Genomic DNA, 56881 nt, shown 5'->3' on the forward strand with positions numbered 1-56881 from the left:
AACGGATTTCCCGCCTTCGAAGTTATGACGGGTCACAATGCCGGCGTCATCAAACTGGTTCAGTACACGATATACTGTCGCCAGCCCGATCTCTTCGCCCATGTCGATCAGTCGTTTATATAAATCTTCCGCACTGACATGATGGTTATCCGGTTCCTGAAGCACTTCCAGGATTTTTAACCGAGGAAGCGTGACTTTCAGGCCAGCCTTCTTTAATGCGGTATTGTTGTCAGTCATGCGGAATCTGTCCTGTTGCTATACGATTCACTTCCTCAATGGAAGTTAGAAGGAATGCACCTGGGATAATGCGTCTCATTATAGAACTGCCATGGCTAAATGAAAACTGCAAGTCCTCAAGTAAAGTAAGCTTTTAAAACGTGGTGTCACCAGCAACTCCTGTGCTTCATAACACCACTTTAGCAGGGCTTATTGTACAGCGATGGAGAAAAAAGTTAAAAATTTGTAGCAATTATTTCCATTGCTTTTACCTATTAATACCACGTAACCCACAGATTACGCCGTAAAATCAGGCGTTGATGATGTCATCAAGATGTAACTCTTCGCGAACTTGCTTAACCCATTTTTGTACACGTTCTGCGGTCATTTCTGGCTGACGATCTTCGTCAATCGCCAGACCAACGAAATGGCCATCATCCACCAGCCCTTTAGAGGCTTCGAAATGGTAGCCTGCAGTCGGCCAATGGCCCACGATAGTCGCGCCGCGCGGCTCAATAATATCGCGGATCGTACCCAGCGCATCACAGAAATATTCTGCATAGTCTTCCTGATCGCCGCAGCCAAACAGCGCAACTAACTTACCATTAAAATCAATGTCTTCCAGCGTCGGGAAGAAATCATCCCAGTCGCACTGCGCTTCGCCATAATACCAGGTCGGAATGCCGAGCAGCAGAATGTCATATCCTTCGATATCTTCTTTGCTGCTCTTGGCAATGTCATGTACGTCGGCAACGTCCTTACCAAGCTGACTCTGAATCATTTTCGCAATATTTTCGGTGTTGCCGGTGTCGCTGCCGAAGAAAATACCTGTAATTGCCATGAGTAAAATAACCTCTTGAAACCTAATGAATATGATGGTGGCGCTTTGCCCACAGATAAGGGCAATCATAGCAGAACAGAGAAGCGCGCGAAAACAGCTATCGCCGCGGAGTGCACTGTATGACACATGAAAACGTGAAAATAAGAGAGGTGATTCGGAGTAATTACTTTCCGCGCAATGCGCTCAGCTGTGCCAGCAGCATCTCTTCGATAAGTTCGCTGCGGCTCATGTCACGCGCATCGGCAAGTTCGTTTAACGCATCAACGGCTTCCACGTTCAGTTTTAGCTCGACGCGTTTAAGCCCACGAACTTTATCGCGTTTTAATTGATTGCGTTTGTTGATGCGTAACTGTTCATCACGCGAGAGCGGATTCGTCTTCGGCCGTCCCGGGCGACGCTCATTCGCGAACAGATCCAGGGTTGTACGGTCCGTTTGTTCTTTAGCCATGTTTAAGCATACTACGGGAAAGACAAGCAATCGGGCTGCCGCCCGGGCTGAATAGCGCGCCATCATACATCAGCATAACGGGCGCGCCAACGGGCGGACGCGTTCTGGCGACTGGTCGCCGCCTTTTTAATCAGTTTGACTTTTCAGCGAGATAACGATTAATTGCCCGCATCACCGCTTCAGGTTTTTCCGCATGCACCCAGTGACCGGCACCAGCAATCACATGCGCGCGCGCCTGCGGGAACTGTTCAAGCAAAGCGCTCCGGTACTGCTCCGTAACGTAAGGGGAGTTGCCGCCGCAGACAAACAGTGCCGGATGAGGCCATGCGGGAATGGTTTCCCAGCCGACAATATGCGGATATTGCACCCACAACACCGGCACATTGAAACGCCATACACCGTCAACAAACGACTTCAGCAGAAACTGGATCACGCCTTCTTCTTTTACATGCTCGCGCATTAGCGAAGCCGCTTGCTGGCGCGTAGTGACCTGCGCGTCAGTGACCGCATTGATCGCGGCAAATATCTCGTCATGACGGCGAACGTGGTAATCGACCGGTGCAATATCAATCGCCACCAGCTTTTCTACGCGTTCCGGTGCCAGCGCCGACAGCGCCATCACGGCTTTGCCGCCCATTGAGTGACCAATAAAGATAGCTTTGTCGATGTGATGGTCATCCAGCGTATCCAGCAGATCCTGCGCCATTGCCGGGTAGTTCATCTCGTCGGAACGGGGAGAAAGACCGTGGTTGCGCATATCAACCTGCACCACGTCGTACTCCTGCACCAGTTCGCGGGCCAGTACGCCGAGGTTATCAAGGCTACCAAACAGTCCGTGGACAAGGACGACCGGAGAATTGTTGTGCGGATGTTGTGCAGATTGCGCTCGCGTGTTCAATTTCATAGGAAAGTTCTTTTTTTCACTCTGGCAGGTTAGGTTATTATGGTGAACATTCTGCCGCCCGGCTGCAAGGTTAAGAATTACTCTTACTTTTGCCGCCATCCTGGTTTGACGCTATCCGCTGTTGAGATTTCACTTTATAATCCCAACACTTGTATTCAGATTAGATATAGCACTGGATTAAGATGAAAACGATCGAAGTTGATGATGAGCTCTACAGTTATATTGCCAGCCACACTAAGCATATCGGCGAGAGCGCATCCGACATTTTACGGCGTATGTTGAAATTTTCCGCCGTATCACCGGCACAGCCAGCCGCTTCTCTTGCACCGGTAAAAGAGCCGCGTACCGCTGTTGCTGTCGAAGGCATCAAACCGGCTAATACCGCAAAAGATAAAGTCCGCGCTGTGCGTGAGCTGCTCCTCTCTGATGAATATGCCGAGCAGAAAAAGGCCGTCAATCGTTTCCTGATGGTGCTGTCTACCCTCTATTCACTCGACGACAAAGGCTTTACGGAATCCACTGAATCACTGCACGGGCGCACAAGAGTATACTTTGCCGTCAATGAGCAAACCCTGTTGCAGAACGGCAACCAGACCAAACCGAAGCAGGTGCCGAACACCCCTTACTGGGTCATCACCAACACCAATACGGGCCGTAAATGCAGCATGATTGAGCACATCATGCAGTCAATGCAGTTCCCGGCGGAATTGATTGAAAAAGTTTGCGGCACAATTTAATCCTTGCATTGAAAGGACCAGGCAATGGCTAACCACCCGCGTGCGGGTCAACCTGCACAACAGGGCGACTTGATTAACGTCGCCCAGCTTACTGCGCAGTACTATGTGTTGAAACCTGAAGTCGGTAATTCAGAACATGCGGTGAAATTTGGCACTTCCGGCCACCGTGGCAGTGCCCATCGCCACAGCTTCAACGAGCCGCACATTCTGGCCATCGCTCAGGCGATTGCCGAAGAGCGTGCAAAAAACGGGATTACCGGGCCGTGCTATGTGGGTAAAGATACTCACGCGCTGTCTGAACCGGCGTTTATTTCCGTGCTGGAAGTGCTGACAGCAAACGGTGTGGATGTGATCGTGCAGGAAAATAACGGCTTCACGCCGACGCCTGCCATCTCAAACGCCATTCTGGTACACAACAAAAACGGCGGCGCGCAGGCGGACGGTATCGTTATCACCCCGTCGCATAACCCGCCAGAAGATGGCGGGATCAAGTACAACCCGCCTAACGGCGGCCCGGCGGATACCAACGTTACCAAAGTGGTGGAAGACCGCGCTAATGCGCTGTTGGCAGATGGCCTGAAAGGCGTGAAACGCCTTACGCTGGATGCAGCGCTGGCCTCCGGTCATGTAACAGAAAAAGATCTGGTGCAGCCCTTTATTGAAGGGCTGGCGGACATCGTCGATATGGCGGCAATCCAGAAAGCGGGCCTGAAACTGGGCGTCGATCCGCTGGGCGGCTCCGGTATTGAATACTGGAAGCGCATCGCGGAGTACTACAAGCTGGATCTGAGCATTGTTAACGATCAGGTCGATCAGACCTTCCGCTTTATGCACCTGGATAAAGACGGCGCGATCCGTATGGATTGCTCCTCCGAATGTGCGATGGCGGGTCTGTTGGCGCTGCGCGACAAGTTCGATCTGGCGTTTGCTAACGATCCGGACTACGACCGTCACGGCATCGTTACCCCGGCCGGGCTGATGAACCCGAACCACTACCTGGCGGTTGCTATCAACTACCTGTTCCAGCACCGTCCGCAGTGGGGCAAAGATGTCGCTGTCGGTAAAACGCTGGTCTCTTCAGCGATGATCGATCGCGTGGTGAACGACCTTGTCCGTAAGCTGGTGGAAGTGCCGGTGGGTTTCAAATGGTTTGTTGATGGTCTGCATGACGGCAGCTTCGGCTTTGGCGGCGAAGAGAGCGCGGGCGCGTCCTTCCTGCGTTTCGACGGTACGCCGTGGTCAACGGATAAAGACGGCATCATCATGTGTCTGCTGGCGGCTGAGATTACTGCCGTGACCGGGAAAAACCCGCAGCAGCATTACGATGAGCTGGCGGCACGCTTCGGCGCGCCGAGCTACAACCGTTTGCAGGCTTCTGCCTCCTCCGCGCAGAAAGCCGCGCTGTCCAAACTCTCTCCGGAAATGGTAAGCGCCAGCACGCTGGCAGGCGACCCTATCACCGCGCGTCTGACTGCCGCTCCGGGCAATGGCGCATCGATTGGCGGCCTGAAAGTGATGACCGACAACGGCTGGTTCGCCGCGCGTCCGTCAGGTACTGAAGACGCCTACAAAATCTACTGCGAAAGTTTCCTCGGTGATGAACACCGTAAACTGATCGAAAAAGAAGCCGTAGAGATTGTCAGCGAAGTGCTGAAAAACGCGTAATAAAAAGGCTCCTTTGGGAGCCTTAATTTTTGGACCGTACTTATCTTATTCGGCCTGCCAGAAGCGTGTAGGCCGGATAAGGCATCGCCGCCATCCGGCGATTGGGCGCAAACTCACCCCAGCGCCACCATCAGCGCACCGGCAGTAATTAACGCCACGCCCGCTGCCGCCACCAGCGAGACTTTCTCGCCAAACAGGATCACGGCCAGGATCACGGCAAACACCACGCTCAGCTTATCGATAGGAGCAACCCGCGACACGTTGCCGCTTTTGATGGCCATAAAATAGAACAGCCACGACAGCGCGCCCGCGACGCCGCTCAACACCACAAACAGCAGCGCTTTTTTATCGGCCAGCACGGTAGAGACCAGCGACAATTTGCCCTGCACCACGACCACACCGACCAGAAATACGGCCATTACCACCGCACGGATCGCCGTGGCGGTATTGGCGTCGAGATGTTGCAAACCGATCTTGCCGAAAATAGCCACCAGCGCAGCGGTGACCGCCGATAACAATGCATAAATTAGCCAGGCGCTCATCTTACCCTCCCAAAAAACAGCAGGATACGCCTTCAAAGCATAAACCGGTAGCCAATCCCTGTTTCAGTAAGTAAATGGCGAGGGCGGGCAGGATCGGCTTCAAGTTTCTGGCGCAGATGGCCCATATAGATGCGCAGGTAGTGGCTATGCTCGATGGCATTCGGCCCCCAGACCTGGCTTAGCAGTTGTCGCTGGGTTAACACTTTGCCGTGATTGTTCAGCAGCACGGCCAGCAGACGAAATTCAATGGGCGTCAGATGGATCTCTTCCTCACCGCGCTGGATGCGGCGGTTAGCCAGATCGACACGAATATCGGCAAAGGTCACCACCGGTTCGCCGGGGGTTGTGGCCGCATGACGGCGCAGGGCAACGCGCAGGCGGGCCTGCAACTCGCCAATACCAAACGGTTTGCTGAGGTAATCGTCGGCGCCGGCATCAAGAGCCGCAATTTTGTCGCTCTCTTCTGCACGCGCCGAAAGGACAATCACTGGCATCTGGCTCCACTGGCGCAAATCGCGGATAAAGTCCAGACCGTCGCCATCCGGCAGCCCCAAATCGAGGATCACCAGATCGGGTTTGCGGGTAGCGGCTTCAATCAGGCCGCGCTGTAAAGTCTCCGCTTCATGGACGCGCAGCCCCTCAGCTTCCAGCGCGGTACGCAGAAATCGGCGAATAGCTTGCTCATCTTCGACAATCAGAACGTTGATCACAGATCCTCAGATAATTCATCCAGTTGCGGCGGTGTCTCACGTGGAAGTGTAACACAAAACAGCGCCCCCCCTTGCGGGCGATTGCGGGCACTGATGGTGCCGCCATGAACCTCAACAATCGCCTGGCAAATCGCCAGCCCAAGACCGACGCCAGGAATCGCTGATTCCTTGGTTCCTCGCGCGAACTTATCAAAAATGGCCTGCTCTTGTCCTGCCGGAATACCTGGCCCGTTATCCCACACATCCAGCATCAACTGTTGCGGCGTATCATGGGCGGTAATGCCGATCTCCGCCCGCGGTCCTGCGTATTTCACCGCATTTTCCAGCAGATTGATCAGCACCCGTTCAAATAATGGGCCATCAACATGTACCAGCATTAATGGGTTGGGTAGGGCGAGGTTAATATGGCGGCCGCCAAGCCCAGGTTCCAGCGTTCTGAGCGCGCTGCCAACTACCTCTTCCAGCGTTAGCCACTCTTTTTTAAGATTAAAACCGCCGGACTGAATACGCGCCATATCCAGCAGATTATTCACCAGCCGCGTGGTATTCAGCACATGCTGACGGATCTCGTTAGCCTGCGGCGCATGCGAGGAGCCTTCACTTGCCAGATCGAGCGTCAGGATCTCCGCCTGGCCAAACAGCACGGTCAGCGGCGTGCGCAGATCGTGGGAGAGCGCAGCCAGCAAAGAGTTACGAATACTTTCCCGCTCGCTGGCGAGGCGAGCCTGTTCTTCGCTGGTGGCTAATGCCTGGCGTTCAAGCGCACTGGCAACCAGCAGGGTGAAGGTTTCCAGCAGGCGTTGCTGTTCCGGGATCATCAACTGGCGCAAGTTGGCCGGTTCCACAATCAATAACCCATGGGTTTTTTGGTCACTTTTAAGCGGCAAAATTTGATATGGCACGCCGGGCAGGGTGTCGGTTCCCGCTCCGGCTGGCTGGCCTTTATCAAAACTCCAGCGGGCAATCGCATCATCCCAGGGCGTCATTCCGTGGGGTTGCGTCACCGCTTTCAACTGCCCGTGGCTGCCCGGCAGTAACAATTTGCTGCGGGCATCAAAGGTAGACTGGATAAACCTTTCGCTGGTGACGGCGATATCCTTGTTATTACGCCCGACCGCCAGCGCTTTCGACATCTCATAAAGATGGCGGGTGCGCTGCTCGCGATAACGAGCCACGCGCGCCTGATAACGCACCCCGGCAGTGAGATTGCCAATCACCAAACCGACTGTCAGCATCACGCCAAAGGTCAGCAGATATTGCACATCGGAAACGGCCAGCGTGCCGCGCGGAGCGATAAAAAAGAGATCGAAACTGAGGACGTTAATCACCGTGGCGAACGCGGATGGCCAACGCCCATAAAACAGCGCTATCAGCACCACGCCGAGCAGGTAGATCATCACCAGGTTGGCGGCATCGAAAGCCGTTAGCCAATGCGCGGCGATCAGGGTGATTGCCGCGCAAAGGGCGAGGGCGACGGCACAACCTTTTAGCTGTACCCGCCAGCGCTCAATAAACGGGCGTGTATCTCCGGCGCGAGAGGGCAAGGTAACCGGAGCGTCGTCCAGCGCGATGATCACCAGGTCGAGATCTGGCGCGCGGCGCGCCAGCTTATCGGCAAACGATTCCGGGTTCCACCAGCGGTGCTTATTGCGTCGGCCAATAATAATTTTGCCGAGGTTATGCTCACGGGCGTAACGCAGAATCGCCTTATCTTCCGCCGGATCGGAAAGCGTTGCCGTTTCGGCCCCCAGTTCCTGCGCAAGGTGCAGGGCGCTTAAAATCGCCCGCCGTTGCGGTTCCGGCAATTTATGTAGCGACGGCGTTTCGACATACACCGCATGCCAGACGCTGCCCAGTTTGGCCGCCAGCCGCGCCGCTGTGCGGATCAACTTCTCATTGCCCGCGCCATGCCCGACGCAGAGCAGAATGGCATCACGCGTATGCCAGACTTTCTCTTCACCCTGGCGATCGCGCCAGGCGCGCATCTGATCGTCCACGCGGTCGGCGGTGCGGCGCAGCGCCAGTTCGCGCAGGGCAATCAGATTGCCTTTACGGAAGAAGTGTTCGATGGCGCGCTCGGCCTGGCCGCCGATATAGACTTTGCCTTCGTGCAGGCGCTGGCGGAGATCGTCCGGCGGCAAATCCACCAGTACGACCTCATCTGCGTTGTCGAAAAAAGGATCCGGCACGGTTTCACGTACCTGGATACCGGTCACGCCGCTGACCACATCGTTGAGGCTTTCCAGATGCTGGACGTTGACGGTTGTAAAGACATTGATACCCGCTTCCAGCAGCTCTTCTACATCCTGCCAGCGTTTCGGATGGCGCGAGCCGGGCGCGTTACTGTGCGCCAGTTCGTCCATTAAAATGAGCGCTGGACGGCGCGCAAGGGCGTCGTCCAGCGAAAACTCCTGAATCAGTCGCCCGCGATGGGCGATACGGTGTGGCGGCAGGACTGCCAGCCCTTCCAGCAGCGCGGCGGTCTCTTTGCGCCCGTGGGTCTCCACCACGCCAACGAGAATATCAAGCCCTTGCGCCCGCAGACGCTGCGCTTCTTGCAGCATAGCGAACGTTTTGCCCACACCGGCGCAGGCGCCGAAAAAGACTTTCAACTTTCCCCGGTGCGCTGTGGCAGCGTGCTCCAGCAAGCGGTCGGGATTGGGGCGCAAGGGCTCGTCAGTCATGCTTTATTTATCCTTGAGCGCATCCAGCGCCAGATTGAGTTCCACAATATTGACCACCGGCTGGCCGATAAAGTTGACCAGCGGCGTGGTGGTATGTTCGGCCACCACTTTTTCCACTTCTGTCACGGGTAAGTGACGGGCTTGCGCCACGCGCGGGATCTGCCAGGCGGTGGCTGCCGGAGAGAGCTGACCATCAAGGCCGCTCGCCGAGGCGGTAATCAACTCCACCGGAACATGCGTATCCGCTTGTGGATTCTCGGCGCGCAGTTGCGCCACGCGCGCCGCCACTTCTTTATCCAGCTCCGGGTTACTGCCTGCCAGGTTGCTACCGCCGGACGCCATTGGATTATAAGGCGCATCGGCAGTGGCAGAAGGGCGGCCGTGAAAATAAACCGGTGCGGTAAAGTCCTGACCCAGCAAGCGCGAACCGCGCACGGTATCGCCCTCACGGATCAGCGAACCGTTCGCCTGCGCGTTAAACCACCACTGCCCGAGCGCGGTGGTCACCAGCGGGTAGATCCCGCCGGTAATCAGGGTGAAGAGTATCAAAAGCAGAAATGCGGGACGGAATAAAGTCATTTTTTTATACCTCTTACACCAGGCCAAACAGGGTCAAAATCAGGTCGATCACCTTGATACCGATAAACGGCACCACCAGCCCGCCCAGCCCGTAGATCCACAGGTTGCGGCGCAGCATGGCGGAAGCGGTAAGCGGCTTGTAGCTCACCCCTTTCAGCGCCAGCGGGATAAGAAACACAATCACCAGCGCGTTAAAGATCACCGCGCTTAAAATTGCCGACGCCGGGGAGTGCAGATGCATTACGTTCAGCGTATTCAGTTGCGGATAGGTTGCTGCAAACGCCGCCGGAATGATGGCGAAGTATTTCGCCACATCGTTGGCGATACTAAAGGTGGTCAGCGAACCGCGAGTCATCAGCATCTGTTTACCGATATGCACCACTTCAATCAATTTGGTGGGGTTCGAGTCGAGATCCACCATGTTGCCCGCTTCTTTGGCGGCCTGGGTGCCGGAGTTCATCGCTACCGCAACGTCCGCCTGAGCCAGCGCTGGCGCATCGTTCGTGCCATCGCCGGTCATCGCCACCAGACGACCTTCCGCCTGATACTGGCGAATCAACGCCAGTTTCGCTTCCGGCGTCGCTTCCGCAAGGAAATCATCGACACCGGCTTCAGCGGCAATCGCTGCAGCGGTTAAGCGGTTATCCCCGGTGATCATGACCGTTTTAATGCCCATTTTACGCAGTTGGGCAAAACGCTCTTTAATCCCGCCTTTGACGATATCTTTCAGCGCGATAATGCCCAGCACTTTCGCCCCTTCGGCAACGACCAGCGGCGTGGCGCCCTGGCGGGCGACGCGTTCGACCAGCGTTTCCACATCAGCCGGAAATTGACCGCCATTGGCGGCGATATGACGGCGGATAGCATCCACCGAACCTTTACGGATCATCCGGTCCTGCACGTTGATACCGCTCATGCGGGTTTGCGCAGTGAAAGGCACGAAGGTGGCTTGCAGGCTCTGCATATCGCGCTTGCGCAGATTAAAGCGGCGTTTAGCCAGTATCACAATACTGCGGCCTTCCGGCGTTTCATCCGCCAGCGAAGAGAGTTGCGCGGCATCGGCCAGCGTTTTTTCATCCACACCCTGCGCGGGCAGGAAATCGGATGCCTGGCGGTTACCTAAGGTGATGGTGCCGGTTTTATCCAGCAACAGCACATCGATATCACCTGCTGCTTCCACCGCACGACCGCTGGTGGCAATCACATTCGCACCCAGCATGCGGCTCATCCCGGCAACGCCAATCGCAGACAGCAGCCCGCCGATAGTCGTTGGGATCAGGCACACCAGCAGGGCTACCAACACCGTCACGCTGACTGCCTGGCCACCGTATACCGAGAATGGCCACAAAGTGGCGGTTGCCAGCAGGAAGACAAGGGTCAGGGCAACCAGCAGAATGGTCAGTGCGATCTCGTTCGGTGTTTTACGCCGTTGCGCGCCTTCCACCATCGCAATCATGCGGTCGAGGAACGTTTCGCCGGGGTTAACGCTGCACTGGATCACCAGCCAGTCAGAAAGAATACGTGTCCCGCCAGTGACTGAAGCGAAATCGCCGCCGGACTCACGGATCACCGGTGCCGATTCACCGGTGATCGCGCTCTCATCTACCGACGCGCCGCCTTCAATTACTTCACCATCGCACGGAATAATGTCTCCGGCCTCAACCAGCACCACATCGCCTTTACGCAGGTCTGCTGCCGGAATATGGTCGATTTGCGCATCATGCTGCGGGGCGCGTAATTTGCGGGCGAAAGCGGTTTTTTTCACCCCTTTCAGGCTATTGGCCTGCGCTTTGCTGCGGCCTTCCGCCAGCGCCTCTGCAAAGTTGGCGAACAATACCGTAATCCACAACCACAGGCTGACCGTGCCGGTAAACCACGCGCTGCCATCAAGATGGCCTGTTGCCATTGCCACGGTCAGAACGGTGGTCAACAGGCTGCCAATCCAGACAATAAACATCACCGGGTTACGCCACTGTACCTGCGGGCTTAACTTGGTCACCGAATCCATCAGCGCCTGACGAACAAGGTGCGGTTCGAACAGGGCCAGTTGTTTGCGACTCATAAAACGCGTCTCCGCCAGTCTCAAAATAAGAGGTATTCCGCCACCGGGCCGAGCGCCAGGGCAGGAACAAAGGTCAATGCGCCAACCAGCAGTACTGTGCCGATCAGCAGGCCGATAAACAGCGCGCCGTGCGTGGGCAGGGTGCCAGTGCTGGCGGGCTGTATTTTCTTGCCGACCAGTGAACCAGCAATCGCCATCACCGGAATAATCACACCGAAACGGCCGAAGAACATGCAGAACGCCAGCAGACAGTTCCAGAACGGGGTGTTGGCGCTTAATCCGCCAAAGGCGCTGCCGTTGTTGTTGGCTGCCGACGAGACGGCGTACAGCACTTCACTAAAGCCGTGAATGCCGGGGTTAAACATGCCGCTACGCCCGGCGTCGGTCATCATCGCCAGCGCGGTGCCAAGCAGCACCAGCGCCGGAGTGACGAGGATCGCCAGCGCGGTCATTTTCATCTCGCGGACATCGATTTTTTTGCCGATAAACTCCGGCGTACGGCCAATCATCAACCCGGCAATAAATACCGCCAGCAGCACGAACAGCAGCATGCCGTAGAGACCCGAGCCCACGCCGCCGAACACCACTTCGCCAATCTGCATCAGCCACATCGGGATCATGCCGCCCAGCGCGGTAAAGGAGTCGTGCATGGCATTTACCGCGCCGCATGAGGCGGCGGTTGTGACCACGGCATACAGGCTGCTCGCCAGAATGCCAAAACGACTCTCTTTACCTTCCATATTGATGGCGCTGTCGCCACCGAGCGTCAGGAAGTGCGGGTTACCCTGAAACTCTGCCCACATCACCACCCCGGCGCAGACCACGAAAATCAGCGACATCGCCCACAGCAGCATGTGTCCCTGGCGGCGATCCGCCACGGCATCGCCAAAAGCAAAGCAAAGCGCTGCCGGGATGAGGAAGATCGCCAGCATCTGTACGATGTTGGTCAATGCGGTCGGGTTTTCAAACGGGTGCGAAGAGTTGGCATTGAAGAAACCACCGCCGTTGGTGCCGAGCATTTTGATCGCTTCCTGGGACGCGACTGGCCCCATCGGCATCAGATGCTGAACGCCTTCCAGCGAGGTGTAAGGCTGATAAGGCAAAAAGTTCTGCAGGACGCCTTGCTGAATAAAGAACAAGGCAATGATCAGTGAAATCGGCAGTAGCACCCACAGAGTAATGCGGGTGAGATCCACCCACGCGTTACCGAGCGTATCCATGCTGCGGCGCGCAAAGGCGCGGATCAGCGCGAATACCACCGCAATCCCCGTCGCTGCAGAGAGGAAGTTTTGTACTGTCAGCCCGACCATCTGGCTGAAATAGCTCAGCGTGCTTTCGCCGGCATAGGATTGCCAGTTGGTATTCGAGACAAAGCTGACCGCCGTGTTCAGCGCCAGATGCCAGGAGAGACCGGGCAAGTTTTGCGGGTTCATTGGCAAAATGCCCTGCAACATCAGCATGGCAAACAGCAGCACAATACCGAGTATATTCAGCCACAGGATGGCGAACAGATAGTGCCGCCAGTTCATTTCACGGGTATCTATACCCAGTCCACGCCAGAGAGTATTTTCGATTGTCGCCGTGCCGGGCAGCACCTGTCCGGCAATCAGTTTTGCCAGCAGCGATCCCAGCGGGCGCGCAAGAATAAACAGCACCAGCAAAAAGCTGGCGACCAGAAGAAAAGCCTGAGCGGCCATCAGAAAGCCTCCGCGTTAATCAGGGCATAAACCAGGTAGCCCAATAACAGGAAAACCAGCACGATGCCGATTATCACGCCTGCACTCACAATCCACCTCCAGGGTGCTTTTAAGAAGTGCTATCAAAGTAGTTTATTCGTTGCAAAAATCTCGAAAAAATCAGAATGGTAGGTGTAAAAAAAATATAAAAATGGGAGGGCGAATTTTTGCTCGAATCGTCCTGGTGGGCAGGTGTGCGTTGCGCCATCTTGCAAGGCAGCGTAATGAGAGCCTTTAATCCTTAAATTAACTAATGGTTAGTATTAATTTAACCGTTTTGTAACTAATTTACCGCTGGGCATAAATAAATCTTAAATTGGCAGAAAAATAGTGGTCGGATGAGTAGTAAAATTACGAATAAAGCGATACTATTTTAACCAGATTTCAGCGCCGCCCTGATTTTCTGTAAGGCGGGAACATTTTCCGGTAGTGATTGCCGGCCTGACAAAGGGGAGAGGATTATGAACACATATAAAGCGTTTCCGGCACACGTTGTGTTGATGCGTCGCGCTTTCGCCATTCTGGCGGGCGTTCTGGCATTACCGGTGATGTTGTTCTGGAAAGATCGCGCACGTTTTTACAGCTATCTGCATCGCGTCTGGGCGAAAACCAGTGAAAAACCGGTGTGGATGGAGCAGGCCGAAAAAGTAGCCTGCGACTTTTATTAATCGATTACACACAGCAAATCCTCTGAGCCACCGCCTTGCGGTGGTTTTTTTTTGCAGTAACCTTTTTGCTACATTTACACTGTGCCGCCAGGCGCAGCGAAGCAACGATCCGCAGCGCTGCGCTTTCGCTACGGACATAAGGAGTGATATGACCACCCATCTGGTCTGGTTTCGCGCGGATTTACGCGTACATGATAATCTTGCGCTCGCCGCCGCCTGCCGCTATCCCAACGTCCGGGTTATTGCGCTTTTCATTGCCACGCCAGCACAGTGGCAGCAACATCATATGGCACCGCGCCAGGCGGCTCTGCTCAACGCCCATCTTAATGCGCTGCAACAGGCGCTGGCGGAGAAGGGCATTCCGCTGCTCTACCGCGAGGTGGATGATTTTGCTGCCTGCGGGCAGGCCATTGCCGAAATCTGTGCCAGCGAGCAGGTAAGCCATCTTTTTTATAATTATCAGTATGAATTTAATGAACGTCAGCGTGATGCGGCGGTAGAAAAAGCGCTGCCGAACGTATCCTGCCAGGGGTTTGATGACAGCGTGATGCTGGCGCCGGGCAGCGTGATGACCGGCAATCACGAGATGTATAAAGTCTTTACGCCGTTTAAAAACGCTTTTTTACGTCGGCTAAAAGAGGAACTGCCGGAATGCGTCGCCGCGCCGCGTGCGCGCGAAGGGGCGCTGCCCGTCGCAAAGCCGATCGTACTTAACTATCCGCAGCAGCCGTTTGATGAACAACTTTTCCCCGCCGATGAGAAAAGCGCGATTGCCCGGCTGCGCCATTTTTGCCAGCAGCAGGCGGCGGAGTATGAGCAGCAGCGTGATTTCCCGGCGATTGAAGGTACCAGCCGTCTCTCCGCCGCGCTGGCGATTGGCGCACTGTCGCCGCGCCAGTGTCTGCATCGTTTACTGGCCGAGCAGCCGCAGGCGCTCGATGGCGGAAGCGGCGCAGTATGGCTCAATGAGCTGATTTGGCGTGAGTTTTACCGTCATCTGATGACATTCCATCCGGCACTCTGCAAGCACAAACCCTTTATCCCCTGGACCGATAAGGTGCAGTGGCAGGAAAACCAACAGCAGCTTGAGGCCTGGCAAAAGGGCAGCACGGGATTTCCGATTGTTGATGCCGCAATGCGCCAGTTGAACAGTACCGGCTGGATGCATAATCGGCTGCGGATGATCGCGGCCAGCTTTCTGGTCAAGGACTTACTTATCGACTGGCGCTGCGGAGAGCGCTATTTTATTTCTCAGTTGATCGATGGCGATCTGGCGGCAAACAATGGCGGCTGGCAGTGGGCAGCCTCAACGGGGACCGACGCGGCGCCTTATTTCCGCATTTTCAACCCCACCACGCAAGGGGAGCGCTTTGACGCCAGCGGCGCGTTTATTCGTCGCTGGTTACCTGAACTGCAAGCGGTGCCGGAAAAGTATCTCCATCAGCCCTGGGCGTGGGCGGATAAACAGGGGCGACGTCTCGATTATCCTCGCCCGATTGTCGACCATAAACAGGCGCGTGCCGCCACCCTGGCGGCGTATGAAGCCGCCCGTAAAGTATAAAGAGAGCATTGATGAAAAATACCGAACTGGAAAAACTGATTAACGAGAAACTGAACAGTGCGGCATTCAGTGACTACGGCCCGAACGGCCTCCAGGTTGAAGGGCGGGAAACGGTGCAAAAAATTGTCACCGGCGTGACCGCCAGCCAGGCGTTGCTGGATGAAGCGGTGCGTCAGCAGGCGGACGCGGTCATCGTCCATCACGGCTATTTCTGGAAAAACGAAGCGCCGGTCATTCTGGGCATGAAGCGTAACCGCCTGAAAACGCTTCTGGCGAACGACATCAACCTGTATGGCTGGCATCTGCCGCTCGATGCGCACCCGGAGCTGGGCAATAACGCGCAACTGGCGGCGCTGCTCGGTATTACCCTTCAGGGCGAAATCGAAGAGCTGTTGCCGTGGGGCGAACTCACGATGCCGGTGCCGGGGCTGGAACTGGCTTCCTGGATCGAAGCGCGGCTGGGTCGTAAGCCGCTCTGGTGCGGCGATACCGGGCCGGATGTGGTGAAACGTATCGCCTGGTGTACCGGCGGCGGACAGGGTTTTATCGATAAAGCCGCCCGCTTTGGCGTGGATGCCTTTATCACCGGCGAGGTCTCGGAGCAGACCATTCACTCCGCGCGCGAGCAGGGGCTGCATTTCTACGCGGCGGGGCACCATGCCACTGAACGCGGCGGCATTCGCGCCCTGAGCGACTGGCTGAATACCCATACCGATCTTGACGTCACGTTTGTGGATATTCCGAACCCGGCCTGAGGAGCGAACAAGTGCAGCGAGCGCGTTGTTATTTATTAGGGGAAACCGCCGTGGTGCTGGAGCTGGAGCCTCCTGTACAACTGGCGACGCAAAAGCGGATCTGGCGGCTGACGCAGCGGCTGTCCACGGTGCCGGAGGTGGCGGAAGTCATTCCGGGAATGAATAACATTACGGTTGTGCTGCGCGATCCGGGCACGCTGGTGCTGGATGCCATTGAACGCTTACAGCGCTGGTGGGAAGAGAGCGAGGCGCTGGAGCCGGAATCTCGGGCCATTGAGATCCCGGTGCTGTACGGCGGCGATGCCGGGCCGGATCTCGGTCGGGTGGCGGAACATTGTCGGATGAGTGAAAAACAGGTGGTGGAGCTGCATGCCTCTGTTGATTACGTGGTCTGGTTTATTGGCTTCCAGCCTGGCTTTCCCTATCTGGGCGGCCTGCCGGAAGCGCTGGCCACGCCGCGCCGCGCCGAACCACGCGTTCGCGTAGCGGCCGGCTCTGTCGGTATTGGCGGCGCACAAACCGGCATCTATCCGCTGGAGACGCCCGGCGGCTGGAACCTGATTGGACGCACTGATTTGGCGCTTTTTAACCCGCGTTTAGCGGAGCCTTCACTGCTGCGTCCTGGCGACACGCTGCGCTTCATTCCCCGCAAGGAGGGCGTATGTTGAAAATTATCCGCGCCGGTATTTACACCTCCTTGCAGGGGGGAAAGCGTATCGGCTTGCGCCAGTCCGGAATCAGCTATTGCGGCGCGCTGGACGCGCCTGCGCTGCAAATTGGCAATGCGCTGGTGGGCAATGCGCCTGATACGGCCGGGCTTGAGATCACGCTCGGCCAGTTCGAAGTGGTGTTCGAAAGCCGCTGCTGGTTTGCCCTGACCGGCGCCGGTTGTGAAGCGAAGCTCGACGGTAAACCCGTGTGGACGGGCTGGCGTTTTGCGGCACAAGCCGGACAGCGGCTGGTGCTGAAACGCCCGCTGCACGGCGTGCGTAGCTATCTGGCGGTGGCGGGCGGTTTTGCGCTGCCGGAGGTGCTGGGTTCCGGGAGTACCGATCTGAAAGCTGCTGTCGGCGGGCTGGAAGGGCGCCTGTTACGTGATGGCGATACGCTGCCTCTGGTAAAACCGAAGCGGCAGTTTCGTACCCAGCAGGGCGTAAAACAACTGCTGTGGGGCAACCGCATTCGCGCGCTGCCGGGGCCGGAATATCACGAATTCGCCACGGCTTCGCAGGACGCATTCTGGCGTCTGCCGTGGCAGATAAGCCCGCAAAGCAACCGCATGGGGTACCGCTTACAGGGGCAGCCCCTGTTGCGGACGACCTCACGCGAGCTGCTCTCCCATGGCTTATTACCTGGCGTTATACAGGTGCCGTCGAACGGCCAGCCGATTGTGCTGATGAATGACGCGCAGACAACCGGCGGATACCCGCGTATTGCCTGCATTATTGAGGCCGATATGTACCATCTGGCGCAAATTCCTCTTGGGCAACCGGTGCATTTTGTTCAGTGTTCACTGGATGAAGCGCTGCATGCTCGCCAGGATCAACAGCGTTACCTTGAACAACTGGCATGGCGGTTAACGCATGAAGATTGATTTAAACGCCGATCTTGGCGAAGGCTGCGGCAATGATGCTGCGTTGTTGAAACTGGTGTCGTCGGCGAATATCGCCTGCGGTTTTCATGCGGGCGATGCCGGGACGATGCTGACGTGCGTGCGCGAAGCGCTGCGTAACGGGGTCGCTATCGGCGCACATCCCTCGTTTCCCGATCGGGAAAACTTCGGTCGTACGGCGATGCAACTGCCGCCGGAAACCGTGTATGCCCAGATGCTGTACCAAATCGGCGCACTGGCAGCGATGGTGCGTGCTGAGGGCGGTAAATTACAGCATGTGAAGCCCCACGGCATGTTATACAACCAGGCGGCAAATGATGCGCAACTGGCCGACGCTATCGCTGGCGCGGTACACGATGTGGATTCAGATTTGATTCTGGTCGGGCTGGCGGGCAGCGAGCTGATCCGCGCCGGAAAAAGCTGGGGGCTGATCACCCGCCAGGAAGTATTTGCCGATCGCGGCTATCGCAGCGATGGTCAACTGGTACCACGCAGCGAGCCGGGCGCGTTGATTGAAGATGACAATGTGGCGCTGGCGCAAACGCTGGAGATGGTGCTGGCAGGGCGTGTCAAAAGTATTGATGGTGAGTATGTTCCCGTGCAGGCGCAAACGGTGTGCCTGCACGGCGACGGTGAACATGCGTTACTGTTTGCCCGCCGTCTGCATGCTGCTTTTACCCAGCGTGGGGTGATCATTTCCGCGCGATAACACAAGGAGTTTTACATGCCGGAAGGACCGGAAATCCGCCGGGCGGCGGACATGCTTGAAGCGGCGGTTCAGGGAAAACCACTGACCGATGTCTGGTTTGCTCCGCCGCAGCTAACCGATTTTGCCCCAGGTCTGGTGGGGCAGCGCATCGAGCAGATTGAAACACGCGGCAAGGCGCTGTTGACGCACTTTTCCGGCGGGTTGACCCTCTACAGCCATAACCAGCTTTACGGCGTCTGGCGCGTGGTGAATGCGGGCGAAACGCCGCAAACCAACCGCGTGCTGCGCGTTAAATTACAGACGACGGATAAAGCCATCTTGCTTTACAGCGCGTCAGACATTGCCATTCTCACGGCAGAACAACTGGCGCAGCACCCGTTTTTACAGCGGCTTGGGCCGGATGTGCTGAACATGACGCTTACCGCGGCGCAGGTGAAAGAACGTCTGTTATCGCCGCGTTTTCGCCGCCGTCGCTTCTCCGGTTTGCTGCTCGATCAGGCGTTTCTGGCCGGGCTGGGCAACTATTTACGCGTAGAGATCCTCTGGCACTGCGCGTTGGCGCCGCAGCATAGTGCCGCCGAACTGGATGATGCCCAGCTTGACGTGCTGGCACAGGCGTTGCTGGATATTCCTCGTTTGTCCTGGCAGACGCGCGGTACTGTGGATGAGAACAAGCATCACGGCGCGCTGTTTCGCTTCCGGGTCTTTCATCGGGCAGGGGAGATGTGTGAGCGCTGCGGTGGGATCATCGAAAAAACCACGCTCTCATCACGGCCATTTTACTGGTGCCCTGGCTGCCAACGCTGAAACAAAAAACGCGCCCACAGGCGCGTTTTTTTAGGCGGATTCACCCTTAATCTTTTTTCAGATCGGAGGAGAATTCGCGTTTGGCGTAGCCGGTGTAAAGCTGACGCGGACGAGCAATCTTGATGCCGTCGTCGTGCATTTCGTTCCAGTGCGCAATCCAGCCCACGGTACGCGCCATCGCAAAGATAACGGTAAACATGGACGCCGGGATACCCATCGCTTTCAGGATAATACCGGAGTAGAAGTCGACGTTCGGGTAGAGTTTGCGTTCGATAAAGTACGGGTCGTTGAGCGCAATGTGCTCCAGCTCCATCGCCACTTCCAGCAGATCGTCTTTCGTTCCCAGCTCGCGCAGCACTTCGTGGCAGGTTTCACGCATCACAGTAGCGCGTGGGTCATAGTTCTTGTAGACACGGTGACCGAAGCCCATCAGGCGGAACGAATCGTTCTTGTCTTTGGCGCGACGCAGGAATTCCGGAATATGTTTCACGGAGCTGATCTCTTCCAGCATTCTCAGCGCTGCTTCGTTGGCGCCGCCGTGCGCCGGTCCCCACAGAGAGGCGATACCGGCCGCGATGCAGGCAAACGGGTTCGCACCGGAAGAACCGGCGGTACGTACGGTAGAGGTGGACGCGTTCTGCTCGTGATCGGCATGCAGGATCAGAATACGATCCATGGCGCGTTCCAGCACCGGATTCACTTCATACGGTTCGCACGGCGTAGCAAACATCATATGCAGGAAGTTGCCAGCGTAGGAGAGATCGTTGCGCGGATAGATAAACGGCTGACCGATGGAGTATTTGTAACACATCGCCGCCACAGTAGGCATTTTGGACAGCAGGCGGAAGGCCGCGATTTCGCGGTGGCGCGGATTGTTCACATCCAGCGAGTCGTGGTAGAACGCCGCCAGCGCGCCGGTCACGCCACAAAGTACCGCCATCGGATGTGAGTCGCGACGGAAACCGTGGAACAGGCGGGTGATCTGCTCATGAATCATGGTGTGGCGGGTGACCGTCAGTCTGAACTCTTCAAACTGCTCCTGCGTCGGTTTTTCGCCGTACAGCAGGATGTAGCTCACTTCCAGGTAATTGGATTCGGTCGCCAGTTGATCAATCGGGAAACCGCGGTGTAACAAAATACCTTCGTCACCGTCGATAAACGTGATTTTGGATTCGCACGATGCGGTAGAGGTAAAACCAGGGTCAAAAGTGAAAACCCCTTTTGAACCGAGACTACGGATATCAATAACATCCTGACCGAGCGTGCCTTTTAGCACATCCAGTTCGATAGCAGCGTCACCATTGTAGGTGATTTTTGCTTTTATATCAGTCATTTACGGTCTCCTTAGCGCCTTATTGCTTAAGACTGCCAGTTACCGGATTTGCTTTCAACTGCCCGTCAACGTTACCAGTTTGTTATTAGCTCGCAGCTCTGTGGAGAGGGAGAACCAGGGTACAGAGCAATGGCGCGTGCCAGTACACATTGAAAATACAGTGAAAAAACAGCAAATCAGCGTCTCAGCAGTCCGAATTTATCAAACCTGTATATCACTAATAACCGTCCTGATTACATCGGTCAATACCATCACACTGTTACATAACTTATTCTCAGGTGAAAGCAAGACCCCATAACTTTTGCGAATTATAAGCCTTATTCGGCGTAGTTTGTAACAAGAATGTTTAACTTTTGTCAAATCAGGTGATTAAATTTTAAAAGAATGTTGTTATCGTGATGAGTGTCACTGTTCTGCATAAAACCCGACAAACTATATGTAGGTTAATTGTAATGATTTTGTGAACGACCTATACTGCCGCCAGGTCTCCGGAATACCCTGCCATCCCGAGCCACCCAGCGTTGTAACCTGTCGTTTAGCATCTGGAAGCTAATTTTTTGCATGACGAGCAGTTATAGAAAAGGACGCTGTCTGACCCGCACGCAGACCGGAGGAAGGAAACTATAAGAATAGCATGTGGGCGTTATTCATGATAAAAAATGTGAAAAAACAAAGACCTGTCAATCTGGATCTGACAACAATTCGGTTTCCTGTTACGGCTATAGCTTCCATTCTTCACCGCGTCTCCGGCGTCATTACGTTTGTGGCCGTCGGTATTCTGCTGTGGTTACTGGGCCTGTCGCTGTCATCTGAAGACGGCTTCCTGACTGCCTCTGCCATCATGAACAGCTTCTTCGTTAAATTCATTCTGTGGGGCATCCTCACCGCGCTGGCGTATCACGCTGTCGGCGGGATTCGTCACATGCTGATGGATTTTGGCTGGCTGGAAGAAACCTTCGAAGCAGGAAAACGTTCCGCTAATCTTTCTTTTGTGATTACTGTCGTGCTTTCAATTCTCGCAGGAGTTCTCGTATGGTAAGCAACGCCTCCGCATTAGGACGCAACGGCGTACATGATTTTATTCTTGTCCGTGCTACCGCCATCGTCCTGACGTTATACATCATCTATATGGTGGGTTTTTTCGCCCTGCATGGCGACCTGACCTGGGTGGTCTGGACCGGTTTCTTCTCCTCCGCCTTTACCAAAGTCTTCACTCTGCTGGCTCTGTTTTCCATTCTGATCCATGCCTGGATTGGCATGTGGCAAGTGTTGACCGACTACGTTAAACCGCTGGCTGTACGTCTGATTCTGCAACTGGTTATTGTTGTGGCACTGGCGGCTTACGTGATTTATGGATTCGTTGTGGTGTGGGGTGTGTAATGAAATTGCCAGTCAGAGAATTTGATGCTGTTGTTATTGGCGCGGGCGGCGCAGGTATGCGCGCAGCGCTGCAAATTTCCCAGAGCGGGCAAACCTGTGCGCTGCTCTCCAAAGTTTTCCCAACCCGTTCCCATACTGTGTCAGCGCAGGGCGGTATCACCGTCGCACTGGGCAATACCCATGAAGATAACTGGGAATGGCACATGTATGACACGGTAAAAGGTTCCGACTATATCGGCGACCAGGACGCGATTGAATATATGTGCAAAACCGGCCCGGAAGCGATTCTTGAGCTGGAGCATATGGGCCTGCCATTCTCCCGTCTTGATGATGGTCGTATCTATCAGCGCCCGTTTGGCGGCCAGTCGAAGAACTTCGGCGGCGAGCAGGCGGCGCGTACCGCAGCGGCAGCGGACCGTACCGGCCATGCGCTGTTGCATACCCTTTATCAGCAGAACCTGAAAAACCACACCACCATCTTTTCCGAGTGGTACGCGCTGGATCTGGTGAAAAACCAGGATGGCGCTGTCGTGGGTTGTACCGCGCTGTGCATTGAAACCGGTGAAGTCGTCTACTTCAAAGCCCGCGCAACCGTGCTGGCAACCGGCGGCGCAGGCCGTATTTACCAGTCCACCACCAATGCGCACATTAATACCGGCGACGGCGTGGGTATGGCGCTGCGTGCGGGCGTTCCGGTGCAGGATATGGAGATGTGGCAGTTCCACCCGACTGGTATCGCCGGGGCAGGGGTGCTGGTGACGGAAGGCTGCCGTGGTGAAGGCGGCTATCTGCTGAACAAACACGGCGAGCGCTTTATGGAGCGTTATGCGCCGAACGCCAAAGACCTGGCGGGTCGTGACGTGGTGGCGCGTTCCATCATGATCGAAATCCGTGAAGGTCGCGGCTGTGACGGTCCGTGGGGGCCGCACGCTAAACTGAAACTCGATCACCTGGGTAAAGAGGTGCTGGAATCGCGCCTGCCGGGGATTCTGGAACTGTCGCGCACTTTCGCACACGTAGATCCAGTGAAAGAGCCAATCCCGGTGATCCCGACTTGCCACTATATGATGGGCGGTATTCCGACCAAAGTGACCGGTCAGGCGCTGACGGTTAACGAGAAGGGCGAAGATGTTGTGATCCCGGGGCTGTTTGCGGTGGGCGAAATCGCCTGCGTATCGGTTCACGGCGCCAACCGCCTGGGCGGCAACTCGCTGCTCGACCTGGTGGTCTTTGGCCGTGCGGCAGGTTTGCATTTACAAGAATCTATCGCTGAACAGGGTGCGCTGCGCGATGCCAGCGAATCGGATATCGAAGGGTCGCTCACCCGTCTCAACCGCTGGAACAACAACCGCAGCGGCGAAGATCCGGTCACCATCCGCAAAGCGCTGCAAGAGTGTATGCAGCATAACTTCTCGGTATTCCGCGAAGGTGATGCGATGGCGAAAGGTCTTGAACAACTGAAAGTGATCCGCGAGCGTCTGAAAGAGGCCCGTCTGGATGATACGTCGAGCGAGTTCAATACCCAGCGCGTTGAGTGCCTGGAGCTGGATAACCTGATGGAAACCGCGTACGCAACGGCTGTTTCCGCAAACTTCCGTACTGAAAGCCGTGGCGCGCACAGCCGCTTCGACTATCCGGATCGTGACGATGAGAACTGGTTGTGCCACAGCCTGTATCTGCCAGAAACGGAATCCATGACGCGCCGTAGCGTCAATATGGAACCGAAACTGCGTCCGGCGTTCCCGCCGAAGATTCGTACTTATTAATGCGGAGACAGGATGATGAAACTCGAATTCTCGATTTATCGCTATAACCCGGATGTGGATGACGCGCCGCGTATGCAGGATTACACGCTGGAAGCGGAAGAAGGGCGCGACATGATGTTGCTGGATGCGTTAATCCAGCTGAAAGAAAAGGACTCTACACTGTCGTTCCGCCGCTCCTGCCGTGAAGGCGTATGTGGTTCCGACGGCCTGAACATGAACGGTAAGAATGGTCTTGCCTGCATCACCCCAATTTCCGCGCTTGGCAACGGCAAACAGAAAATCGTTATCCGTCCGCTGCCAGGGCTGCCGGTTATCCGCGATTTGGTGGTGGACATGGGACAATTCTATGCCCAATATGAGAAGATTAAACCTTACTTATTGAATAATGGGCAAAATCCACCGGCCAGAGAGCATTTACAGGCACCCGAGCAGCGTGAAAAGCTCGACGGTCTGTACGAATGTATTCTTTGCGCCTGCTGCTCTACGTCCTGCCCGTCATTCTGGTGGAACCCGGATAAGTTTATCGGCCCGGCTGGCTTGCTGGCGGCGTATCGCTTCCTGATCGACAGCCGCGATACCGAAACCGACAGCCGTCTGGAAGGGTTGAGCGATGCTTTCAGCGTATTCCGCTGCCACAGCATCATGAACTGCGTCAGTGTATGTCCGAAAGGGCTGAACCCGACGCGCGCCATCGGCCATATTAAGTCGATGTTGTTGCAAAGAAGTGCGTAATTAGTCCGTGCCGGATAGCGCTGCGCGGTCGAAGTGCCGGATGGCGCTTGCGCTTATCCGGCCTACAGTATGAGTGATGTTTGTAGGCCCGGTAAGGGCGATACAAAAGCAGGAAATCTTTAAAAACCGCCACAAAGACATAATCGAGATGTCTGGAGCGAGACAAGGCGGCAACTGAGCGCATCCCTGGGAGCATAGTGAACTATGTGACCAGGGTAAGTGAAGGCAGCCAACACAGTCGCAGCCCGGACAGCGAAGATTAGGGCAGTTTTTAAAGGTTCCTTCGCGGGCCGCCAAGAGCCCGCAAGTGAACCCTGGGACGTGCGCTACTCGGTGTACGTCGTAGTTATCCACGGCGAAGTAAGCATAACAATGCTTAAGGGATCACGATGCAGAACGGCGCAATGAAAGCCTGGCTGGACTCTTCTTACCTCTCTGGGTCGAACCAGAGCTGGATAGAACAGCTCTATGAAGACTTCTTAACCGATCCTGACTCGGTAGATGCTAACTGGCGATCTATGTTCCAGCAGTTACCGGGCACCGGAGTCAAACCGGATCAGTTCCACTCCAAAACACGTGATTATTTCCGTCAACTGGCGAAAGATGCCTCACGTTACTCTTCCTCTATCTCCGACCCCGACACCAACGTTAAGCAGGTCAAAGTCCTGCAGTTGATCAACGCCTACCGCTTCCGTGGTCATCAGCATGCGAATCTCGATCCGTTGGGACTGTGGCAGCAAGAACGCGTTGCCGATCTGGATCCGGCATTCCATGATTTAAGCGAAGCGGATTACCAGAACAGCTATAACGTAGGTTCCTTTGCGATAGGTAAAGATACCCTGCCGCTGGGCGAATTGATCAACGCGCTGAAAGAGACCTATTGCGGTTCGATCGGCGCGGAATACATGCACATTACCAGCACTGAAGAGAAGCGCTGGATCCAGCAGCGGATTGAGTCAGCGGTCGGAAAATCGAGCTTCAGCAGCGAAGAGAAAAAACGCTTCTTAAGCGAACTGACGGCGGCTGAAGGTCTGGAGCGCTATCTCGGGGCGAAGTTCCCGGGCGCGAAACGCTTCTCGCTGGAAGGCGGCGATGCGCTGATACCGCTGCTGAAAGAGATGATTCGCCATGCAGGCAAAAGCGGCACCCGCGAAGTGGTGCTGGGCATGGCGCACCGCGGTCGTCTGAACGTGCTGGTCAACGTGCTGGGCAAACAGCCGCAGGATCTGTTCGACGAGTTTGCCGGTAAACATAAAGAACACCTCGGCACAGGCGACGTGAAATACCATATGGGTTTCTCGTCTGATGTTGAGACCGAAGGCGGCCTGGTGCACCTGGCGCTGGCGTTTAACCCGTCGCACCTGGAAATCGTTAGCCCGGTGGTGATTGGTTCCGTACGCGCGCGTCTTGATCGTCTCTCTGAGCCGAGCAGCAATAAAGTGCTGCCGATCACCATTCACGGTGACGCGGCGGTGGCGGGTCAGGGCGTGGTACAGGAAACCCTGAACATGTCTAAAGCGCGCGGCTATGAAGTGGGCGGTACGGTGCGCGTGGTGATCAACAACCAGGTTGGTTTCACCACCTCGAACCCGCTGGATGCTCGCTCTACGCCGTACTGTACCGATATCGGTAAGATGGTGCAGGCGCCGATTTTCCACGTCAACGCGGACGATCCGGAAGCGGTTGCTTTCGTTACCCGTCTGGCGCTGGACTTCCGTAACACCTTCAAACGCGATGTGTTTATCGATCTGGTGTGCTACCGCCGTCACGGCCATAACGAAGCCGACGAGCCGAGCGCAACCCAGCCGTTGATGTACCAGAAAATCAAAAAACACCCGACGCCGCGTAAAATCTACGCCGATCGTCTGGAGCAGGACAAAACCATCACGCTGGAAGATGCCACTGAGATGGTTAACCTGTATCGCGACGCGCTGGATGCGGGCGAGTGTGTGGTCGCTGAATGGCGTCCAATGAATATGCACTCCTTTACCTGGTCGCCGTACCTCAACCACGAGTGGGATGAGAGCTACCCGAACAAAGTAGAGATGAAACGCCTGCAAGAACTGGCGAGGCGCATCAGCACGGTGCCGGAAGCCATTGAGATGCAACCCCGCGTGGCGAAAATCTACGGTGATCGTCAGTTGATGGCGAACGGCGAGAAGCTGTTCGACTGGGGCGGCGCTGAAACGCTGGCTTACGCCACGCTGGTTGATGAAGGCATTCCGGTGCGCCTCTCCGGTGAAGACACCGGGCGCGGTACTTTCTTCCATCGCCACGCCGTGATCCATAACCAGGCCAACGGCTCAACCTATACACCGCTGAGCCATGTGCATAATGGCCAGGGTCCGTTCCGCGTATGGGACTCCGTACTCTCTGAAGAAGCGGTACTGGCTTTTGAATATGGCTACGCCACCGCTGAGCCGCGTACGCTGACCATCTGGGAAGCGCAGTTCGGCGACTTCGCTAACGGCGCGCAGGTGGTGATTGACCAGTTCATCAGCTCCGGCGAGCAAAAGTGGGGCCGTATGTGCGGGCTGGTAATGCTGTTGCCGCATGGCTATGAAGGGCAGGGCCCGGAGCACTCCTCCGCCCGTCTGGAGCGTTATCTGCAACTGTGCGCTGAGCAAAACATGCAGGTTTGCGTCCCATCCACCCCGGCACAGGTTTACCATATGCTGCGTCGTCAGGCGCTGCGCGGTATGCGCCGCCCGCTGGTGGTGATGTCACCGAAGTCGCTGCTGCGTCATCCGCAGGCGGTCTCCACGCTGGATGAACTGGCGAATGGCACCTTTATGCCGGCGATTGGTGAAGTGGATGATTTGGACCCGCAAGCCGTGAAGCGCGTTATCCTTTGTTCTGGTAAGGTTTATTACGACCTGCTTGAACAGCGTCGTAAAAATGACCAGAAGGATGTCGCCATTGTCCGTATTGAGCAGTTGTACCCGTTCCCGCATCAGTCGGTGCAGGACGCGTTGAAACCTTATGCGCACGTACATGATTTTGTCTGGTGCCAGGAAGAGCCGCTTAACCAGGGCGCCTGGTACTGCAGCCAGCATCATTTCCGTGATGTGATACCTTTTGGGGCCGCTCTGCGCTATGCAGGACGCCCGGCCTCCGCCTCCCCGGCGGTGGGATATCTGTCCGTTCACCAGAAGCAACAGCAAGATCTGGTGAATGACGCGCTGAACGTCGATTCAATAAAGGATAAATAATGAGTAGCGTAGATATTCTTGTTCCCGATCTGCCTGAGTCCGTTGCTGATGCGACTGTCGCGACCTGGCACAAAAAACCAGGCGATAGCGTCCGACGCGATGAAGTATTGGTAGAAATCGAAACGGACAAAGTGGTACTGGAAGTACCGGCTTCAGCGGACGGTATTCTGGACGCGGTGCTGGAAGACGAAGGCACGACGGTCACTTCCCGTCAGATCCTTGGCCGCCTGAAAGAAGGCAACAGCTCGGGTAAAGAGAGCAGCGCCAAATCTGAAGCGAAAGAATCCACGCCAGCTCAGCGCCAGCAGGCGTCGCTGGAAGAGCAAAATAACGACGCGCTCAGCCCGGCGATCCGTCGCCTGCTGGCTGAACACAGCCTTGACGCCAGTGCCATTAAAGGTACCGGCGTTGGCGGCCGCATCACCCGTGAAGATGTGGATAAGCACCTGGCGAAAGCCCCGGCCAAAGAAGAGAGCAAACCGGCCGCTCAGCCGGCAAGCAGCCCGGCGCCGCAGCTGGCTGGCCGTTCAGAAAAACGCGTGCCGATGACTCGTCTGCGCAAACGCGTGGCTGAGCGTCTGCTGGAAGCGAAAAATTCAACTGCCATGCTGACGACCTTCAACGAAGTCAACATGAAGCCAATCATGGATCTGCGTAAGCAGTACGGTGATGCGTTTGAAAAACGCCACGGTATCCGTCTGGGCTTTATGTCGTTCTACGTGAAAGCGGTTGTTGAAGCGCTGAAACGCTATCCGGAAGTGAACGCCTCTATTGATGGCGACGACGTGGTTTACCACAATTATTTCGATGTCAGCATGGCGGTTTCCACGCCGCGTGGTCTGGTGACGCCGGTACTGCGTGATGTGGATACGCTGGGCATGGCCGACATCGAGAAGAAAATTAAAGAACTGGCGGTAAAAGGCCGTGACGGCAAGCTGACCGTTGAGGATCTGACCGGTGGTAACTTTACTATCACCAACGGCGGTGTATTCGGTTCGCTGATGTCCACGCCGATCATCAACCCGCCGCAGAGTGCGATCCTTGGCATGCACGCCATCAAAGATCGCCCAATGGCGGTCGATGGCAAAGTTGAAATTCTGCCGATGATGTACCTGGCGCTCTCCTACGACCACCGCCTGATCGACGGACGCGAGTCTGTGGGCTTCCTGGTTGCAATCAAAGAATTGCTGGAAGATCCGACGCGTCTGCTGCTGGATGTGTAGTGTCCTTTGCCCGGTGGCGCAGGCTGCCGGGCCTATAACGAACACCTGCTTTGCAGGCCGGAAAGCCCTGGCGCTTCCGGCATGACAAATTAAATAAAGGATGGATAGAACACATGAACTTACACGAGTATCAGGCGAAACAGCTTTTTGCCCGGTCAGGTCTGCCGACTCCGGTTGGTTACGCCTGTGCTACCCCACGTGAAGCAGAAGAAGCCGCATCGAAAATCGGCACCGGCCCGTGGGTGGTGAAATGCCAGGTCCACGCGGGCGGCCGTGGTAAAGCGGGCGGCGTAAAAGTCGTTAGCAGCAAAGAAGATATTCGCGCTTTTGCGGAACACTGGCTGGGTAAACGCCTGGTAACCTACCAAACAGACGCCAACGGCCAGCCGGTTAACCAGATCCTGGTGGAAGCGGCAACGGATATTGGCAAAGAGCTGTATCTGGGCGCGGTTGTTGACCGCAGCTCACGCCGTGTGGTGTTCATGGCATCGACGGAAGGTGGTGTGGAAATCGAAAAAGTGGCAGAAGAGACGCCGCACCTGATCCACAAAACCACCATCGATCCGCTGACTGGCCCGATGCCGTACCAGGGACGCGAACTGGCGTTCAAACTCGGTCTGGAAGGCAAACAGGTTCAGCAGTTCACTAAAATTTTCATGGGGCTGGCGACCATTTTCCTTGAGCGCGATCTGGCGCTGATCGAAATCAACCCGCTGGTCATCACCAAACAGGGCGACCTGATCTGCCTCGACGGCAAGCTGGGCACTGATGGCAACGCACTGTTCCGTCAGCCGGAACTGCGCGAAATGCGCGACCAGTCGCAGGAAGACCCGCGCGAAGCGCAAGCTGCGCAGTGGGAACTGAACTATGTTGCATTGGATGGCAACATCGGCTGTATGGTTAACGGTGCTGGCCTGGCGATGGGCACCATGGACATCGTTAAGCTGCACGGCGGCGAACCGGCGAACTTCCTCGACGTAGGCGGCGGTGCGACCAAAGAACGTGTTACTGAAGCGTTTAAAATTATCCTCTCCGATGAGAAGGTGAAAGCGGTGCTGGTGAACATTTTCGGCGGTATCGTGCGTTGCGACCTGATCGCCGACGGCATCATCGGTGCGGTAGAAGAGGTGGGTGTTAACGTTCCGGTTGTTGTCCGTCTGGAAGGTAACAACGCCGAGCTGGGCGCCAAACGTCTGGCGGACAGCGGTCTGAACATTATCGCAGCGAAAAGTCTGACGGATGCAGCACAGCAGGTTGTTGCCGCAGTGGAGGGGAAATAATGTCTGTTTTGATTGATAAGAACACCAAAGTTATCTGCCAGGGTTTTACCGGTAGCCAGGGTACTTTCCACTCCGAGCAGGCAATTGCCTACGGTACGCAGATGGTTGGCGGTGTAACGCCAGGCAAAGGCGGCACCACGCATCTGGGTCTGCCTGTATTCAATACCGTACGTGAAGCGGTGGAAGCCACTGGCGCGACCGCCAGCGTGATTTACGTTCCGGCGCCGTTCTGCAAAGACTCCATTCTGGAAGCCATCGACGCGGGCATCAAACTGATCATCACCATTACTGAAGGTATCCCGACGCTGGATATGCTGACGGTAAAAGTGAAGCTGGACGAAGCTGGCGTGCGCATGATCGGCCCGAACTGCCCTGGCGTAATCACCCCGGGCGAGTGCAAAATCGGCATCATGCCTGGCCATATTCACAAGCCGGGTAAAATCGGTATTGTGTCGCGTTCCGGTACGCTGACTTATGAAGCGGTTAAACAGACCACCGATTATGGCTTTGGTCAGTCTACCTGTGTTGGTATCGGCGGCGACCCGATCCCGGGTTCTAACTTTATCGATATCCTGAAACTGTTCGAGGAAGATCCGCAGACCGAAGCGATCGTTATGATCGGTGAGATCGGCGGTAGCGCAGAAGAAGAAGCGGCTGCCTACATCAAAGAACATGTGACCAAACCGGTTGTCGGCTATATCGCGGGTGTCACTGCGCCGAAAGGCAAACGTATGGGCCACGCGGGTGCCATCATCGCAGGTGGTAAAGGTACAGCGGACGAGAAATTCGCTGCGCTGGAAGCTGCCGGGGTGAAAACTGTGCGTAGCCTCGCTGATATCGGCGAAGCACTGAAATCTATCATTAAATAAAACTATTGCTCCTCCCTGAGGGGAGCATAAACTTGTCTCGACATGGTTGGCCGCTCCCGTAGCGGCCTTTTTTATTGCTGTAATTTACGCACTTCAGTATTTGCCGCGGTAAGCCGGTGCCCGTCAGACGCTTGCGGCAACATCGGAGGGATGGCTTCGCCGCTCTGGCTATCGATCAATATGGAATGGGGTTCGCCTGGAGCAAAAAGATGCTGTTCTCCCCATTGGCGCAGCGCCACCACTACCGGAAATAACGACTCACCTCTCTCTGTCAGCACATATTCCTGATATGCCGTGCCATCTGATGCGGGTTGAGTGGTAAAAATGCCCGCTTCCATCAGTTTGCGCAGCCTGTCAGTAAGAATGTTACGCGCCACGCCAAGACTACGCTGAAAATCACCAAAACGCCGCGCGCCGTCAAAGGCATCACGGATGATAAGCAATGCCCAGCGATCGCCAATCAAATCGACAGAACGGGCAACGGGGCAGGGTTGGGTCTTCAGTGACACGGCGCATCTCCGGTTTGGGATTCTGGTTGCATTTTAAAACTAGCCAGGCGGCTGTCGGCGGCGTAGTAACCGCAACTCAGGTGGGATCGGCGTTGGCTTTACTGCTGCTGGTACCGTTGGGCGATATTGTTGAACGACGCCGGTTGTTGTTGGTGCAGTTACTGGCGCTGATGATTGCGTTGAGCGCGGTGGCGCTGGCGCAATCGGCTGTGGTGTTGCTCACCGGTATGCTGGCAACAGGTTTGCTGGGTACGGCCATGACACAGGGGTTGATCGCCAGTGTGGCCAGTATTGCCAGTGAACAGGAGCGAGGCAGGGTAGTGGGCGCCATGGCAACAACCGTTATTTATGCCAGATTCGGCTGGCAAGGCGTTTGTTTGCTCGGCGCTAGCGTAAGTCTGCTGGCGCTTATTGTCTGGAGCACAACACGGCGCTGGATGCGGCTGAACAATACCCCATAAAATAAAATGGTTTTAGCGCGTGCGAAAATAAAAAAATAATCACGGAGCGGTGTTAAGTACGATAACTGCAATGGTGAAATATTTGTAAAATAAAAAAGATGTGCGGTAAGTCTAATTTCTCAAGCTCTTTATCTGTCATGGACGACCCATTTTTCCCGCAGAGGATAAACGTTAAATATACTCGCCATTATTTCTCTTTACTCGCCAATTGATAACCATTGATTACGTTAAAATGAACATGCTGTTAACAAGGTTTTTACCGCAGTTATACATTGGCTACAAAATTAACAGTAAAGAATAAAAATGATGTAAATCAATATCTAAAAGCTTGGAAAAGATTGTGAAAATCGTTAAATTGTCGCAGATCAAATTGGCTAAAAAGCGGTAGGATTGGCATAAATTGATCGGTGTCGAAAAACGTAAAATTAACTCAATAAAAACCTATTTATCGTAAGGGTTTTCCGAGTTAATATGTTCACGAGATCAATTCGAAATTTTTATTAACCTGGTTGTAACTTTTTTCATTCATTACCACAATTTCTGTGGCAGTGAATAAAAGCAGTGCAACAAATTTGTATTGGGGCATGCGTGTGAACCCACGCTAACGGGGTTTACTCTCGGAGTCTTCATGCGATGAGCAAGGAGTCAGAATGTTAGATATAGTCGAACTGTCGCGCTTACAGTTTGCCTTGACTGCGATGTACCACTTTCTGTTTGTGCCACTGACGCTCGGTATGGCGTTCCTGCTGGCAATTATGGAAACGGTCTATGTCCTCTCCGGCAAACAGATTTATAAAGATATGACCAAGTTCTGGGGCAAGTTGTTTGGTATCAACTTTGCTCTGGGCGTGGCAACAGGCCTGACGATGGAGTTTCAGTTCGGGACTAACTGGTCATACTATTCCCACTACGTTGGGGATATCTTCGGTGCGCCGCTGGCAATCGAAGGGCTAATGGCCTTCTTCCTCGAATCCACATTTGTTGGTTTGTTCTTCTTCGGTTGGGATCGTCTCGGTAAAGTGCAGCACATGGCAGTCACCTGGTTAGTTGCGCTGGGTTCTAACTTGTCGGCATTGTGGATCCTTGTTGCTAACGGCTGGATGCAGAACCCCGTTGCGTCTGATTTCAACTTCGAAACCATGCGCATGGAGATGGTGAGCTTTGCCGAACTGGTGCTGAACCCGGTTGCGCAGGTGAAATTCGTTCACACCGTTGCTTCCGGTTATACCTGCGGCGCCATCTTTATCCTCGGCATCAGCTCTTATTACCTGCTGCGTGGTCGCGACATCGCTTTTGCTAAACGCTCCTTTGCTATTGCTGCCAGCTTCGGCATGGCCGCTGTGCTGTCTGTTATTGTGCTGGGTGATGAATCCGGTTACGAAATGGGCGACGTGCAGAAAACCAAACTGGCTGCTATTGAGGCCGAATGGGAAACGCAACCGGCTCCGGCGGCATTTACCCTGTTTGGCGTGCCGGATCAGGATAAGCAAGAGAATAAATTTGCTATCCAAATCCCTTACGCGTTGGGCATTATCGCGACCCGTTCGGTGGATACCCCGGTTATCGGCCTGAAAGAGCTGATGGTGCAGCATGAAGAGCGTATCCGTAACGGTATGAAAGCGTACCAGTTGCTGGAGCAGCTCCGCTCAGGTTCTGCCGATCAGTCCGTTCGCGATCAGTTCAACAGCGTCAAGAAAGACCTCGGTTATGGCCTGTTGCTTAAACGCTACACGCCGAATGTGACCGATGCGACTGACGCGCAAATCCAGCAGGCGACGAAAGACTCTATTCCTCGTGTTGCGCCGCTTTACTTCGCGTTCCGTATCATGGTGGCGTGCGGTGTTCTGATGCTGTTGATTATCGCCGCGTCCTTCTGGACGGTGATTCGTAACCGTATTGGCGAGAAGAAATGGCTGTTGCGCGCGGCGCTGTATGGTATTCCGCTGCCGTGGATCGCCATTGAATCCGGCTGGTTTGTTGCCGAGTACGGACGTCAGCCGTGGGCGATTGGTGAAGTGTTGCCGACCGCAGTGGCTAACTCGTCGTTAACCGTTGGCGATCTGCTGTTCTCCATGATTCTGATTTGCGGCCTTTATACGCTGTTTATGGTGGCGGAAGTGTTCCTGATGTTCAAATTTGCTCGCCTTGGGCCGAGCAGCCTGAAAACAGGTCGCTATCACTATGAGCAGTCCACTGTGGCTTCTCAGCCGGCACGCTAAGACAGGAGTCGTCAAATGATCGATTATGAAGTATTACGTTTTATCTGGTGGCTGCTGGTTGGCATTCTGCTGATTGGTTTTGCTGTCACCGATGGCTTCGACATGGGTGTGGGCATGTTGACCCGCCTGCTGGGTCGTAGCGACACTGAGCGCCGCGTGATGATTAACTCCATTGCGCCGCACTGGGACGGCAACCAGGTTTGGCTGATCACTGCCGGTGGCGCGCTGTTCGCCGCCTGGCCGATGGTTTACGCTGCTGCGTTCTCCGGCTTCTATGTCGCGATGATCCTCGTGCTGGCTTCTCTCTTCTTCCGTCCGGTGGGTTTCGATTACCGCTCGAAGATTGAAGACAATCGCTGGCGCGGGATGTGGGACTGGGGCATTTTCATCGGTAGCTTCGTACCGCCGTTGGTGATTGGTGTGGCGTTTGGCAACCTGCTGCAGGGCGTGCCATTCCACCTCGACAACGATATGCGTCTGTTCTATACCGGCAACTTCTTCCAACTGCTGAATCCGTTTGGTCTGCTGGCGGGTGTGGTTAGCGTGGCGATGATCCTGACGCAAGGCGCAACATATCTGCAAATGCGTACCGTGGGAGAACTGCATCTGCGTGCTCGCGCTACTGTGCAGATTGCCGCACTGGTGACGCTGGTCTGTTTCGCGCTGGCCGGTGTGTGGGTGGTTTACGGTATTGATGGCTATGTGGTGACCTCTGTGATGGATCACCACGCCCCGTCTAATCCGCTGCTTAAAGACGTTGCGGTACAGGCTGGTGCCTGGCTGACTAACTTTAATAACACGCCTGTGTTGTGGGTGATCCCGGCGCTGGGTGTAGTCCTGCCGCTGCTGACCGTACTGACCGCGCGTCTGGATAAAGCGGCCTGGGCATTTGTGTTCTCTTCGCTGACCCTGGCCTGCATCATTCTGACTGCCGGTATCGCGATGTTCCCGTTCATCATGCCGTCAAGCACTATGCTGAAAGCCAGCCTGACCATGTGGGATGCAACATCGACCCAACTGACGCTGAATCTGATGACCTATGTTGCGCTGGTGTTTGTGCCAATCATTCTGCTCTACACCACCTGGTGTTACTGGAAAATGTTCGGCCGTATCACCAAAGAACATATTGAAAGCAATACCCACTCTATGTACTAAGTAAGGAGCTGAATATGTGGTACTTCGCATGGATTTTAGGAACGCTTCTTGCCTGTGCTTTTGGAGTGATTACCGCTCTGGCGCTGGAACATGTTGAAGCGTCGAAAGCGGGACAAGAAGAACAGTAATGGAAAAAGTTATCGCAAAGTTATATGCGGTAATGGATAAGGGCCCGTTAAGGGCCCTTTCCTTAATAATGGCGCTCTTGCTGGCTGGCTGCATTTTCTGGGATCCGTCCCGTTTTGCTGCGAAAACCAGCGAGCTGGAGATCTGGCACGGATTGCTGCTGATGTGGGCGGTGTGTGCCGGGGTTATCCACGGCGTCGGTTTCCGGCCGCGCGCCATTCACTGGCAGGGTTTTTTCTGCCCGCTTATCGCTGATGTCGTTCTGCTGGCGGGGCTTATTTTTTTCTTCTTTTGAATAAGAAATATCCGCTATCCTCATGGGCTTGCAAAAGCCCATAAATTTTTACTATCCGTTTACCTGAACCCATTCCAAAGCACCTTTCCCGCGCGTATAGTAGCGAAGTTTAAAAGCTCTAACTTTTTTTGCATTACCGGGATGTAAAGTGAATACAACGCTGTTTCGATGGCCGGTTCGTGTCTATTACGAAGATACCGACGCCGGTGGTGTGGTTTACCACGCCAGCTACGTAGCTTTTTATGAAAGAGCCCGTACAGAGATGCTGCGCCATCATCACTTTAGCCAACAAGTTCTGCTGGCTGAGCGCGTCGCGTTCGTGGTACGCAAAATGACGCTGGAGTATTTTGCGCCCGCCAGACTCGACGACATGCTCGAAGTCCAAACGGAAATTACATCAATGCGTGGTACCGCCATGGTTTTCACGCAGCGGATTGTCAACGCAGAGAACAAAGTGCTGAATGAAGCTGAAGTGCTGATTGTCTGTGTTGATCCACTCTTAATGAAGCCTCGTGCGCTTCCCAAGTCTATTGTCGCGGAGTTTAAGCAGTGACTGACATGAACATCCTTGATTTGTTCCTGAAGGCTAGCCTTCTGGTCAAACTTATCATGTTGATTTTGATTGGTTTTTCAATCGCATCCTGGGCAATCATCATCCAGAGAACGCGCATCCTCAACGCAGCAGGGCGCGAAGCGGAAGCATTCGAAGACAAGTTCTGGTCCGGCATTGAACTGTCACGTTTGTATCAGGAAAGCCAGGGGCGCCGCGACAATCTGAGCGGTTCGGAACAAATCTTCTACAGCGGATTCAAAGAGTTTGCCCGTCTGCATCGCGCAAACAGTCACGCGCCAGAAGCGATTGTTGAAGGCGCATCAAGGGCGATGCGCATTTCGATGAACCGCGAGCTGGAAAATCTGGAAAACCACATTCCTTTCCTTGGCACCGTGGGTTCTATCAGCCCGTATATCGGTCTGTTCGGTACGGTGTGGGGGATCATGCACGCCTTTATCGCGCTGGGTGCTGTGAAGCAGGCCACACTGCAAATGGTTGCGCCGGGGATCGCGGAAGCGCTGATCGCTACCGCAATCGGTCTGTTTGCCGCAATCCCGGCGGTGATGGCATATAACCGCCTGAACCAGCGCGTGAACAAACTGGAACTGAATTACGACAACTTTATGGAAGAGTTCACGGCTATTCTGCATCGCCAGGCATTCGCCAGCAGCGACAGCAACAAGGAGTAATCCATGGCCAGAACGCGTGGGCGGGGCAGTCGTGGCCTCAAGTCTGAAATCAACATTGTACCGTTGCTGGACGTGTTGCTGGTGCTGCTGCTGATCTTTATGGCAACCGCGCCGATCATCACGCAGAGCGTAGAGGTCGATCTGCCGGATGCGACGGAATCGCAGACCGTCAGTACCAATGACGATCCTCCGGTCATTATTGAGGTTTCCGGTGTCGGACAATACAGCGTGGTGGTGGAAAAAGATCGTATGGATCAGCTACCGCCAGAGCAGGTGATTGCCGAGGCGCAGCGTCGCCTGCAATCCAATCCGAAAACCGTGTTCTTAATCGGCGGAGCGAAAGACGTGCCGTACGATGAAATCATTAAAGCGCTGAACCTGTTACATAGCGCGGGTGTGAAATCGGTTGGCTTGATGACGCAGCCTATCTGATCACTCGCCTGACAGGCGGACAGTTTTTGGGAACCGAGAGTGTCAAAGGCAACCGTACAAAACGACAAGCTTAAGCGAGCGATAATCATCTCAGCCGTGCTGCACGTAATTCTGGTGGCGCTGCTGATTTGGAGTTCGTTCGACGAGCATATTGATGCGTCTGCGGGCGGCGGCGGTGGCTCGGCGATCGATGCGGTGATGGTCGATCCCGGCGCTGTGGTGGACAATTACAATCGCCAACAGCAGCAGCAAGCCAGCGCGCAACGAGCCAAAGAGCAGCGCGAAAAACAGGCGCAACAGCAAGCGGAAGAGCTGCGTGAAAAGCAGGCTGCCGAGCAGGAGCGTTTGAAACAGCTGGAGCAGGAGCGTTTGCAGGCGCAGGAAGCCGCGCGCGAACAGGCCGAGCAGCAGAAGCAAGCAGAAGAGGCGGCAAAAAAAGCGCAGCAGCAACAGAAGCAAGCTGAAGAAGCTGCAGCGAAAGCAGCCGCTGATGCAAAAGCTAAAGCAGACGCCCAGGCAAAAGAAGCGGCAGAAGCAGCGAAGAAAGCCGCCGCCGATGCGCAGAAAAAAGCGGAAGCTGATGCCGCAAAAGCCGCAGCCGACGCACAGAAAAAAGCGGAAGCTGAAGCGGCGAAGAAAGCTCAGGCAGACGCTGAGAAGAAAGCACAGGCCGAAGCGGCTAAACAAGCCGCCGCAGAGAAAGCAGCAGCAGAGAAAGCCGCTGCGGCTGAGAAGGCTGCTGCTGCGAAAGCTGCTGCCGCTGAAAAAGCTGCAGAAGAGAAGAAAGCAGCCGCCGCAGAGAAGGCCGCCGCCGATAAGAAAGCGGCAGCCGAAAAAGCGGCCGCTGCCAAGAAAGCCGCCGCTGAAAAAGCCGCTGCTGCCGCTGGCGTTGACGATCTGTTTGGCGATTTAAGCTCTGGTAAGAATGCGCCGAAAACAGGTGGCGGGGCGAAAGGTAATAATGCAGCCGCAGCCGGTTCTGGTAACACTAAGAACAACGGCGCATCAGGTGCTGACATCAGTAACTATGCAGGGCAGATTAAATCGGCGATTGAAAGCCGCTTTTATGATGCCTCCTCCTATGCGGGGAAAACCTGTACGTTGCGCGTCAAACTGGCACCGGATGGCATGCTGTTAGATATTCAGTCCGAAGGTGGCGACCCGGCGCTTTGTCAGGCGGCTCTTGCAGCTGCAAAACAGGCGAAAATGCCGAAGCCGCCAAGTCAGGCTGTGTATGAAGTGTTCAAAAATGCGCCGCTGGACTTTAAACCATAAGGTACACTTTCCTTCGCACTACGCGGGGGAAATCGTACCGGCTATTCCGACGCGGGTAGTTTTGTCTTATTGAGTTTGTTAAAATTCTGCTAAATTATCGCGGGTTTTCCGCCCGGATAAGGGAGATATGATGAAGCAGGCATTACGTGTTGCATTTGGTTTTCTGATGCTGTGGGCAGCGGTGCTGCACGCAGAAGTACGTATCGAGATCACCCAGGGGGTGGACTCGGCACGCCCGATTGGCGTTGTGCCTTTCCAGTGGGCAGGCCCTGGTGCCGCGCCTGAAGATGCCGGCGGTATCGTTGCTGCGGATCTGCGCAACAGCGGCAAATTCAATCCCCTCGATCGTTCCCGCCTGCCGCAGCAGCCAGGTAGCGCACAGGAAGTTCAGCCAGCCGCATGGTCTGCGTTGGGCATTGATGCGGTGGTTGTTGGTCAGGTAACCCCGAATCCTGACGGCAGCTACAACGTTGCTTACCAGCTGGTGGACACCGGCGGCGCGCCGGGTACTGTGCTGGCGCAGAACTCCTTTAAAGTGAACAAACAGTGGCTGCGTTATGCCGCTCACGCCGCCAGTGATGAAGTATTCGAAAAACTGACCGGCATTAAAGGTGCGTTCCGTACCCGTATTGCTTACGTAGTGCAGACGGCGAACAGTCAGTTCCCGTACGAGTTGCGCGTTTCAGACTATGACGGTTACAACCAGTTCCTGGTACACAAATCGCCGCAGCCGCTGATGTCTCCGGCCTGGTCCCCGGACGGGTCCAAACTGGCTTACGTGACGTTTGAAAGCGGTCGTTCTGCTCTGGTTATCCAGACGCTGGCGAATGCGAGCATCCGCCAGGTTGCTTCGTTCCCGCGCCACAACGGTGCGCCGGCCTTCTCACCGGACGGTTCTAAACTGGCGTTCGCACTGTCTAAAACCGGTAGCCTGAACATTTATGTCATGGATATCGGTTCCGGCCAGATTCGTCAGGTTACCGATGGCCGCAGCAACAACACCGAACCGACCTGGTTCCCGGACAGCCAGACGCTGGCCTTTACGTCTGACCAGGCGGGCCGTCCGCAGGTGTATAAAGTAGGTATCAATGGCGGCGCAGCGCAGCGTATCTCCTGGCAGGGTTCACAAAACCAGGATGCTGACGTGAGCAGCGACGGCAAATTTATGGTGATGGTAAGCTCTGACGGTGGTCAGCAGCACATTGCTAAGCAAGATCTGGCAGCGGGTGGCGTACAGGTTTTGACGTCAACGTTCCTGGATGAAACGCCAAGTCTGGCACCTAACGGCACAATGGTAATCTACAGCTCTTCTCAGGGGATGGGATCCGTGCTGAATCTGGTTTCTACAGATGGGCGTTTCAAAGCGCGTCTTCCGGCGACTGATGGTCAGGTTAAATTCCCTGCCTGGTCTCCGTATCTGTAATAATAAATAAATATTTATAAAGGAATCAAAGAAATGCAACTGAACAAAGTGCTGAAAGGCCTGATGCTGGCTCTGCCTGTTATGGCGATTGCTGCGTGTTCTTCTCACAAGAACAACACCAGTGACCAGAGCGGCGAAGGCATGATGGGTGCTGGCACTGGCATGAACGGTAGTGGCAACATGTCCTCCGAAGAACAAGCGCGTCTGCAAATGCAACAGCTGCAGCAGAACAACATTGTTTACTTCGATCTAGACAAATATGACATCCGTTCTGACTTCGCTGCGATGCTGGATGCTCACGCTAACTTCCTGCGTAGCAACCCGTCCTACAAAGTCACCGTAGAAGGTCACGCGGACGAACGTGGTACTCCGGAATACAACATCTCCCTGGGCGAACGTCGTGCTAACGCCGTTAAAATGTACCTGCAGGGTAAAGGCGTTTCCGCAGACCAGATCTCCATCGTTTCTTACGGTAAAGAAAAACCTGCAGTACTGGGTCATGACGAAGCGGCTTACGCTAAAAACCGTCGTGCCGTACTGGTTTACTAAGAGAATTGCATGAGCAGTAACTTCAGACATCATTTGTTGAGTCTGTCGTTACTGGTTGGCATAGCGGCCCCATGGGCCGCTAATGCTCAGGCGCCAATCAGTAGTGTCGGCTCAGGCTCGGTCGAAGACCGTGTCACTCAACTCGAGCGTATTTCTAATGCTCATAGCCAGCTTTTGACTCAACTCCAGCAACAACTCTCCGATAATCAGGCCGATATTGATACCCTTCGTGGACAAATCCAGGAAAATCAGTATCAGCTCAATCAGGTGGTTGAACGCCAACAGCAAATTTTGCAGCAGATAGGCAATCTGAGCAGTGGCGCAGCGGGACAGACGCAGCAAGCTTCCGGCGATCAGAATGGTGCTGCGGCGCAAGCGCCAGCAGCGGATACGGGTGCAAATAACGGTGCGGCAACGTCTGGTGCTCCCGTTCAAAGCGGCGATGCGAATACGGATTACAATGCAGCGATTGCGCTGGTACAGGATAAATCCCGTCAGGATGACGCGATTGCTGCTTTCCAGAGTTTTGTCAAAAAGTACCCAGATTCAACCTACATACCGAATGCCAACTACTGGCTTGGTCAGTTGAATTACAACAAGGGTAAAAAAGACGACGCTGCTTATTACTTTGCCTCTGTGGTGAAGAATTACCCGAAGTCGCCTAAAGCGCCTGATGCCATGTTCAAGGTCGGCGTGATTATGCAGGACAAAGGTGACAGCGCTAAAGCGAAAGCGGTTTACCAGCAGGTGGTCAGTAAATACCCTGGTACCGAAGGTGCGAAACAAGCACAAAAACGCCTTGGTTCTATGTAATGCATAGCGCATGACCAGAAATCGTGTTTTTTCTGGTCTTGTCGCATGAATCATAAGCAGTTAAGTCATTCTGGTTGAAATTGTTGTTGCGCTGAAATCTTAAATCAGTAATATATGCCGCCGTTGCCACGGGATATCTCTTAAACCAGAAGCAACATGAAAGTGGGTCGTTAGCTCAGTTGGTAGAGCAGTTGACTTTTAATCAATTGGTCGCAGGTTCGAATCCTGCACGACCCACCACTTTAACATCGGGGTGGAGATGTTAAGCGTAAAGGATAACGTTGCGTAGCAACGGCCCGACAGGGCGAGGCAAAGCTGAGTCATCCTGCACGACCCATCACTTAAAGCAGTATCCAGCACGTAGTATCGGGTGATTAGCTCAGCTGGGAGAGCACCTCCCTTACAAGGAGGGGGTCGGCGGTTCGATCCCGTCATCACCCACCACTCGGGTCGTTAGCTCAGTTGGTAGAGCAGTTGACTTTTAATCAATTGGTCGCAGGTTCGAATCCTGCACGACCCACCAATTTAACATCAATCTAATGGTGTTAAACGTGAAGGATAACGTTGCAGCAGCAGCGACGCCACAGGGCGAGGCAAAAGCCAAATCATCCTGCACGATCCACTACTTAATGTGGTTCCTGATAAAATTATCTTCGAAGTCACTACCCTTATGGGTCGTTAGCTCAGTTGGTAGAGCAGTTGACTTTTAATCAATTGGTCGCAGGTTCGAATCCTGCACGACCCACCACTTTCAACGTGGGTGATTACTTCGAAGAGCAAGCCCGTAAGGGGTCGTTAGCTCAGTTGGTAGAGCAGTTGACTTTTAATCAATTGGTCGCAGGTTCGAATCCTGCACGACCCACCAATGTAAAAAAGCGCCCTAAAGGCGCTTTTTTGCTTTCTGCCGATCCTGAAGGTTCGACAAAATTGTCGGGAACAATTTTGAACAACGCGCAGCGTTGGCCCGAAGGGCGAGTCTCAGGATGAGACGAGTATACCTGCGGCAGGTTCGGGTCGAACGCAGTGAGACAACGGAGCCGCTTGCGGCGACGGCCCGAAGGGCGAGCGAAGCGAGTCATCCTGCACGACCCACCAATGTAAAAATGGCGCTGGCGGCGCTTTTTTGCTATCTGCCATTCCTTAAAAATTCCTCACGACATTTTTTACGCAATCAGCTATCTTGTTTAGTATATAAAACATCTCTGCCGTATTACCCGCTTCCCCGGCGGCTAACCCGGTTGTTAAGTTCAGCAAGAAAAACGAGTAAGCATGATGAGCGTAATGTTTGATCCTGAAACCGCAATCTATCCTTTTCCGCCAAAACCCCTGCCGCTGAATCAGCAAGACAAGCAATTTTACCGCGAGAAAATCAAACGCTTGCTGAAAGAGCGGGATGCGGTGATGGTTGCGCACTACTATACTGACCCGGAAATCCAGCAACTGGCAGAAGAGACTGGCGGCTGTATCGCTGATTCGCTGGAGATGGCGCGCTTTGGCGCCAGACATCCAGCCTCCACGCTGCTGGTTGCAGGCGTTCGTTTTATGGGCGAGACGGCCAAAATTCTCAGCCCGGAAAAAAACATTCTGATGCCAACGCTGCACGCTGAATGTTCGCTCGATCTGGGTTGCCCGATTGAGGAGTTCACCGCTTTCTGCGACGCTCACCCGGACCGGACCGTAGTGGTCTACGCGAACACCTCGGCAGCAGTGAAAGCGCGCGCCGACTGGGTTGTAACATCCAGTATTGCCGTGGAGTTGATTGAACATCTCGATAGCCTCGGCGAGAAAATTATCTGGGCGCCGGACAAACATCTGGGAAGCTACGTGCAGAAACAGACCGGTGCAGATGTGCTGTGCTGGCAGGGCGCCTGTATTGTTCATGATGAATTTAAAACCCAGGCGCTGATGCGTATGAAAGCGCTCTACCCGCAAGCCGCTATTCTGGTGCATCCGGAATCGCCGCAAGCGGTCGTGCAACTGGCGGATGCCGTGGGATCTACCAGTCAATTGATTGCCGCGGCGAAAACGCTGCCGCATCAACAGCTTATCGTCGCTACTGATCGGGGGATCTTTTATAAGATGCAGCAAGCCGTACCGGAAAAAGAGCTGTTTGAAGCGCCGACGGCGGGCGAAGGGGCGACGTGCCGCAGTTGCGCGCATTGTCCGTGGATGGCGATGAATGGCCTGAAAGCGATTGCTGAAGGGCTGGAACACGCCGGTGCTGAGCATGAGATCCATGTTGATGCGGCACTACGCGAAGGCGCGTTGGTATCGCTGAACCGCATGCTGGATTTTGCGGCTACACTACGACCTTAATACTTTTTTAACGCGTAACACTACGCTGTGGGGAAAGAATGGATTTTTTTAGTACACAGAACATCCTGGTGCACATACCGCTGGGTGCCGGTGGGTACGATCTCTCATGGATTGAAGCCGCAGGCACGCTGGCGGGTTTATTGTGTATCTGGCTGGCGAGCCTGGAGAAAATCAGTAATTACGCGTTTGGTCTGATAAACGTCACGCTGTTCGCCATTATCTTTTTCCAGATCCAGCTCTACGCCAGCCTGTTACTCCAGCTCTTTTTCTTTGCTGCCAATATTTACGGCTGGTATGCCTGGTCGCGCCAGACATCGCAAAACGAGGCCGAGTTACAAATTCGCTGGCTGCCATTGCCGAAAGCGCTGGCGTGGCTGGCCGTGTGCGTGGTCGCGATTGGCCTGATGACCGCGTTTATTGATCCTGTCTTTGCATTTCTGACGACAATTGCCGTCTCAGTCATGCAAACGCTGGGGCTGAATGTGGCGATGCCGCAACTGCAACCCGATGCTTTCCCGTTTTGGGATTCCTCCATGATGGTGTTGTCGATTGTGGCGATGATCCTGATGACCCGCAAATACGTTGAAAACTGGCTACTTTGGGTGATTATCAACGTTATCAGCGTGGTGATTTTCGCATTACAAGGCGTGTGGGCGATGTCACTTGAATATCTGATCCTGACATTCATTGCGCTTAATGGCAGCCGGATGTGGATGAACAGTGCGCGTGAGCGGGGTTCTCACGCGTTTTCACATTAATGGTGGTGCTGATGGTGATGGTCAGGCTGTGATTCTCCCAGCGTGCAGTCTGGCCCGTTACAGAGCTGATACTCCATTTGTACGGTGGAGTGTTCAATCTGGTAATGGTGGGTGAGGAAATGCTGGATCTCACCGAGTAGCTTATCGTGATCCCGCGGTGGAATAACCTGTACATGCAATGTCATTAATGGTTTTTCACCGACCAGCCAGACATGAACATGGTGTACGTCGCGCACTTCCGGAATGGCGCGGCGCAAATGGCGTTTTAGCGCGCCAATGTCGAAAGTTGACGGCGCCCCTTCCAGCAGTTCATTAACGCTTTCTTTCAATAAGCGCCAGGCGCTGCGCAACACCAGCGCGGAAACCAGCACGGAAAGTATCGGATCGACCGGCGTCCATCCGGTCAGCATAATCACCAGCGCGGCGGCGATCGCCCCAACGGAACCGAGCAGATCACCCAGTACATGCAGCGCCGCAGCACGCACATTGAGGTTCTTCTCTTCGCTACCGCGATGCAGCAACCAGAACGCGAGTATGTTTGCCAGCAGACCGGCAATAGCGATCACCATCATGGTTAACCCGGCCACCGGCTGCGGATGGTAAAAGCGCTGAAGTGCTTCCCAGACAATCCACACGGTAATCAGTACCAGCGCCAGTGCATTCACAAAGGCGGCCAGCGTCGTCAGCCGCAGCCAGCCAAAGGTGCGATGCGCGCTGGGCGGCTGGCGAGCAAACCAGACAGCTAATAGCGCGAAGAGCAGGGCGGCGGCATCGGTAAGCATGTGACCAGCATCAGCCAGCAGCGCCAGCGAGCCGGAAATAATCCCGCCTGCCACCTCCACCAACATAAAAACGGCGGTGACAATAAAAGCCAGCAACAAACGCCGGGCGTTGGCATCGGCGGGGGCGTGCGAATGTGGATGCGCCATGAATGGCTCCTTCCTTTTAACCAGGCTTAACGCCTTACATCATTACAGATTTTTCACCGGTGAGAAGAAAAAAATAAGGAGAGCCGAAGCTCTCCTCATGTGTCATGGCGTCACTCTTTACTGGGTTGTGCCATCGGTTTTGGTATTGACGTCATTATTAGTGCCATTACCGGTTTCGACTTTTTTGTTTACGTCCGGGCAACGCCCATCCTTACACATCGTGTTTTTGTGCACTTCATCTTTGCTCATATGCTGCGATGAGTGAGTCTGATGCGTACCGGTAGCGGAATTCGTGCTGCCGTTGTTAATTTTGCTGTTATCAACCCCGTTCGGTGCAAGGTTCTGCTGCGCATCCGGGGCGGTCTGCCCCGCCGCTGCCGAGGAGTTGGCCTGGCCGTTATTGGTCGAGGCGTCAGATGCCGAATCGGCAGCCCATGCTGTGCCGCCTGCAAGCGTCAGCGTCGATGTCAGTAAAAGCGTCGCTAATTTATTCATTTTCATCATAAAGCTCCTGTTCTGGTCGTTTTCATCACCGATAAAGGCGATAAAAGCAGCGCGAACGAGTCATCACGCTCAGTGGTGAAAGATGCCGCTTTAATGATTAACGGCAGAATGTAATATTGCTAAAATCAAATTTAACGGTGTTTACAGTTAAAAAGTGTAGCCTCTATCTAACGGTCTGCGACTTTTGCATGGCTTTTGGCGCCATTCCAGGAATTATCCGCCCGCAGTGTAAAAGGGCGTTTACACTTCGGGCCTGACAAGATAGATTGGAAAGATTGCATTCATTACAAAAAGTATGGCCACACTGGAAAGATCATGAATTATCAGAACGACGATTTACGTATTAAAGAGATCAACGAGTTATTACCTCCTGTAGCGCTCCTTGAAAAATTCCCCGCCACTGAAACTGCCGCCCAGACGGTATCCAGCGCCCGCAAAGCGATCCACAGCATCCTGCGCGGCAATGACGATCGTCTGCTGGTGGTGATTGGCCCGTGTTCCATTCATGATCCTGCGGCGGCGAAAGAGTACGCTTCGCGCCTGCTGGCATTGCGTGAAGAGCTCAGCGGCGAACTGGAAGTGGTGATGCGCGTCTATTTTGAAAAACCGCGTACTACCGTTGGCTGGAAAGGGCTGATCAACGATCCGCATATGGATAACAGCTTCCAGATCAACGACGGCCTGCGCATTGCCCGCAAGTTACTGCTGGAAATCAATGACAGCGGCCTGCCGGCTGCGGGTGAATTCCTCGATATGATCACGCCGCAATATCTGGCGGATCTGATGAGCTGGGGGGCGATCGGCGCCCGTACCACGGAATCACAGGTACACCGCGAGCTGGCTTCTGGTCTCTCGTGTCCGGTTGGATTCAAAAACGGCACCGACGGCACCATCAAAGTGGCGATCGATGCCATTAACGCCGCCAGCGCGCCGCACTGCTTCCTGTCCGTCACCAAATGGGGCCACTCTGCCATTGTGAATACCGCCGGTAATGGCGACTGCCACATTATTCTGCGCGGCGGCAAAGAGCCGAACTACAGTGCAAAACATGTGGCAGAAGTGAAAGTTGGCCTGACCAAAGCGGGCCTGGAACCGCAGGTGATGATCGATTTCAGCCATGCGAACTCCAGCAAGCAGTTCAAAAAGCAAATGGACGTTGGCAGCGACGTCTGCCAGCAGATCGCCAACGGTGAAAAAGCGATTATCGGCGTGATGATTGAAAGCCACCTGGCGGAAGGTAATCAGAGCCTGGAGAGCGGCCAACCGCTGGTCTACGGTAAGAGCATCACCGATGCGTGCATCGGCTGGGAAGATACGGACACTATCCTGCGTCAGTTAGCGGCAGCGGTAAAAGCACGTCGCGCCTGATTCGAGCCGCAGAGGGCATGGGCTTTCCTCCGTTTACTTGTGTTTAGTCGCTGGGGATTTGCGCTGCTGCCTTGTTTTGTGTGGCTGATTGCGTACGACGAGCAAAAAAAAAGCGTGGAGCAATCCACGCTTTTTTATGGGGGAAAACTTACTTCGCTTTACCCTGGTTTGCTACCGCAGCGGCTTTTGCAGCGATCTCTTCCGCATTGCCCAGGTAGTAGTGTTTCAGCGGTTTGAAGTTTTCATCGAACTCATAAACCAACGGTACGCCGGTCGGGATGTTCAGTTCGAGGATCTCTTCTTCGCTCATGTTGTCGAGGTATTTCACCAGCGCGCGCAGGGAGTTACCGTGCGCAGCGATGATCACGCGCTCACCGCTTTTCAGGCGCGGCAGAATGGTTTCATTCCAGTAAGGAATAACGCGATCGATGGTCAGCGCCAGGCTTTCGGTCTGCGGCAGCTCGGCTTCGGTCAGTTTGGCGTAGCGCGGATCGTGGCCCGGGAAACGCTCGTCATCTTTGGTCAGCGCTGGCGGTGTAACGGCAAAGCCACGACGCCACTGTTTAACCTGCTCGTCACCGTATTTTTCTGCGGTTTCGGCTTTGTTCAGACCCTGCAACGCACCGTAGTGACGCTCGTTCAGTTTCCAGCTTTTTTCTACCGGCAACCACGCCTGATCCAGTTCGTCCAGCACGTTCCACAGTGTGTGGATGGCACGTTTCAGCACGGAAGTGTAAGCAAAATCGAAGGAGTAGCCTTCCTCTTTCAGCAGCTTGCCTGCTGCTTTCGCTTCACCAACGCCTTTCTCTGACAGATCGACATCGTACCAACCGGTGAAGCGGTTTTCGTTGTTCCACTGGCTTTCGCCATGACGAACCAGAACCAGCTTAGTAACAGCCATACTCTTACTCCTGTAAGCCTGATTGAATGATAACAATTCTCATTATATTGCCGGAGAGAGAGCCCCGGCAACGATTACCCATAACCATAGCGAAAATAGCCGCGCAGTGTAAGGTGCTTGTGAACCAGGGGTTATAGTTTTGTCGATAAGTGGCGCTTATTTCAGCAAAATGAGCAAAAAAAAGCCCTCCGGGAGGAGGGCTGAGATTAAAGCGCAATAAAGTGATATTCCGTCAGGCTGACATATTCGCTGCCGGGGCGTAAAACACAGTCCGGCTGCGGATAGTCCGGGCGATTCGGGCTGTCGGGCAAAAATTCGCTCTCCAGCGCCAGGCCTTGCCATGCTGCGTAGGTTTTCCCCCCGCGCGCTGGCGTACCGTCGAGATAATTGCCGGAATAGAACTGGAGCGCAGGAGCGCTGGTATAAACCGTCATTTGCAGTTGGTTATCCGCCGACCACAGCTGTGCCGCAGGCTGGCTGGCATCGCCCTTCGCCTGCAACAAAAACGCATGATCGTAGCCTTTTACCACGCGCTGATCGTCGTCGCTGAGAAACTCTTCCGCCACGGTTTTGGGCGTACGGAAATCAAAACTGGTCAGCGCGACTTTTTTCAAGCCGCCGGTCGGCAGCCCCATCTCATCCACAGGCAGATATTCATCTGCCAGCAGTTGCAGCGAGTGGCTACGCACATCAGACTGGTGCCCATCGAGGTTGAAATACGCGTGGTTGGTCAGGTTGACCGGGCAGGGTTTGTCGGTCGTGGCGCGATATTCAATGGCCAGACGGTTATCCTCGCCGAGGCGAAAATGCGCCGTGGCGTTTACGTTGCCCGGAAAACCTTGATCGCCATCCGGCGAAGTCAGCGAAAACAGCACCTCATTTCCATTCTGACGCTCAATCCGCCAGCGACGTTTGTCGAAACCTTCCGGGCCGCCGTGCAACTGATTTTCGCCCTGGCTGGGCGTAAGCGCATATGTCTGGCCATCAAGCTGAAAACGGCTTTTGCTGATACGGTTGGCGTAACGGCCCACCGAGGCGCCGAGAAACGCGGATTGTTGCAGATAGTATTCTGGTGACGCGCAGCCGAGTAACGCTTCACGCACGGTGCCATCTTTCAGTGGCACGCGTGCCGAGAGCAGCGTCGCGCCCCAGTCCATGAGTGTTACCACCATTCCGGCGCTGTTGCGCAGAGTGATGAGACGAAAGGGCAGCCCGTCCGGAGCCGCCGTCGCAGATTCGTTTAGCACTGTCCTGCTCCCTGTGAAGGTTTGCACACATAAAAGGTTTCTTTGATGCCGGTTTTGGCTTCGTACTGGTTTTCCACGGCCTGTTTCACCGCAGGAACCAGCGCTTCCGGCACCAGCGCGACAACGCAGCCGCCAAAGCCGCCGCCGGTCATGCGCACGCCGCCTTTATCACCGATGGTGGCTTTCACAATCTCGACCAGCGTATCGATTTGCGGCACGGTGATTTCAAAATCATCGCGCATCGACGCATGGGATTCGGCCATCAGCACGCCCATGCGTTGCAGATCGCCTTTCTCCAGCGCGGCGGCCGCTTCCACCGTGCGCGCGTTTTCTGTCAGTACATGGCGTACGCGTTTGCTGACCAGCGGATCCAGCTCGTGCGCTACCGCATTGAACTGGTCGATGCTGACATCGCGCAGCGCTTTCTGCTGGAAGAAACGCGCACCGGTTTCGCACTGCTGACGACGCGTGTTGTATTCACTGCCAACCAGCGTGCGTTTGAAGTTACTGTTAATGATGACAATTGCCACGCCTTCCGGCATCGACACCGCTTTGGTGCCGAGCGAGCGGCAGTCGATCAGCAACGCGCTGCCTTTTTTGCCCAGCGCCGAAATCAACTGATCCATAATGCCGCAGTTACAGCCGACGAACTGGTTTTCCGCTTCCTGGCCGTTAAGGGCAATCTGCGCGCCATCCAGCGGCAGATGGTAAAGCTGCTGGAAGACGGTGCCGACCGCCACTTCCAGCGATGCTGAGGAGCTTAACCCGGCGCCTTGCGGTACGTTGCCGCTGATCACCAGATCGGCGCCGCCAAAGCCCGCGTTGCGTTTTTGCAGGTGTTTCACTACGCCACGCACATAGTTGGACCACTGCTGGTTGTCGTGAGTAACAATCGGGGCGTCGAGGGAAAATTCATCCGTCTGGTTATCGTAATCGGCGGCAATCACCCGCACGAGGCGATCGGTGCGCGGTGCGCAGCTAATCACCGTCTGGTAATTAATAGCGCAGGGCAGCACAAAACCGTCGTTATAGTCAGTATGTTCGCCAATCAGATTCACACGGCCCGGAGCCTGAATGGTATGGGTGGCAGGGTAGCCAAATTTCTCAGCAAACAGGGATTGTGTTTTTTCTTTCAGACTCATTGTTATTCTCCGGATTCGCGAAAATGGACATCGCTCAGCGCACGCAGGCGTTCAGCGGCTTGTTCTGCCGTCAGATCGCGCTGGGTTTCCGCCAGCATTTCGTATCCCACCATAAATTTACGTACGGTAGCGGAACGCAGCAGCGGCGGATAGAAATGCGCGTGCAACTGCCAGTGATCATTCTCTTCGCCGTTAAACGGCGCGCCGTGCCAGCCCATCGAGTAGGGGAAAGAGCACTGGAACAGATTGTCGTAACGGCTGGTCAGTTTTTTCAGCGCCAGCGCCAGATCGCTGCGCTGCGCTGCGGTTAAGTCGGTAATGCGCTGGATATGCGCTTTCGGCAACAGCAGCGTTTCGAACGGCCAGGCCGCCCAGTAAGGCACCACGGCCAGCCAGTGGTCGGTTTCCACGACCGTACGGCTGCCGTCATTCAGCTCGCGCTGCGCATAATCGACCAGCATTGGCGAGTGATGTTCAGCAAAGTAAGCTTTTTGCAGGCGGTCTTCGCGTTCCACTTCGTTGGGCAGGAAACTGTTCGCCCACACCTGGCCATGCGGATGCGGGTTGGAGCAGCCCATTGCCGCGCCTTTGTTCTCAAACACCTGCACCCATGGATACTGCTGGCCCAGTTCGGCGGTTTGCTGTTGCCAAGTTTTCACCACCTCTTCCAGCGCGTTCAGGCTCAGTTCCGGCAGCGTTTTGCTGTGATCCGGCGAGAAGCAAATAACCCGGCTGGTCCCGCGCGCGCTCTGGCTGCGCATCAGCGGATCGCTGCTTTCCGGCGCCTGCGGCGTATCGGTCATCAGCGCTGCAAAATCATTGGTGAACACGTAAGTACTGGTGTAATCCGGGTTTTTATCGCCCGTTACGCGAGTATTGCCCGGACACAGAAAGCAATCCGGATCGTGTGCAGGCAATGTTTGCTTCGCAGGCGTTTCCTGCGCCCCTTGCCAGGGACGCTTTGCGCGATGCGGAGAAACCAGGATCCACTGATCGGTCAGCGGGTTGTAGCGGCGATGTGGATGATCGACCGGGTTAAATTGCGTCATTACTGCTCCTTCAATCCGGATAACCCTGCGGATGGCGTGACTGCCAGCGCCAGGTATCCTCTGCCATTTCGTCAAGCGTACGGGTCACGCGCCAGTTCAGCTCTTTATCGGCTTTGGTCGCGTCGGCCCAGTAGGCCGGTAAATCGCCCTCGCGGCGCGGCGCATAGTGCCATGCCACCGGTTTGCCGCAGGCTTTGCTGAAGGCGTTAACCACATCCAGTACGCTGCTGCCGACGCCGGCGCCGAGGTTGTAAATATGGACGCCCGGTTTACCGGCCAGCTGTTGCATCGCCGCAACGTGACCGTCCGCCAGGTCCATCACATGAATGTAATCACGCACGCCCGTGCCATCCGGCGTCGGATAATCGCTGCCGAAAATCGCCAGAGAATCACGACGGCCAACGGCAACCTGCGCGATGTAAGGCATCAGGTTATTCGGGATACCCTGCGGATCTTCGCCCATATCTCCTGACGGATGTGCGCCAACCGGGTTGAAGTAGCGCAGCAGCGCGATACTCCACTCCGGCTGCGCTTTTTGCAGGTCGGTGAGGATCTGTTCCACCATCAATTTGCTTTTGCCGTACGGACTTTGCGGCGTCCCGGTGGGGAAGCTTTCGACATAAGGGATTTTCGGTTGATCGCCGTAGACCGTCGCGGAGGAGCTGAAAATCAGGTTTTTGACGTTGGCGGCGCGCATGGCGTCGATCAGGCGCAGCGTACCGTTGACGTTGTTGTCGTAGTACTCCAGCGGCTTCGCCACGGATTCGCCCACGGCCTTCAGCCCGGCAAAGTGAATGACCGCTTCAATGGCATGATCGTGCAGGATTTCGGCCAGTAGCGCTTCATCGCGAATATCGCCTTCAACGAACAGCGCGGATTTTCCGCCAAAGCGCTCGATTTCATTGAGCACGCTGCGCTTACTGTTACAGAGGTTATCCAGAATGATGACGTCATGGCCGTTTTGCAGCAGTTGTACGCAGGTGTGGCTTCCTATGTAACCGCTACCACCAGTAACCAGAACTCGCATATTTCACTCCATAAAGCATTTGATATGAACAAACCTTAGCATAACAGAGAGGTGAAAACTGTGACATGGGATAAATTAGTGGAATCGTTTACACTGAATTTTCTGTCGTCAGGTTTGTCGCGTAACCGCCGGAAAAACCCTGCTTTAGCGGCGCTTATCCGGCGAACATGAATAGTCTTAAAATGACGGCATTGCGTTACAGCAACGCAGACGCTGCTGGCAAAAGCCGGACAACGTCCCGAGGAGGTTATAAGTCATTGATGGCAGTCAGGCAATCGGCGTACAGGATAAAAGACTATATTCCAGATGTTCGCCAGAGTGATGCTGCTCAGGAAGCGTGCGTTTCGAGTTGGTAGCGATAGCTGTTACCTTCCGGCACAAAGGTCAGCCGGTGAGTAATGCAGGCTGGCGCATCGTCGGCATGGTGCGAAACAAACAGCAATTGGGTTTGCCCTTCACTGATTAACACGTCAACAAAACGGCGGATCAGCTGGCGGTTCAGCGGATCCAGCCCTTGCAGCGGCTCGTCGAGGATCAGTAATGTCGGATGTTTCACCAGCGCACGGACAATCAGCGCCAGCCGCTGTTGTCCCCATGAAAGGCTGTGGAAGGGCGCATCGGCGGTGCGGGCGTCGAAACCTAAAATATCCAGCCAGCGCTGCGCCAGTTTGTGCTGCTTATCTGACACCGCCTGATAGATGCCAATCGAGTCAAAGTAGCCGGAGAGGATCACGTTACGCACATTGGTGCTGACGCGGTAATCGAGATGCAGGCTGCTGCTGACGTAACCAATATGTTTTTTGATATCCCAGATAGTTTCACCGCTGCCGCGACAGCGGCCAAACAGCGTCAGATCGTTGCTGTAACCCTGCGGGTGATCGCCGGTGATCAGGCTCAATAGCGTCGATTTCCCCGCGCCGTTCGGGCCAACGATCTGCCAGTGTTCGCCGGGATTTACCGTCCAGGAGAGCTGGTTGATGATCGGTCTGTCGTCATAAGAAACGACGCCATCGTTCAGCACAATCAGCGGTTCGCCCGCGCGTAACGTTTCCCGGGCCGGGGGCGCATCGGGTTCCGGCAGGGCAATACCGGCCAGTTTTTCACTGTGCGCCAGTTGCGCAATCAGCGCCTGTTGCAGCAGGGCGGACTTTTCACCGGTTTCTGTCAGGGTGCAATCCACCAGTACGCCAGCATGCTGTACAAAATCCGGGATTTCATCGAAGCGGTTAAGCACCAGCACTACGGTGTAACCCTCACCATTCAGCCTTGCCAGCAGTTCCGCCAGTTGCTGGCGGGAGTTCACATCCAGCCCGTCGAACGGTTCATCCAGCACCAGCAGTTCCGGCTCGGACATCAGCGCCTGGCATAGCAGCGTTTTGCGCGTTTCGCCGGTCGAAAGGTATTTAAAGCGGCGTGTCAGCAGATGCGCGATGCCGAACTGCGCCGCCAGCTGTTCACAGCGCTGTGGGTTTTTAACCTCATCCTGAATGATGTCGGCCGTGGTGCGCCCGGTATCTTCTTCGCCCGGGCTGAGCATATCGGTGTTATTGCGCTGCCACTCATCGCTGACCAGTTTTTGTAACTGCTCAAAAGAGAGACGCGTCAGGCGGGTAAACTGACACTGACGTTCACCGTTCAGCAGCGTCAGTTCGCCCGAAAGCGCGCGGGCCAGCGCGGATTTCCCGCTGCCGTTCGCGCCAACGAAGGCCCAGCTTTCGCCCGCTCGCAGGATTAACTGTTCAAGGTGCAGCGTGCGTGTATCGCTAAGACGAAACGTGCCTTGCGAAATTTGCAATGATGACATGATATATCCCGTTTTTTGCAGCAATGAAGTTCAGGGATACGTGCAATGCACTCACTTGTCAATGCGATTAGCATAACGTGGCGAGAATGACGCGATCGGCATTAAAATATGCCGTCACTTCGCGCTGTTCCTGCAAATTATCCACGTCATGCGTTGGCACCGTGGCGCAGAGTTGCTGTCCGTCAGGCAGTGTCATCAGCACTTCGCTTTGCTGTTCGCCGCGCTCAATATGGCTGATGAAACCTTTAAGCTGGTTGTCGGCAAGCGCGGCGCGCTGCGCATCCTGCGTGATATTGACCCACGGCGCTTTCAGCAATACCAGCACCTCTTTTCCTGCCTCAAGGCCAAGCCGTTCGCCGCTTTGTGCGGTGATAGCGACTTTCAGGCGCGTTTCACCGTCGGCCAGCAGCACTTCAATATGCTGCTGCACCTGCTGATGATCGCGGGCGGTTACAGTGCCAAACCACTGGTTGCGGGCGCTGGTTTGCAGGGAAAAGCGGGAAATGGCCGCCAGCAGGCTATTCAGCGGCAGCGCGTCGTCGTCGCTCAGCACGTCAAACGCTTTCTGCTGAATCTGCGCCAGCAGATCGTAAAGCTGAATCAGGCGCTGCCCGTAACGGGTCACTACCGCGCCACCGCCGCCTTTACCGCCTGTCGCACGATCAACCAGCGTATGTTCGCTCAGTTGATTCATTTCATTGATGGCATCCCAGGCGCTTTTGTAACTGATGCCTGCGTTCTTCGCGCCCTGGCTAATCGAACCCGTTTGTTCAATCTGTTTCAGCAGAGAAATACGGCGCGGATCGGCAAAAAGGCGTTCCTGGAGTTTGAGGGTTAAGAGAATTTCAGCCTGCATTACGCAATGTCCTGGCAAAAAGAGTATTGTGAAGGAAAAGCGGTATTACGCCTAGCCTGAGCCCTGATATTGATAGCAAAGCGGCTCAGGCAATCGCACAAAAGGCGAGTGTTTTTCTGTGGAATCGGGCTAAAATGCCTGCTTCACAATATCCGGAGTCGATCATGTTAGAGTTGTTGAAAAGCCTGGTTTTTGCCGTGATCATGGTTCCTGTGGTGATGGCTATCATCCTGGGGCTGATTTATGGCCTGGGTGAAGTGTTTAACGTCTTTTCCGCCTTCGGTCATCGCGACCGTTCCAGCCAGCAGCGCTGATCCTTTCGAAAACGCCCACTTCGGTGGGCGTTTTACTGTTCAAGATTTTGTGACATCCTGCCGATATATTTATTGAAGTTACTCATTCTTTATGGGTATTACCTGCCGTCATGAAAACTCTGATATTATCGTTATGTTTCAACATATATAACGACACTCAGAGGAGCTACAAATGGCAGGTACATGGTTACGCCTTTTTGCTGGGGCGACTTTATCGCTTTCTGTTGCCGGGCATGCGCTGGCGGAAGAGGGCAAAATTACCGTTTTTGCAGCAGCGTCGCTGACCAATGCGCTGCAGGATATTGCGGCGGCGTATAAAAAAGAGAAAAACGTTGAGGTAGTTTCTTCGTTCGCCTCTTCGTCAACGCTGGCGCGGCAGATTGAAGCAGGCGCGCCGGCCGATCTGTTTATTTCTGCCGATCAGAAATGGATGGATTACGCCGTTGAGAAAAAATCCATTGATACGGCGACGCGTGAAACCCTGCTGGGCAATAGCCTGGTGGTTGTGGCACCGAAAAGCAGCGCTCAGGGCAATATTACCGTTAATGCCAAAACGAACTGGACCAGCCTGCTGAAAGGCGGCCGCCTTGCCGTTGGCGACCCGGACCACGTTCCGGCAGGGATTTACGCCAAAGAGGCGCTGCAAAAACTGGGAGCATGGGAAACCTTGTCACCGAAGCTGGCTCCGGCAGAAGATGTCCGTGGCGCGCTGGCGCTGGTAGAGCGTGGAGAAGCGCCGCTGGGCATCGTTTACGGTTCTGACGCGGTGGTCAGCAAAGGTGTGAAAGTGGTGGGGACCTTCCCGGAAGATTCACACCAAAAAGTGGAATACCCGCTGGCTATCATCGACGGGCATAAAAACGCAACGGTAACGGCGTTTTATGATTACCTGAAAGGCCCGCAGGCTTCTGAAATTTTCAAACGTTACGGATTTACGACGCACTAATGATATTGACGGATCCCGAATGGCAGGCGGTACTGCTGAGCCTAAAAGTCTCATCCCTCGCGGTATTATTCAGTTTGCCCTTTGGGATCTTCTTCGCCTGGCTGCTGGTGCGTTGCACATTTCCGGGCAAAGCTCTCCTTGATAGCGTACTGCATCTGCCGCTGGTTTTACCGCCGGTGGTGGTGGGTTA

At 54.9% G+C, this 56881-nt stretch carries 57 protein-coding genes, 5 tRNA genes and 1 other RNA gene (2 of these 63 only partly in view); 41 read left to right on the forward strand and 22 right to left on the reverse strand.

Annotated features, from left to right (window positions below):
- The 4 genes from fur to ybfF form a co-directional block, all read right to left on the reverse strand.
- Nucleotides 1-237 carry the 5' portion of a ferric iron uptake transcriptional regulator gene (fur, locus tag C0557_RS06875; protein ID WP_007373881.1) on the reverse strand. 210 nt of this gene lie to the left of the window's left edge, so the window shows 237 of its 447 coding nt (coding positions 1-237); it begins with the start codon at nt 235-237; its stop codon lies beyond the left edge, outside the window.
- Between the two features lie 289 nt (nt 238-526).
- Nucleotides 527-1057, reverse strand: a complete 531-nt coding sequence (gene fldA / locus C0557_RS06880) for a flavodoxin FldA (protein ID WP_208657953.1) — start codon at nt 1055-1057, stop codon at nt 527-529.
- 163 nt (nt 1058-1220) lie between these two features.
- On the reverse strand, nt 1221-1505 hold the full coding sequence (ybfE, locus tag C0557_RS06885) for a LexA regulated protein (protein WP_007373883.1): 285 nt from the start codon (nt 1503-1505) through the stop codon (nt 1221-1223).
- Nucleotides 1506-1635: 130 nt separating this feature from the next.
- Nucleotides 1636-2409, reverse strand: a complete 774-nt coding sequence (gene ybfF / locus C0557_RS06890) for an esterase (protein ID WP_208657954.1) — start codon at nt 2407-2409, stop codon at nt 1636-1638.
- Between the two features lie 182 nt (nt 2410-2591).
- On the opposite strand from ybfF, the gene seqA reads away from it, so the two are divergent.
- Both seqA and pgm read left to right on the forward strand, forming a co-directional pair.
- On the forward strand, nt 2592-3146 hold the full coding sequence (gene seqA, locus C0557_RS06895; RefSeq protein ID WP_074775257.1) for a replication initiation negative regulator SeqA: 555 nt from the start codon (nt 2592-2594) through the stop codon (nt 3144-3146).
- Between the two features lie 24 nt (nt 3147-3170).
- The gene (gene pgm, locus C0557_RS06900) at nt 3171-4811 is read left to right on the forward strand and encodes a phosphoglucomutase (alpha-D-glucose-1,6-bisphosphate-dependent) (protein WP_208657955.1); all 1641 of its coding nucleotides are present in this window, start codon (nt 3171-3173) and stop codon (nt 4809-4811) included.
- Nucleotides 4812-4924: 113 nt separating this feature from the next.
- Here the strand turns inward: pgm and C0557_RS06905 are convergent, their stop codons facing one another.
- The 7 genes from C0557_RS06905 to kdpF are packed head-to-tail and all read right to left on the reverse strand — an operon-like array spanning nt 4925 to nt 13174.
- Nucleotides 4925-5353 carry an EamA family transporter gene (locus C0557_RS06905; protein WP_074775814.1) on the reverse strand — a complete coding sequence of 143 codons (429 nt, stop codon included), beginning with the start codon at nt 5351-5353 and terminating at the stop codon, nt 4925-4927.
- Between the two features lie 32 nt (nt 5354-5385).
- The gene (gene kdpE, locus C0557_RS06910; RefSeq protein ID WP_043954257.1) at nt 5386-6063 is read right to left on the reverse strand and encodes a two-component system response regulator KdpE; all 678 of its coding nucleotides are present in this window, start codon (nt 6061-6063) and stop codon (nt 5386-5388) included.
- Entirely contained in the window at nt 6060-8747 is a 2688-nt protein-coding gene (gene kdpD, locus C0557_RS06915) for a two-component system sensor histidine kinase KdpD (protein ID WP_208657956.1), read from the reverse strand. The genes kdpE and kdpD overlap by 4 nt, the downstream gene beginning before the upstream one ends.
- A 3-nt stretch (nt 8748-8750) precedes the next feature.
- The gene (gene kdpC / locus C0557_RS06920; protein WP_208657957.1) at nt 8751-9326 is read right to left on the reverse strand and encodes a potassium-transporting ATPase subunit KdpC; all 576 of its coding nucleotides are present in this window, start codon (nt 9324-9326) and stop codon (nt 8751-8753) included.
- 13 nt (nt 9327-9339) lie between these two features.
- Nucleotides 9340-11388 carry a potassium-transporting ATPase subunit KdpB gene (gene kdpB, locus C0557_RS06925; protein WP_208657958.1) on the reverse strand — a complete coding sequence of 683 codons (2049 nt, stop codon included), beginning with the start codon at nt 11386-11388 and terminating at the stop codon, nt 9340-9342.
- A 20-nt stretch (nt 11389-11408) separates the two neighbouring features.
- Complete coding sequence (kdpA, locus tag C0557_RS06930) at nt 11409-13085, reverse strand: potassium-transporting ATPase subunit KdpA (RefSeq protein WP_208657959.1); 1677 nt, start codon at nt 13083-13085, stop codon at nt 11409-11411.
- Nucleotides 13085-13174 carry a K(+)-transporting ATPase subunit F gene (gene kdpF, locus C0557_RS06935; protein WP_035885978.1) on the reverse strand — a complete coding sequence of 30 codons (90 nt, stop codon included), beginning with the start codon at nt 13172-13174 and terminating at the stop codon, nt 13085-13087. Before kdpF ends, kdpA begins: the two co-directional genes overlap by 1 nt.
- 411 nt (nt 13175-13585) lie before the next feature.
- Here kdpF and C0557_RS06940 point away from each other — a divergent pair, with 411 nt between their 5' ends.
- The 7 genes from C0557_RS06940 (at nt 13586) to nei (ending at nt 19236) form a co-directional block, all read left to right on the forward strand.
- The gene (locus C0557_RS06940; protein WP_043954250.1) at nt 13586-13792 is read left to right on the forward strand and encodes a YbfA family protein; all 207 of its coding nucleotides are present in this window, start codon (nt 13586-13588) and stop codon (nt 13790-13792) included.
- Between the two features lie 148 nt (nt 13793-13940).
- Nucleotides 13941-15353, forward strand: a complete 1413-nt coding sequence (gene phrB, locus C0557_RS06945) for a deoxyribodipyrimidine photo-lyase (RefSeq protein ID WP_208657960.1) — start codon at nt 13941-13943, stop codon at nt 15351-15353.
- A gap of 11 nt (nt 15354-15364) precedes the next feature.
- A complete protein-coding gene (locus C0557_RS06950; protein WP_208657961.1) occupies nt 15365-16108 on the forward strand; it encodes a type 2 GTP cyclohydrolase I in 744 nt (247 codons plus the stop codon).
- A gap of 11 nt (nt 16109-16119) precedes the next feature.
- Nucleotides 16120-16776: a 5-oxoprolinase subunit PxpB gene (gene pxpB / locus C0557_RS06955; RefSeq protein WP_074775273.1), complete on the forward strand. Its 657-nt coding sequence runs from the start codon at nt 16120-16122 to the stop codon at nt 16774-16776.
- A complete protein-coding gene (gene pxpC / locus C0557_RS06960) occupies nt 16770-17702 on the forward strand; it encodes a 5-oxoprolinase subunit PxpC (RefSeq protein ID WP_208657962.1) in 933 nt (310 codons plus the stop codon). The genes pxpB and pxpC overlap by 7 nt, the downstream gene beginning before the upstream one ends.
- A complete protein-coding gene (gene pxpA / locus C0557_RS06965; protein ID WP_208657963.1) occupies nt 17692-18429 on the forward strand; it encodes a 5-oxoprolinase subunit PxpA in 738 nt (245 codons plus the stop codon). Before pxpC ends, pxpA begins: the two co-directional genes overlap by 11 nt.
- 15 nt (nt 18430-18444) lie before the next feature.
- Nucleotides 18445-19236, forward strand: a complete 792-nt coding sequence (gene nei, locus C0557_RS06970; RefSeq protein WP_208657964.1) for an endonuclease VIII — start codon at nt 18445-18447, stop codon at nt 19234-19236.
- A 46-nt stretch (nt 19237-19282) separates the two neighbouring features.
- Here the strand turns inward: nei and C0557_RS06975 are convergent, their stop codons facing one another.
- Entirely contained in the window at nt 19283-20569 is a 1287-nt protein-coding gene (locus tag C0557_RS06975; protein ID WP_208657965.1) for a citrate synthase, read from the reverse strand.
- Between the two features lie 634 nt (nt 20570-21203).
- On the opposite strand from C0557_RS06975, the gene sdhC reads away from it, so the two are divergent.
- The 8 genes from sdhC (at nt 21204) to sucD (ending at nt 31031) form a co-directional block, all read left to right on the forward strand.
- On the forward strand, nt 21204-21608 hold the full coding sequence (sdhC, locus tag C0557_RS06980; protein ID WP_043954240.1) for a succinate dehydrogenase cytochrome b556 subunit: 405 nt from the start codon (nt 21204-21206) through the stop codon (nt 21606-21608).
- Nucleotides 21602-21949 carry a succinate dehydrogenase membrane anchor subunit gene (gene sdhD / locus C0557_RS06985; RefSeq protein ID WP_007373902.1) on the forward strand — a complete coding sequence of 116 codons (348 nt, stop codon included), beginning with the start codon at nt 21602-21604 and terminating at the stop codon, nt 21947-21949. Before sdhC ends, sdhD begins: the two co-directional genes overlap by 7 nt.
- Nucleotides 21949-23715 carry a succinate dehydrogenase flavoprotein subunit gene (gene sdhA, locus C0557_RS06990; protein WP_074775284.1) on the forward strand — a complete coding sequence of 589 codons (1767 nt, stop codon included), beginning with the start codon at nt 21949-21951 and terminating at the stop codon, nt 23713-23715. The genes sdhD and sdhA overlap by 1 nt, the downstream gene beginning before the upstream one ends.
- 15 nt (nt 23716-23730) lie before the next feature.
- Nucleotides 23731-24447 carry a succinate dehydrogenase iron-sulfur subunit SdhB gene (gene sdhB, locus C0557_RS06995; RefSeq protein WP_007373904.1) on the forward strand — a complete coding sequence of 239 codons (717 nt, stop codon included), beginning with the start codon at nt 23731-23733 and terminating at the stop codon, nt 24445-24447.
- A gap of 389 nt (nt 24448-24836) precedes the next feature.
- The gene (gene sucA / locus C0557_RS07000) at nt 24837-27659 is read left to right on the forward strand and encodes a 2-oxoglutarate dehydrogenase E1 component (protein WP_074775286.1); all 2823 of its coding nucleotides are present in this window, start codon (nt 24837-24839) and stop codon (nt 27657-27659) included.
- Nucleotides 27659-28882 (forward strand): 2-oxoglutarate dehydrogenase complex dihydrolipoyllysine-residue succinyltransferase, encoded by a 1224-nt coding sequence (gene odhB / locus C0557_RS07005; protein ID WP_074775288.1) that lies wholly within the window; start codon nt 27659-27661, stop codon nt 28880-28882. Before sucA ends, odhB begins: the two co-directional genes overlap by 1 nt.
- Before the next feature lie 113 nt (nt 28883-28995).
- Nucleotides 28996-30162, forward strand: coding sequence for an ADP-forming succinate--CoA ligase subunit beta (gene sucC, locus C0557_RS07010; RefSeq protein WP_208657966.1), 1167 nt, complete (start codon nt 28996-28998; stop codon nt 30160-30162).
- Nucleotides 30162-31031 (forward strand): succinate--CoA ligase subunit alpha, encoded by an 870-nt coding sequence (gene sucD / locus C0557_RS07015; RefSeq protein WP_074775292.1) that lies wholly within the window; start codon nt 30162-30164, stop codon nt 31029-31031. Before sucC ends, sucD begins: the two co-directional genes overlap by 1 nt.
- A gap of 71 nt (nt 31032-31102) precedes the next feature.
- Here sucD and C0557_RS07020 read toward each other — a convergent pair whose 3' ends face one another.
- Nucleotides 31103-31540: a helix-turn-helix domain-containing protein gene (locus C0557_RS07020; RefSeq protein ID WP_208657967.1), complete on the reverse strand. Its 438-nt coding sequence runs from the start codon at nt 31538-31540 to the stop codon at nt 31103-31105.
- Nucleotides 31541-31566: 26 nt separating this feature from the next.
- Between C0557_RS07020 and C0557_RS07025 the strand changes: the two genes are divergently transcribed.
- The 20 genes from C0557_RS07025 (at nt 31567) to pnuC (ending at nt 44604) form a co-directional block, all read left to right on the forward strand.
- Nucleotides 31567-32001 (forward strand): MFS transporter, encoded by a 435-nt coding sequence (locus tag C0557_RS07025; protein ID WP_371813237.1) that lies wholly within the window; start codon nt 31567-31569, stop codon nt 31999-32001.
- A gap of 650 nt (nt 32002-32651) precedes the next feature.
- On the forward strand, nt 32652-34220 hold the full coding sequence (gene cydA, locus C0557_RS07030; RefSeq protein WP_007373913.1) for a cytochrome ubiquinol oxidase subunit I: 1569 nt from the start codon (nt 32652-32654) through the stop codon (nt 34218-34220).
- 15 nt (nt 34221-34235) lie between these two features.
- Nucleotides 34236-35375, forward strand: coding sequence for a cytochrome d ubiquinol oxidase subunit II (gene cydB, locus C0557_RS07035; RefSeq protein ID WP_208657968.1), 1140 nt, complete (start codon nt 34236-34238; stop codon nt 35373-35375).
- A gap of 14 nt (nt 35376-35389) precedes the next feature.
- Nucleotides 35390-35503, forward strand: coding sequence for a cytochrome bd-I oxidase subunit CydX (cydX, locus tag C0557_RS07040; RefSeq protein WP_007373915.1), 114 nt, complete (start codon nt 35390-35392; stop codon nt 35501-35503).
- Entirely contained in the window at nt 35503-35796 is a 294-nt protein-coding gene (ybgE, locus tag C0557_RS07045; RefSeq protein ID WP_208657969.1) for a cyd operon protein YbgE, read from the forward strand. Before cydX ends, ybgE begins: the two co-directional genes overlap by 1 nt.
- A 148-nt stretch (nt 35797-35944) precedes the next feature.
- Nucleotides 35945-36349: a tol-pal system-associated acyl-CoA thioesterase gene (gene ybgC, locus C0557_RS07050; RefSeq protein ID WP_074775300.1), complete on the forward strand. Its 405-nt coding sequence runs from the start codon at nt 35945-35947 to the stop codon at nt 36347-36349.
- Nucleotides 36346-37038 carry a Tol-Pal system protein TolQ gene (gene tolQ, locus C0557_RS07055; protein ID WP_088237114.1) on the forward strand — a complete coding sequence of 231 codons (693 nt, stop codon included), beginning with the start codon at nt 36346-36348 and terminating at the stop codon, nt 37036-37038. Before ybgC ends, tolQ begins: the two co-directional genes overlap by 4 nt.
- 3 nt (nt 37039-37041) lie before the next feature.
- Complete coding sequence (gene tolR, locus C0557_RS07060; protein ID WP_007373919.1) at nt 37042-37470, forward strand: colicin uptake protein TolR; 429 nt, start codon at nt 37042-37044, stop codon at nt 37468-37470.
- 39 nt (nt 37471-37509) lie between these two features.
- Entirely contained in the window at nt 37510-38745 is a 1236-nt protein-coding gene (tolA, locus tag C0557_RS07065; RefSeq protein WP_208657970.1) for a cell envelope integrity protein TolA, read from the forward strand.
- A gap of 130 nt (nt 38746-38875) precedes the next feature.
- Nucleotides 38876-40168, forward strand: coding sequence for a Tol-Pal system beta propeller repeat protein TolB (gene tolB, locus C0557_RS07070; RefSeq protein WP_035885966.1), 1293 nt, complete (start codon nt 38876-38878; stop codon nt 40166-40168).
- A 33-nt stretch (nt 40169-40201) separates the two neighbouring features.
- Nucleotides 40202-40717 (forward strand): peptidoglycan-associated lipoprotein Pal, encoded by a 516-nt coding sequence (pal, locus tag C0557_RS07075; RefSeq protein WP_007373922.1) that lies wholly within the window; start codon nt 40202-40204, stop codon nt 40715-40717.
- A 9-nt stretch (nt 40718-40726) separates the two neighbouring features.
- Nucleotides 40727-41530 carry a cell division protein CpoB gene (gene cpoB, locus C0557_RS07080; protein WP_074775308.1) on the forward strand — a complete coding sequence of 268 codons (804 nt, stop codon included), beginning with the start codon at nt 40727-40729 and terminating at the stop codon, nt 41528-41530.
- Nucleotides 41531-41694: 164 nt separating this feature from the next.
- Nucleotides 41695-41770: transfer RNA gene (locus tag C0557_RS07085), tRNA-Lys, on the forward strand.
- 128 nt (nt 41771-41898) lie between these two features.
- Nucleotides 41899-41974 (forward strand) — tRNA-Val (locus tag C0557_RS07090).
- 3 nt (nt 41975-41977) lie between these two features.
- Nucleotides 41978-42053, forward strand: a tRNA-Lys gene (locus tag C0557_RS07095).
- A 149-nt stretch (nt 42054-42202) separates the two neighbouring features.
- A tRNA-Lys gene (locus C0557_RS07100) sits at nt 42203-42278 on the forward strand.
- Nucleotides 42279-42319: 41 nt separating this feature from the next.
- Nucleotides 42320-42395: transfer RNA gene (locus C0557_RS07105), tRNA-Lys, on the forward strand.
- 94 nt (nt 42396-42489) lie between these two features.
- A non-coding RNA gene (locus C0557_RS07110) (RtT sRNA) lies at nt 42490-42625 on the forward strand.
- Nucleotides 42626-42802: 177 nt separating this feature from the next.
- Nucleotides 42803-43846: a quinolinate synthase NadA gene (gene nadA, locus C0557_RS07115; RefSeq protein ID WP_208662826.1), complete on the forward strand. Its 1044-nt coding sequence runs from the start codon at nt 42803-42805 to the stop codon at nt 43844-43846.
- 38 nt (nt 43847-43884) lie between these two features.
- Entirely contained in the window at nt 43885-44604 is a 720-nt protein-coding gene (pnuC, locus tag C0557_RS07120; RefSeq protein ID WP_208657971.1) for a nicotinamide riboside transporter PnuC, read from the forward strand.
- Here the strand turns inward: pnuC and zitB are convergent.
- Together zitB and C0557_RS07130 are read right to left on the reverse strand one after the other, a co-directional pair.
- Nucleotides 44601-45533 (reverse strand): CDF family zinc transporter ZitB, encoded by a 933-nt coding sequence (gene zitB / locus C0557_RS07125; protein WP_208657972.1) that lies wholly within the window; start codon nt 45531-45533, stop codon nt 44601-44603. The two genes, pnuC and zitB, sit on opposite strands and share 4 nt — an antisense overlap.
- 117 nt (nt 45534-45650) lie before the next feature.
- A complete protein-coding gene (locus tag C0557_RS07130; protein ID WP_208662828.1) occupies nt 45651-46034 on the reverse strand; it encodes a YbgS-like family protein in 384 nt (127 codons plus the stop codon).
- Nucleotides 46035-46352: 318 nt separating this feature from the next.
- Between C0557_RS07130 and aroG the strand changes: the two genes are divergently transcribed.
- Complete coding sequence (gene aroG / locus C0557_RS07135) at nt 46353-47405, forward strand: 3-deoxy-7-phosphoheptulonate synthase AroG (RefSeq protein ID WP_208657973.1); 1053 nt, start codon at nt 46353-46355, stop codon at nt 47403-47405.
- 148 nt (nt 47406-47553) lie between these two features.
- On the opposite strand, the gene gpmA is transcribed toward aroG, so the two are convergent.
- The 7 genes from gpmA to modE form a co-directional block, all read right to left on the reverse strand.
- Nucleotides 47554-48306: a 2,3-diphosphoglycerate-dependent phosphoglycerate mutase gene (gpmA, locus tag C0557_RS07140; protein WP_074775320.1), complete on the reverse strand. Its 753-nt coding sequence runs from the start codon at nt 48304-48306 to the stop codon at nt 47554-47556.
- Between the two features lie 206 nt (nt 48307-48512).
- A complete protein-coding gene (gene galM, locus C0557_RS07145; RefSeq protein WP_208657974.1) occupies nt 48513-49553 on the reverse strand; it encodes a galactose-1-epimerase in 1041 nt (346 codons plus the stop codon).
- The gene (gene galK, locus C0557_RS07150; protein WP_208657975.1) at nt 49547-50695 is read right to left on the reverse strand and encodes a galactokinase; all 1149 of its coding nucleotides are present in this window, start codon (nt 50693-50695) and stop codon (nt 49547-49549) included. Before galK ends, galM begins: the two co-directional genes overlap by 7 nt.
- A 2-nt stretch (nt 50696-50697) precedes the next feature.
- Nucleotides 50698-51744 carry a galactose-1-phosphate uridylyltransferase gene (gene galT, locus C0557_RS07155; protein ID WP_064567780.1) on the reverse strand — a complete coding sequence of 349 codons (1047 nt, stop codon included), beginning with the start codon at nt 51742-51744 and terminating at the stop codon, nt 50698-50700.
- Between the two features lie 10 nt (nt 51745-51754).
- Nucleotides 51755-52771, reverse strand: a complete 1017-nt coding sequence (gene galE / locus C0557_RS07160) for a UDP-glucose 4-epimerase GalE (protein ID WP_074775329.1) — start codon at nt 52769-52771, stop codon at nt 51755-51757.
- Nucleotides 52772-53099: 328 nt separating this feature from the next.
- Nucleotides 53100-54575, reverse strand: a complete 1476-nt coding sequence (gene modF, locus C0557_RS07165) for a molybdate ABC transporter ATP-binding protein ModF (protein WP_208657976.1) — start codon at nt 54573-54575, stop codon at nt 53100-53102.
- A gap of 67 nt (nt 54576-54642) precedes the next feature.
- Nucleotides 54643-55431, reverse strand: a complete 789-nt coding sequence (gene modE, locus C0557_RS07170; RefSeq protein ID WP_074775333.1) for a molybdenum-dependent transcriptional regulator — start codon at nt 55429-55431, stop codon at nt 54643-54645.
- A gap of 164 nt (nt 55432-55595) precedes the next feature.
- Here modE and C0557_RS07175 point away from each other — a divergent pair, with 164 nt between their 5' ends.
- From C0557_RS07175 to modB, 3 genes are all read left to right on the forward strand, one after another.
- On the forward strand, nt 55596-55745 hold the full coding sequence (locus tag C0557_RS07175; RefSeq protein WP_208657977.1) for an AcrZ family multidrug efflux pump-associated protein: 150 nt from the start codon (nt 55596-55598) through the stop codon (nt 55743-55745).
- Between the two features lie 172 nt (nt 55746-55917).
- On the forward strand, nt 55918-56691 hold the full coding sequence (gene modA, locus C0557_RS07180) for a molybdate ABC transporter substrate-binding protein (RefSeq protein ID WP_208657978.1): 774 nt from the start codon (nt 55918-55920) through the stop codon (nt 56689-56691).
- Nucleotides 56691-56881 carry the 5' portion of a molybdate ABC transporter permease subunit gene (modB, locus tag C0557_RS07185; protein ID WP_007373940.1) on the forward strand. The gene runs 499 nt beyond the window's last position, so 191 of the gene's 690 nt are visible here — the first part of the coding sequence; its start codon is at nt 56691-56693; its stop codon lies off the right edge, out of view. Before modA ends, modB begins: the two co-directional genes overlap by 1 nt.

Source organism: Kosakonia sp. MUSA4, from assembly GCF_013085925.1.
In the GTDB taxonomy this organism is placed as follows: domain Bacteria; phylum Pseudomonadota; class Gammaproteobacteria; order Enterobacterales; family Enterobacteriaceae; genus Kosakonia; species Kosakonia sacchari_B.

Bases quoted from the DNA above. Each gene is read 5' to 3' on its own strand.
- C0557_RS06940 (WP_043954250.1), top strand. From the start codon at position 13,586: ATGAACACATATAAAGCGTTTCCGGCACACGTTGTGTTGATGCGTCGC.
- nei (WP_208657964.1), top strand. From the start codon at position 18,445: ATGCCGGAAGGACCGGAAATCCGCCGGGCGGCGGACATGCTTGAAGCG.
- cydA (WP_007373913.1), top strand. From the start codon at position 32,652: ATGTTAGATATAGTCGAACTGTCGCGCTTACAGTTTGCCTTGACTGCG.
- galT (WP_064567780.1), bottom strand. From the start codon at position 51,744: ATGACGCAATTTAACCCGGTCGATCATCCACATCGCCGCTACAACCCG.
- sdhB (WP_007373904.1), top strand. From the start codon at position 23,731: ATGAAACTCGAATTCTCGATTTATCGCTATAACCCGGATGTGGATGAC.
- C0557_RS06975 (WP_208657965.1), bottom strand. From the start codon at position 20,569: ATGACTGATATAAAAGCAAAAATCACCTACAATGGTGACGCTGCTATC.
- pgm (WP_208657955.1), top strand. From the start codon at position 3,171: ATGGCTAACCACCCGCGTGCGGGTCAACCTGCACAACAGGGCGACTTG.
- gpmA (WP_074775320.1), bottom strand. From the start codon at position 48,306: ATGGCTGTTACTAAGCTGGTTCTGGTTCGTCATGGCGAAAGCCAGTGG.
- galK (WP_208657975.1), bottom strand. From the start codon at position 50,695: ATGAGTCTGAAAGAAAAAACACAATCCCTGTTTGCTGAGAAATTTGGC.
- seqA (WP_074775257.1), top strand. From the start codon at position 2,592: ATGAAAACGATCGAAGTTGATGATGAGCTCTACAGTTATATTGCCAGC.
- galE (WP_074775329.1), bottom strand. From the start codon at position 52,771: ATGCGAGTTCTGGTTACTGGTGGTAGCGGTTACATAGGAAGCCACACC.
- fldA (WP_208657953.1), bottom strand. From the start codon at position 1,057: ATGGCAATTACAGGTATTTTCTTCGGCAGCGACACCGGCAACACCGAA.
- C0557_RS06950 (WP_208657961.1), top strand. From the start codon at position 15,365: ATGAAAAATACCGAACTGGAAAAACTGATTAACGAGAAACTGAACAGT.
- C0557_RS07130 (WP_208662828.1), bottom strand. From the start codon at position 46,034: ATGAAAATGAATAAATTAGCGACGCTTTTACTGACATCGACGCTGACG.
- ybgE (WP_208657969.1), top strand. From the start codon at position 35,503: ATGGAAAAAGTTATCGCAAAGTTATATGCGGTAATGGATAAGGGCCCG.
- tolR (WP_007373919.1), top strand. From the start codon at position 37,042: ATGGCCAGAACGCGTGGGCGGGGCAGTCGTGGCCTCAAGTCTGAAATC.
- sdhC (WP_043954240.1), top strand. From the start codon at position 21,204: ATGTGGGCGTTATTCATGATAAAAAATGTGAAAAAACAAAGACCTGTC.
- ybfE (WP_007373883.1), bottom strand. From the start codon at position 1,505: ATGGCTAAAGAACAAACGGACCGTACAACCCTGGATCTGTTCGCGAAT.
- sucA (WP_074775286.1), top strand. From the start codon at position 24,837: ATGCAGAACGGCGCAATGAAAGCCTGGCTGGACTCTTCTTACCTCTCT.
- kdpB (WP_208657958.1), bottom strand. From the start codon at position 11,388: ATGAGTCGCAAACAACTGGCCCTGTTCGAACCGCACCTTGTTCGTCAG.
- C0557_RS07175 (WP_208657977.1), top strand. From the start codon at position 55,596: ATGTTAGAGTTGTTGAAAAGCCTGGTTTTTGCCGTGATCATGGTTCCT.
- kdpD (WP_208657956.1), bottom strand. From the start codon at position 8,747: ATGACTGACGAGCCCTTGCGCCCCAATCCCGACCGCTTGCTGGAGCAC.
- zitB (WP_208657972.1), bottom strand. From the start codon at position 45,533: ATGGCGCATCCACATTCGCACGCCCCCGCCGATGCCAACGCCCGGCGT.
- sdhA (WP_074775284.1), top strand. From the start codon at position 21,949: ATGAAATTGCCAGTCAGAGAATTTGATGCTGTTGTTATTGGCGCGGGC.
- cydX (WP_007373915.1), top strand. From the start codon at position 35,390: ATGTGGTACTTCGCATGGATTTTAGGAACGCTTCTTGCCTGTGCTTTT.
- cpoB (WP_074775308.1), top strand. From the start codon at position 40,727: ATGAGCAGTAACTTCAGACATCATTTGTTGAGTCTGTCGTTACTGGTT.
- modF (WP_208657976.1), bottom strand. From the start codon at position 54,575: ATGTCATCATTGCAAATTTCGCAAGGCACGTTTCGTCTTAGCGATACA.
- pal (WP_007373922.1), top strand. From the start codon at position 40,202: ATGCAACTGAACAAAGTGCTGAAAGGCCTGATGCTGGCTCTGCCTGTT.
- aroG (WP_208657973.1), top strand. From the start codon at position 46,353: ATGAATTATCAGAACGACGATTTACGTATTAAAGAGATCAACGAGTTA.
- tolB (WP_035885966.1), top strand. From the start codon at position 38,876: ATGAAGCAGGCATTACGTGTTGCATTTGGTTTTCTGATGCTGTGGGCA.
- ybfF (WP_208657954.1), bottom strand. From the start codon at position 2,409: ATGAAATTGAACACGCGAGCGCAATCTGCACAACATCCGCACAACAAT.
- pxpA (WP_208657963.1), top strand. From the start codon at position 17,692: ATGAAGATTGATTTAAACGCCGATCTTGGCGAAGGCTGCGGCAATGAT.
- nadA (WP_208662826.1), top strand. From the start codon at position 42,803: ATGAGCGTAATGTTTGATCCTGAAACCGCAATCTATCCTTTTCCGCCA.
- modE (WP_074775333.1), bottom strand. From the start codon at position 55,431: ATGCAGGCTGAAATTCTCTTAACCCTCAAACTCCAGGAACGCCTTTTT.
- sucC (WP_208657966.1), top strand. From the start codon at position 28,996: ATGAACTTACACGAGTATCAGGCGAAACAGCTTTTTGCCCGGTCAGGT.
- odhB (WP_074775288.1), top strand. From the start codon at position 27,659: ATGAGTAGCGTAGATATTCTTGTTCCCGATCTGCCTGAGTCCGTTGCT.
- pxpC (WP_208657962.1), top strand. From the start codon at position 16,770: ATGTTGAAAATTATCCGCGCCGGTATTTACACCTCCTTGCAGGGGGGA.
- cydB (WP_208657968.1), top strand. From the start codon at position 34,236: ATGATCGATTATGAAGTATTACGTTTTATCTGGTGGCTGCTGGTTGGC.
- kdpC (WP_208657957.1), bottom strand. From the start codon at position 9,326: ATGACTTTATTCCGTCCCGCATTTCTGCTTTTGATACTCTTCACCCTG.
- C0557_RS06905 (WP_074775814.1), bottom strand. From the start codon at position 5,353: ATGAGCGCCTGGCTAATTTATGCATTGTTATCGGCGGTCACCGCTGCG.
- modA (WP_208657978.1), top strand. From the start codon at position 55,918: ATGGCAGGTACATGGTTACGCCTTTTTGCTGGGGCGACTTTATCGCTT.
- phrB (WP_208657960.1), top strand. From the start codon at position 13,941: ATGACCACCCATCTGGTCTGGTTTCGCGCGGATTTACGCGTACATGAT.
- kdpA (WP_208657959.1), bottom strand. From the start codon at position 13,085: ATGGCCGCTCAGGCTTTTCTTCTGGTCGCCAGCTTTTTGCTGGTGCTG.
- pnuC (WP_208657971.1), top strand. From the start codon at position 43,885: ATGGATTTTTTTAGTACACAGAACATCCTGGTGCACATACCGCTGGGT.
- sucD (WP_074775292.1), top strand. From the start codon at position 30,162: ATGTCTGTTTTGATTGATAAGAACACCAAAGTTATCTGCCAGGGTTTT.
- sdhD (WP_007373902.1), top strand. From the start codon at position 21,602: ATGGTAAGCAACGCCTCCGCATTAGGACGCAACGGCGTACATGATTTT.